This is a genomic window from Actibacterium mucosum KCTC 23349 (assembly GCF_000647975.1).
In the GTDB taxonomy this organism is placed as follows: Bacteria; Pseudomonadota; Alphaproteobacteria; order Rhodobacterales; family Rhodobacteraceae; genus Actibacterium; species Actibacterium mucosum.
In genome coordinates, this window is the sequence record NZ_JFKE01000009.1 from 1 (window position 1) to 54,245 (window position 54,245).

The window sequence follows — 54,245 nt, forward strand, 5'->3', positions numbered from 1 at the left end:
GGTTGCCGGGCAGAACACCCGCCCCCATCAGGCGTCAAAAACGCCCGGACAGGTGCAAGGCGCTTATTTGCTCAGCGCGTCGGACAGCGTCTTTGCGTTGTGACGCATCATGTCCACATAGGTCCCCGCCGGGCCATCCGCGGGCGACAATGCATCCGAGAACAGCGTGCCGCCGATTGCGGCCCCGGTCTCGTTTGCGACCTGTTCGATCAGGCGGTTGTCGGCCACTGTTTCAAGGAAAACGGCCGAGATGCCTTCGTCTTTGATTTGCGTGATCAAGGCCGCAACGTCAGCGGCAGAGGCCTCGCTTTCGGTGCTCAATCCAACGGGGGCCAGGAACGTCAGGTCGTAATGTGCTGCAAGATAGCCGAAGGCGTCGTGCGGTGTCACAACTGTCCGTTTTTCAACGGGGATTGAGCCCAGCAACTCGTCCAATTCTGCATCCAGCGCTTCCAGCTCGGCAACATATTCCGCACGGTTGGCATAAAATGCGGCGGCGTTTTCGGGATCCGCTTTTGCAAGGCCAGCCGTGATGTTGTCGACATAGGTGATCACGTTGTCGATGTCGTGCCAGGCATGCGGGTCAAAGGCCCCATGGTCGTGGCCATGGTGGTCGTGTTCGTCGTGATCCTCGTCGTCATGGTCATCATGGCCGTGTTCGTCATGATCTTTTTCGCCATGCGCTTCGTGATCGTGTTCGTCGTGATCCTCGTCGTCATGATCCTCATGACCGTGTTCGTCATGTTCTTTTTCGTCATGATCCTCGTGACCGTGATCATCATGATCCTCATGACCGTGCTCGTCGTGATCATCATCGTGCTCGTCACCGAATTCGATTGCGTCAATGCCATTGGTGGCCACAACGATCTCGCCCTGGAACGGGGCGGCTTCGGCAAGGCGTTCCAGCCACCCTTCGAACTCCAGCCCGTTCACGAACAGGACTTCTGCGGCTGCGACAGCTGCTGCATCGCGCGGCGTGGGCTGATAAACATGCGCGTCACCGTCGGGACCAACAAGCGTGGTCAACGCGATATGCTCACCCCCGATGCGCTGAACCATGTCACCCAGGATCGAGAAGGTGGCAACAACCGGTGTGGTGCCTTCTGCCAAAGCCGCACCCGGCAGCAAAAACGATGCAGCAACTATGGCCGTTGCGGATTTCAAAACTGTTCGACGAGAGGACATGGAAACTCCTTATTGTTTGTAGTGACGGCGCGGAAGGTTTTGGACGACGAGCCCACCTGCCGGACCAAATATGACGGAAAGGCCGTAGAGAATTCCCGCGACCAGAATGATCGAGGGACCGGACGGCAAACTGTAATGATAAGACAGCAAAAGACCCGACACGCTGGATAGAACGGCGGTTGCTGCGGAGATGACCATCAGGCCGCCGATGCTGGACGTCCAGAACCGGCCTGCTGCGGCGGGCAGGATCATGATGCCAACGGCCATCAACGTGCCAAGCGCGTGAAATCCAGCCACCAGGTTCATCACGACAAGCGCCAGGAAGGTGAAATGCGTCACAGCGCTTAACTTGCTGACCGAGCGCAGAAACTGTGGGTCAGCACATTCAAGGACAAGCGGGCGGAAAATGATCGAAACGATGAAAACCGACAGGCTTGCAATGCTGCAAAGTAAGATCAATGCTGCGTTGTCCAGCGCCAGAACCGTACCGAACAACACGTGCACAAGGTCAACGTTGCTGCCACGGGTGGAAACGATCAAAACCCCCAACGCAAGCGAGATGAGGTAAAACGCAGCAAGGCTTGCATCCTCTTTCAAGGTGGTAAGCCGGGACACCATGCCCGAAGCAATCGCCACCACAATCCCGGCCACAAGTCCACCGATTGTCATCGCGCCCAATGACAAGCCCGAAATCAGGAAGCCGACGGCGGCACCCGGCAAAATCGCGTGGGCCATCGCGTCACCGGTCAGGCTCATCCGCCGCAACATCAGGAAAACACCCACGGGTGTCGCGCCAACGGCAATCGCAATGCAGCCCAGCAAGGCACGCCGCATGAACCCGAACTGTAAAAAGGGCTCGATAATCGCTTCCCAGATCACGCCGATCGCACCTCGCAGATCTGCGGAGGTTCGGTGCCGATTTCACAAAGAGCGCGTGCCGCTGCGTGGTTCGCGCGCGTCATCACCTGCAAGGTTGGGCCGTGGGCCACAAGCTCGCGCGCGATCATCAGAGTTTCGGGAAAGTTTTCACGCACTGTGTCATGGTCATGCAGCACTGCCATCACCGTCCGCCCTTCGCCGTGCCAATCGTGAATGACACGCAGCAGGTCTGCGGTTGTGCGGCTGTCGATTGCCGAGAATGGCTCGTCCAGCAAAACGAGTTTTGCGTCCTGCAGCAGAAGGCGGGCGAACAGGGCGCGTTGAAACTGTCCACCAGACAGCGACCCGATCGCGCGGTTCTCAAGCCCGGTCAACCCGACGGCCTCGATCGCATCTTTGACACGCGCCTTGTGTTTGCGGTTTAGCCTTCCGAATGCGCCAACTTCACGCCAAAGACCCATGGCAACAAGGTCCACCACCGATATAGGAAACGTGCGGTCGATCTCGGATTGTTGGGGCAGGTAGGCGACATCATTGCGCGAGATCTTTTCGAATGTCACGCGGCCTTCCATCGGCGAAAGAACCCCGGTGATCGCCTTCAGCAGCGTAGATTTCCCCGCGCCATTGGGGCCAACGACCGCCGTAAGGCTGCCATCTTTGATCTGCGCACCCAAATGGTGCACTGCCGGATGGCGGTCATAGCCAAGTGTCAGGTTCTCAAAATGCAACACTGGCTTCAATCCGCACGCAGAAAAGGCAGCGGCAAGCCGGTTGCCCAAAAGAAACCGGTCCACAGCAAAACAACGACAAGTGCCGCCACCGACACGCGCTGTGCTGCCCCTGTAAGCAGGAGGCCAAAGCCGTTTTCTTTCAGGTTCATACGCGAGTTGTCTCCGGTGGTGCGGCTGAGATGTAATTATATAACACTGATCATCAACGGACTGGAAGGCAGCAAATCGCAAAAGTTGCTTTTCAGCAGCGATTGAAGGCCAGTATCCAGAAAACTGCGACGATTTACGCCGGATCGCCATGTGTTCCAAAAGAGGCTTTACAAATCTGACTAAATTAGTAAGAAATAGGGCAGCCAGCCGCGTGAAGCCGGTCAGCAATCATGTGCCGCCAACGCCACGCGAGCTGAAAATGTGTTCTGCACCCCATCGTCCACTTTTGCGACGACAGATTGATCCACCGGTGCGTTGGGACCTGTTATTTGCCCGCGTTACCCAAGGTCTGAGCGGCCCAATGACCCGAAAATCAGTGTGAAACGAGGAACAACATGGTCGCAATGATCGCAAAACCGAATGAGCTTGGCGCGCCGCAATCCGTACCAGTTTACGACGCCAGGGACCTGACATTGGCCGGAACAATCGCCCATGTTCGTCTGGACGACAAAACCTACGTGTTGCGCATCACAAGGGCTGGAAAGCTGATCTTGACGAAGTAACGCGAAGCGCTGCCCAAGGTGATAGGCGAAACATAGCGATTTCTGCGCACAGTGAATTTGTGATTTTTCAACGATTATTCCCTGTTGCATAATCACGCCCAGATTGTGCAATACAGTGAGTTAGCAAGTTTGCTTCAATCTGAGCAGAATTACCTGAGTGGAAATTGGTATGAAATCGACAACCTTCACCGCGAAACGTGCCGGCCCCGAAGGGGCGCGGACAAACGAGGTTATGTTCCGGGACGGGGGCCTTGACCCGCTGAATGCGTTTTCGCCCCTTTTGCCTGTGGACGATTTGTTCGCAAACCAGTGGTATCTACTGAACACTGGTCAATCCGGTGGGGTTCCCGGGGTCGATCTGAATGTCGTGGATGTTTGGGACGACTATACGGGTGAAGGTGTCACCGTTGGTATCTGGGATGACGGTGTTCAGTACACCCACCACGATCTTGACGACAACTATGATGAAAACCTTCATATCACGGTGGGCGGTTTTGTTCACGACCCGGCCCCGCAAGCTTTTGATTCGGCTCACGGAACCTCGGTTGCGGGTATCATCGGGGCTGAGAATAACGGCGAAGGCACGGTGGGCGTAGCTTATGACGCGACGCTGGCTGGCGTTGATATCTTCTTTGATTTCTTCCTGAACTTTGAACAGTCTTTCTACGAGCTCGACAATTTCGATGTGACCAATCACAGCTGGGGTTGGAGCTCGCCTTATCTCGACAGCATCTACGACACGTCGGGAAGCTCGGGCACGGACTGGCAGACGTTCTTTGGCGGCATCCAGCAGAGTGTGATCACCGGTCGCGACGGCCTTGGCACCATCAACGTCGTCGCCAATGGCAACGACCGCGAAATTGGCCGCGACGGCAACGACTCCAACCTGAACAATATCCCGCAAACCATCGCCGTTGGTGCAACCAGCCACGAAGGGTTTGTCTCGTATTATTCGACCCCGGGTGCAAACCTTCTGATCTCGGCACCGTCGAACGGCGAGCCGGGTTCGGGCGTCTATACCACGGACCGCACCGGGTTTTCGGGTTACGAGCTTGGCGACTACACTTCGGATTTCGGCGGCACCTCTTCCGCGGCGCCAGCTGTAGCAGGCGTTGTCGCGTTGATGCTCGAAGCCAACCCGGATCTGGGCTGGCGTGACGTGCAGGAAATTCTGGCTGTCACTGCGCGTCATACGGGCAGCGACATAGGGGCCGGTCCTTCCTTCGAAGAGCTGCACACGTGGGAGTTCAACGGCGCCACCAACTGGAACGGTGGCGGTTTGCACTTCTCGAACGACTACGGTTTTGGGCTGATCGATGCGCTGGCCGCCGTGCGTCTGGCCGAAACCTGGACCGAACAGCAAACCAGCGCAAATTGGGAAACGCCGATTGTTGGCAGTCAGACCCTGAACACGTTCATTCAGGATGGCAATCCAAACGGCATCAGCTTCACCTTCGAGGTCACAAACGCCTTTGATCTGGAACATGTCGGGCTGACGCTGGATTTCGCCAGTGGACGTACGGGCGACTACACGATCGTGCTTGTCTCCCCGGACGGAACACGCTCGACCCTTGCAGTGTCCAATACCGGTGACGCGTTCACGGACGAATGGTTCTATATGTCCAACGAATTCCGCGGCGAGACCGGTGTTGGAACATGGACCGTCGAGATCGTAGACGAACGATTGGGCGTTTCAGGCATTCTGGAAAGCGCCGAGTTGCAATTTTTTGGCCATTCGGCCGATGCCAACGACACCTACGTCTATACCAATGAGTTCAGTGACTTTGCGGGCGATGGCAACCACGTCACGGTTCTGCAGGATACCAATGGCGGCGTTGACACGTTGAACGCGGCGGCGGTCACGGCGGATGCGTTTGTATTCCTGAACTTCGGCGCGTTCATCGACAGCACGTTCATTTCCGGCGTAACTGGGATCGAGAACGTCTATACCGGCGATGGCAATGACCGGGTGTTCGGCAACAATGACGACAACACGCTGTGGGGTGGCCGCGGCAACGACCAAATCTCGGGCGGGCAAGGCAGCGACACCCTCGTGGATGGCGGCGGTACGGACGTTCTGATTGGCGGCGCTGGCGGTGATATTTATTCCCTCGGTGTCGACACCGCATTTGACATCATCTTTGGGTTTGCCGATGGCTTCGACTTTATCCAGTTCGAGGCCGAGGATGTAAGCTACGAAGACCTCTCTGTCTTCAACCTGAATGCTGGTCGCGTTCTGGTGCAATACCAGGGTGAAAGCGTGCTGGTCATCGAGGCGGGCTTGACAGCGGCTGATTTCGACGAGGCGGACTTCTTGTTTGCATAATGACGATGGCGCCTGTGCAGGTGTTCACGCACGGGCGCTGTTTTCACGGCTTATTTTCGTTGACTGAGGAACCGATCCGCCAGCACAGCGGCTGATGTGCGGTTGTCGACCCCCAGTTTCTGGAAGATCTGTTCAAGGTGCTTGTTGATCGTGCGCGCGCTGAGGGACAGGATTTCGGCGATATCGCGGTTGGTTTTCCCCTGGCTCAACCAGTAAAGTACCTCGCCCTCGCGGCCTGTCAGGCTAAATTCCGAGGCCAACCTGTCACCCGGACTGTCCGCGTTTTGTTCGGTCAACCGAACCAACGCTTCGCCAGATGAGGCGCGCCCGATATAGCTGAATTGCAGCCCTTCTGCATCGTGGCCCGGTGCTTGCGATACCGGCAGCGCAGACGCATTTTGCAACCAGCCCGCAACGGAGATCGGCGCCGTGTCACCGGGCAACCCGCGCGCCGACAGCAATTGCATCGCCCCCGGTGACCCCCAGATGATCCGCCCTTCGGGCCCCAACGCCAAAACGGCCCGTCCAAAACTGTCCAACGCCTCGCGCGCGCTGCGCATCATTTTCGAGTTCAGCATGTGCACGGTCACCCGCGCCACCATCTCTTCGATCTCAACCGGTTTGGTCAGATAGTCGACCCCACCGCTTTCCAGCCCCTTGATGATGTTCTCGCGCTCCGTCAGGCCGGTCATGAAAATGATAGGGGCATCGGTGGCTATGGGTGGGCTTTTCAGTGCGCGCGTGGTTTCAAACCCGTCCATGCCGGGCATAATGGCATCCATCATGATCACGTCAGGCTGCACGCGCGTAGCCAGATCGATGGCTGCCTGACCGTCACGCGCCACCAGAACGGTCATCCCGATTTCTTCTAATGCCGCCGAGACAAAGCCCAGTGCCTCGGGGTTGTCATCGACAACCAAGGCGATGTTGTGGTCCGAAAACTCAAATCGTTTCATGTTCGGCTCTTTCAATTAGCTCGCGCAATCCGGCCATGTCGAATTGGTCGATGCGGCGTTTCAGCGACAGGCTGAGATCTGGTGGAATGGCTCCGGCTGCATCCAGGGCGGTCAGTTTTTCCCGGATGGCCTTGGCGTGACCAATCTCGGCCAGCTCCATCAGGTGCACAGCGTCCGAGCGCTTCAGACTGCTGGGCGGGGGATGGGCGGGGGCGGGGTTGCGGTGCACAAGCTCGATCTTCAACAGGTCACAGATACGCAGCAGCAAGTCGTCGAGGTTATAGGGCTTGGCAATGAAGGCGTCACACAAGGCCGATTGCGCCACGGGCTTGTGCGCGTCCGAGGCGTGACCGGAAATCATGATAATCGGCGTGGTTGCGTGGTCGCCGTCGCGCAGGGCCTGTGCCAGTTGCCACCCGTCCATGCCAGGCATGTCGATATCAAGGATGAACAGTTCGGGCCGAATATCACGCAGCATCTCCAACGCCTGTTCCCCGTCCGAGGCTTGCAGTAACGAAAACCCGATCGGCCGCAAATAGCTGTCGATCAGCGACAGGTGGTTCAGGTCGTCATCCACCACCATCACCGTACGGCGCGGCCCGGTATAGCCAGCAACCGTGTTCGGCAATGCGGCAGAGGGGGCAGGGAGGTGATGGCGGACCGATGGCAGCAACATCCGGACGCGGAACAGGCTGCCCTTGCCCGGTGTGCTGTCCACCTCGATCTCGCCGCCCAGAATTTCCACCAGCAGTTTGGTGATGGTCAGGCCCAACCCCGAACCCGGTGCGCGGGCGCTGCGACCACGTTCAAAGGGGCGCCAGATACGTTCGAGATCCTCTGGAGCGATGCCGCTGCCGGTATCCTGAACCTCGATCACTGCAACCTCGTTGCGATAATTGAGGGTTAACGTCACGCTGCCTTTGGCGGTGTAGCGAATGGCGTTCGACATCAGGTTGATCAGGATTTGCCGCAAACGTTTTTCGTCGCAGGTCACCCAGTCGGGCAGCGCGCCCCGGGTCTGGATGTTAAAGTCCAGATCCTGTGCGCGCGCAGTTTCCTCGAAGATCGAGGCGACCTGATGCAGGAATGTCCGCAGGTTGATCCGGTCGCGCGACAGTTCCAGCCGTCCGGCCTCGATCCGGCTGATATCCAGCAGCCCCTCGATCAAGCCGGCAAGGTGTTCCGACGAGCGGCGAATTGTTGTAACCGGGCCGCGCTTGTCCTCGGGGATGCGCGGGTCTTTTTCCAGAATCTGGGCAAATCCATAAATTGCGTTCAGCGGCGTGCGCAATTCGTGGCTCAGCCCGCTCATATAGCGGGTTTTGGCGGTATTGGCCGCCTCGGCCTTGTCCTTGGCGTCTTGCAGCGCGCGGTCGGTGCGTTCGTGGGCGCGGATCTCGCGCAGCAGGCTGTCGGTCTGATGCGCCGCCTCGTTGCGGGCCTGTTTCTGGCTTTCATTGGCCAGAATAAACATCCAGACGCAAATGCCGATGACCACCAGCATCACGCAGAACACCACCGTCAGCAGCGTGTCGAAGTTGTGGGCGTCGCGAAAACTTCGAATAAGGGCCAAGATACCGCCGAACCCAATGGCCAAAAGGGTCGTGAACAAACCGAACATCGTCAAGCGCGACATCAGAACCCGCGCAACCGGTTCCGAGAAATGTCGGCGGATGAACGCGCCAACCATGTGATCCAGACGCGCCTGAGGCTTGCAATTGTCACGACAGCCTGCGTCCAACGTGCAACAAAGCGAGCAGATCGGCCCCGAGTGGAATGGGCAGAATGTCATGTCCTCGGCATCGAACCGGTATTCGCAGACCGAGCATTCGTGCAGCCCCTGCGCCAAGTCCGGGGCCGGGCGCGCGATGTAATACTGCCCGCGCGTCAGCAAGGCCAGCGCCGGAGACATCAAAAAGGCCGTGACCAGCGCCAGAAGGGGCGACATGGCCTGTGCCAGCGGCCCCAAACCGCCCGCATAGGCCACCAGCGACAACACGCAGGCCCCGAACATCGCGCCGGTGCCTACCGGGTTGATGTCGTAAAGATGGGCGCGGCGAAACTCGATCCCCCTGGGGCTGACACCTAGCGGCTTGTTGACCACCAGATCGGCCACCAGCGCACCGATCCACGACAGGGCCACGTGCGAATAGAGTGCCAGAATGCTCTCCAACGCGTCGAACACACCCAGTTCCATCAGGATCAGGGCAATGGCAACGTTGAAGACCAGCCACACGACCCGGCCCGGATGACTGTGGGTGAGGCGCGAGAAGAAGTTCGACCATGCGATCGATCCCGCATAGGCGTTGGTGATGTTGATCTTCAGCTGCGACAGGATCACGAAGACACCCGTCAGCGCCAGCACCAGGGCGGGGCTGCTCAGCACCTGGTGAAATGCGGTGTAATACATCCGGGTCGGGTCGGTCGCGTCTTCGACCGGCACGTTGTTGCGCAACGCCAGCGTGACCAGGTACGAGCCCGCCAGCATCTTCAGCACGCCCAGCACCGACCACCCCGGCCCCGCCGCGATCAGGGCCGCCCACCATTTGCGGCGATCCGCGCGGGTTTTGGGTTCGGGCAGAAAGCGCAGGAAATCCACCTGCTCGCCAATCTGTGCGATCAGTGAAAAGACCACGCCAGCCGCCGCGCCCAGCATCAGAAGGGTTGAACGTTCCTTGCCATCGGGCACCTCTTGACCCGGATAGCTGATCCAAAGGTCGAAATCATAGCCCACGAAGGCCAGCAGCACGAAGGGCAACACGTGCAGCAGCACCCAAAGCGGTTGTGTCCAGGTCTGAAAGGCCGAGATCTTGGTGAAGCCCCTTACCACCATCGGAATGACCACCAGCGCACTGATCAGATAGCCCAGCATCAGGGGAATGCCGAAACAATATTCCATCGCCAGCGACAGGATTGCGGCCTCCAACGCGAAAAAGATGAAGGTGAAACTGGCATAGATCAGCGAGGTGATCGTTGACCCGATATAGCCGAACCCGGCCCCGCGGGTCAGCAGATCGATATCCACCCCATAACGCGCAGCGTAATAGCTGATGGGCAGGCCGGTCAGAAACAGCAGCAGCCCAACCAGCATGATGGCGGTGACCGCAATGTCGAACCCATAGGCCAGCGTGATCGCACCGCCGATTGCCTCCAGCGCCAGAAACGAGATTGACCCGATGGCGGTATTTGCCACGCGGCCATAGCTCCACCGGCGCGCTCGGCGCGCGGTAAAGCGCAGCGCGAAGTCTTCCATGGTTTCGTCGGCGACCCAGCGGTTGTACCGCCGTCGTTCGGTCGTCGCCTGAAAGGTGGCAACCATAGGGCCAGCTCCTTGTTTGCAAGGATGCCGTCCATGCCCCACGCCACCTGTCACGGTGGTCGCAAGACCCCTTCCTATGTACGCACCCGTTGTTGGGTTCACTATGAGGCGGAAAAACGCGCAGTCACATACGTCATTTGACGTATACTGCGTCGCAGAAATTTCCGCAAACCTTCAGGGGAGAGGGCGGCGCTAAATCGCCCGGTTCACTCTCTGCCAAGTCTGAAGGAGGCGAAATGTCTGATAAATCACCCAAATCCCCGTTTGCCGCGCCCAGCCGCCGCGCCGTGCTGGCCGGTGGTGCCGCCGCGCTGACCGCGTCGCTGTTCACACCCAAGGCCCTGCGCGCTGCCGACTATCCCACCGCCGAGGTGAACACCACCGGGCTGGCCGTCACCGACGATACAGTGACCATCGGCATCCTGCACTCGATCACCGGCACCATGGCGATCTCGGAAACCGGTTCGGTTCAGGCCGAGAAACTGGCCATCGACCAGATCAATGCGCAGGGCGGTATCCTGGGCCGTAAGATCGAATACATTCAGGAAGACGGCGCATCGGATTGGCCGACCTTTGCCGAGAAAGCCAAGAAACTGCTGGTGAACGACAAGGTTGCGTCGGTTATGGGTTGCTGGACCTCGGCCAGCCGCAAGGCCGTTCTGCCGGTGTTCGAGCAGTATAACGGCTTCCTTTACTACCCGACCTTCTATGAAGGCCTGGAAGAAAGCCCCAACGTCATCTACACCGGTCAGGAAGCCACGCAGCAGATCATCGCCGGCCTCGACTGGGTGTCGGAAACCAAGGGCGCCAAATCGTTCTACCTGCTGGGGTCCGACTACATCTGGCCGCGCACGTCGAACAAGATCGCGCGCAAGCATATCGAGAACTTCCTCGACGGTGCCAAGGTTGTGGGCGAAGAGTACTATCCGCTGGGCCACACCCAGTTCAACTCGGTCATCAACAAAATCCGCCTGAAAAAGCCGGACGTGATCTATGCCATCGTCGTGGGCGGCTCGAACGTTGCGTTCTACAAGCAGCTGACGGCGGCAGGCATCGACCCGGCTGCGGAAAAGCCGATTGTTCTGACCATCTCGGTGACCGAGGACGAGATCCGCGGCATCGGCGGCGAGAACATCGAAGGCGCCTATGCTTGCATGAAGTACTTCCAGTCGCTGGAAAACGAAAACAACGTCGCCTTCGTCAAGGCCTTCAAAGAGATGTGGGGCGAGGACATCGTGATCGGCGACGTGACGCAGGCCGCTTACCTGGGTCCGTGGCTGTGGAAAGCCGCCGTCGAGAAGGCCGGCAGCTTCGACGTGGACAAGGTGCGCGCCGCCACCCCGGGTATCGAGCTGACCTCGGCCCCGGAAGGCTACGTGAAAGTGCACGAAAACCACCACCTGTGGTCCAAGACCCGCGTGGGCCGTGCACAGGCAGATGGGCAGTACGACGTGGTGTTTGAAACCGCTGACCTGGTGGAACCGGATCCCTTCCCCGAGGGCTACCAGTAAATACGTGTCCCCTTGGGCGGCCCAGCGAAAGCGGGTCGCCCATCTTTCCCCGTTTCTCCCTTCCAACCGGCGCCGGAGGTTAGCCGATGTTTTCCGACTATTCGATGAGCGAGCTGGGCGCGATCTTTGCAATGCAAGGGTTTGCCGGGCTTATCCTGTTTTCGGTCTTTGTGCTGATGGCGCTGGGCCTTGCGATCATCTTTGGCCAGATGGGCGTGATCAACATGGCCCATGGCGAGTTCATGATCCTGGGCGCCTATGTCACATATCTGATGTCCAACTTTTTCGCCGATTACATGCCGGCCCTGTTCAGCATGTATTTCTTCGTGGCGATGATCCTGGCCTTTATCGCTTCGGGGGCACTTGGCCTGTTTGTCGAATGGGCGATGATCCGGCACCTGTATAAACGGCCGCTGGATACGCTTTTGGCCACATGGGGCCTGAGCCTGATCTTGCAACAGATCTATCGCAGCGTCTTTGGCGCGCGCGAGGTTGGGGTGTCGATCCCCGACTGGATGATGGGCAGCCTGCCCGTGACCGACCTGATCGAGGTGCCGATCAACGGGATCTTTGTGATGGTGCTGGCGGTCAGCATCTCGCTGGCTGTTTATATCCTGATGTTCAAATCGGTCTGGGGCCGCCAGGTGCGCGCCATCAACCAGAACCGCGTGATGGCGGGTGCCGTTGGCATCAACACCGAATGGACCGACCGTCTGACCTTTGGGATCGGTTGCGGCGTGGCAGGTGTGGCCGGTGCGGCCTTCACCATGATCGGCTCGACCGGGCCAACGGCGGGGCAGCTTTACATCGTCGACACCTTCCTTGTGGTGGTCTTTGGCGGCGCGGCCAGCCTGTTGGGCACCATCGCCAGCGCGTTCTCGATCAGTCAGGCGCAATCGATCATGGAGTTCTTCCTGTCCGGTTCGATGGCCAAGGTTCTGACGCTGCTGACCGTTGTCGGCATCCTGATGATCCGCCCGCAGGGCCTGTTTGCCCTGAAACTGCGCAAATAACCCCGGAGAGCTGCAATGATGACCAACGCATCCAACCGTTTTCTGTCGCGATCCGAACTGATCGGCTTTGCCGTGCTGGCCGCGATCATCTTCATCGTCCTGCCGGTGATGCTGGACACGTTCCGCCTGAACCTGTTCGGCAAATATCTGACCTATGCCTTTGTCGCCATCGGGCTGGTGCTGTGCTGGGGGGCGGGCGGCATCCTCAGCCTGGGCCAGGGCGTGTTCTTTGGCCTTGGCGGCTATTGCATGGCGATGTTTCTGAAGCTCGAGGCCTCGACCCCCGAAAACACCGCCATCCAGTCCACGCCGGGTATCCCCGACTTCATGGACTGGAACCAACTGACCGCCTTGCCGGTCTGGTGGGAGCCGTTCAAGGTGCTGCCCCTTGCCCTTTTGGCGGTGGTTCTGGTGCCGGTTGTCTTTGCCTTTATCATCGGCGTGGCGATGTTCACCCGGCGCGTGGGGGGCGTGTATTTCGCCATCATCACGCAGGCCTTCGCGGCGATCCTGACGATCCTGATCATCGGTCAGCAGGGCTATACCGGTGGGGTGAACGGCATCACCGACCTGCGCACCCTGCTGGGCTGGGACATCCGCACCGATGAAGCCAAAGAGGTGCTGTATTACGTCAACGGTGTGCTGCTGTTCGTGGTGCTGTTTGCCGCTCAGTTTGTCCGCAAGTCGAAACTGGGCCGGCTGCTGATCGCCATGCGCGACCAAGAGGACCGGGTGCGGTTCTCGGGCTATAACGTTGCCAATTTCAAGATCTTCGTCTTCTGCCTTGGCGCGGCCTTTGCCGGCATCGGCGGGGCCATGTTCACCCTGCAGGTTGGCTTTATGTCGCCCACGCTGGTTGGCATCGTGCCGTCGATCGAAATGGTGATCTTCTGCGCCGTGGGTGGCCGGTTGTCGATCCTGGGCGCAGTTTACGGCGCGCTGCTGGTGAACTGGGCCAAGACAACGTTCTCGGAAAGCTTCCCGGAACTGTGGCTGCTGGGCCTTGGCGGGCTGTTCATCGCCGTGGTGATGGCCTTCCCGAACGGTCTGGCCGGTATCTGGGCCGAACAGATCGCCCCGCGCCTTGCCAAGCTGACGAAATCGGGCGGCGCATCTGTGCCATTGCCCGACGCCGCGAAATCCCCGGCAGAATAAGGAGCCATTTCCATGAGCGTGCATAACCCCAATTTCGTGCTGATGGTCGAAGGGCTGACCGTGTCCTTCGACGGGTTCAAGGCGGTGGACGACCTGAGCTTTTACGTCGAACCCAACGAATGCCGCGTGATCATTGGCCCCAATGGCGCGGGCAAAACCACGGTGCTGGACCTGATCTGCGGCCGCACCAAGGCCACCGCGGGGTCGGTGAACTTCAAGGGCAACGAGCTGCTGAACATGCGCGAAGACCAGATCGTGCATGCCGGTGTGGGCCGCAAGTTTCAGACCCCCTCGGTTTACGAAGACCTGACCGTTTTCGAAAACCTCGAGCTCAGCTATCCCAAAGGGCATGGCGTGTTCGGCGCGCTGGCGTTTCGCCGCGACGACACGGTGACCGCCCGCATTCAGGAGATCGCCGAGACAATCTTTCTCGATGATCAGCTGGACGAAAAAGCCGCCTTCCTCAGCCATGGTCAGAAACAATGGCTCGAGATCGGCATGCTGCTGATCCAGGACCCCGAACTGCTGATGCTGGACGAACCGGTGGCCGGCATGTCGGTGGCCGAGCGCAAGAAAACCGCCGAGCTTCTGAACCGCATCATCCAGGACCGTTCGGTCATCGTGATCGAGCATGACATGGGCTTCGTCGAAGACATCGCCACCCGCGTCACCGTCCTGCACCAGGGCAAAACCCTGTCCGAGGGCTCGATGGAGCGGGTGCAGAACGACCCCAAGGTCGTTGAAGTTTACCTCGGCCATTAAAGGAGACCCCAGATGCTGAATGTGAATGACCTGCGTGCGGCTTACGGTGAATCCGAGGTACTGCACGGGCTGGACCTGAAGGTTCAGCCGGGCGAGATCGTGGCGATCATGGGCCGCAACGGCATGGGTAAAACCACGCTGATGAAAACCCTGATGGGCATCGTGCCGGAAAAATCCGGCGATGTGGCGGTGGGTGAGACACCGGTCACGGGCCTGAAATCGCACCAACGCGTAGCCAATGGCATCGCCTATGTGCCGCAGGGGCGGATGATCTTTTCGGCCATGACCGTGCAGGAAAACGTGGAAACCGGCCTGACCGTGACCGGCACCTCGAAAGTGCCCGACGACATTTACGAGCTGTTCCCGGTGTTGCTGGAGATGAAATCCCGGCGCGGCGGCAACCTGTCGGGCGGGCAGCAACAGCAGCTGGCGATTGCCCGCGCGCTGGCTTCGAACCCCAAAGTGTTGCTGCTGGATGAGCCGACCGAGGGTATTCAGCCGTCGATCATCCGCGAAATGGCCCGCACCCTGCGCAAGATCCGCGACCAGAAGGGCCTCAGCATCATCGTCTCGGAACAGGTGCTCAGCTTCGCGCTGGACGTCGCCGACCGCGTGATGGTGATCGAAAACGGCGCCTTTGTGCATGACAGCCCGCGCGACGGCATCGACGAGGCCAAGGTCTCGAAATTCCTATCCGTTTAACGACCAGAAGTAAGAAAGGATGCGTCATGGCTGACACTCTGATCGCGGTGGACCTGAACGAAAGTCCGCACACCAACGAAAACATTCACAACCGGTGGCACCCCGACATTCCGATCAATGTCTGGGTCGAGCCGGGCGATGATTTCAAGATCGAGACCTATGACTGGACCGGTGGCCAGATCAAGAACAACGATGACGCCAGCGATGTGCGCGACGTTGAACTGGAACAGGTGCACTATCTGTCCGGTCCCATTGGTGTCAAAGGTGCCGAGCCGGGTGACTTGCTGGTTGTCGAAATTCTGGATATTGGCGCCAAGGATGACAGTCTTTGGGGCTTTAACGGCTTTTTCTCGAAGCAGAACGGCGGTGGCTTCCTGACCGAACACTTCCCTGAGGCGCAAAAGTCGATCTGGGACATCGAGGGTATGTTCACCAAATCGCGCCACGTGCCGGGCGTGAAATACGCCGGTTTGATCCACCCCGGTTTGATCGGCTGCTTGCCGGACCGCAAGATGCTGGAAATGTGGAACAGCCGCGAAACCGCTCTGTTTAACACCGACCCCGACCGCACACCGCCATTGGCCGCGCTGCCCAACACGCAAAGTGCGCATATGGGCGCAATGAAGGGCGAGGCGCGCGAGGCCGCAGCGGCCGAAGGTGCCCGGACTGTGCCGCCGCGCGAACATGGCGGTAACTGTGACATCAAGGATCTGAGCCGCGGTTCCAAGATCTACTTCCCGGTCTATGTAGACGGCGCCGGCCTGTCGATGGGCGATCTGCACTTCAGTCAGGGCGATGGCGAGATCACGTTCTGCGGTGCCATCGAAATGGCGGGCTGGCTGCATTTGAAGGTCAGCCTGATCAAAGAAGGTGTCAGCAAATATGGCGTCAAGAACCCGATCTTCAAACCGTCGCCGATCACACCGAAATACGACGATTACCTGATCTTCGAAGGTATCTCGGTCGATGAACAGGGTGAACAGCACTATCTGGATGTGCACATCGCGTACCGCCAGGCCTGCCTGAACGCCATCGAGTACCTGAAGAAGTTTGGCTATACCGGCGCACAGGCTTACGCAATCCTGGGCACCGCGCCGGTGCAAGGGCACATTTCGGGTGTCGTGGATATCCCGAATGCTTGTGCCACGTTGTGGCTGCCCACGGATATCTTCGAGTTCGACAACATGATGCCCGGCCCCGATGGGCCAACCAAGTTCCTGGACGGCTCGGTCGATATTCCGCTGGCGCCAGACCTTTAAACATAGTCGGGGCGGCGGACGCGCCGCCCCATATCGACAAGAGGAGGGCGTAATGCCTGTTTACGAATACTGGTGCGAAACCTGCGGCCCCTTCGAGGCCATTGCACCCATGTCTAAATTTTCCGACCCCTGCACGTGCACAACCTGCGGCACCGAAGCACCCCGCGTTTTGCTAACCGCCCCGAAGCTGGCAGCAATGGATTCGTCCCGGCGACATGCATTTGAAACAAACGAGCGCAGCGCCGACAGCCCCAAACGGTCCAGCCATGGCCCGAATTGCAGTTGCTGCGGAGGTGGTTCTAAGAAACCCTCTAAAACGCTCTATCGTGCAGATGGTTCCAAGAGTTTCCCCACCAAACGGCCCTGGATGATCTCACACTAGGCACGTTCGAAGGTAATTTCGAACACGGCGCCCTGGTCGCTTTGGGCCAGTTCGATCTGCGCGTGGTGCGCGCCCAGTATGTTGCGCACAATGGCCAGTCCCACGCCGGTGCCGCCCTCGGCACGTTTCGTGGTGAAATAGGCGTCGAACACACGCGCTGCATTGCCCGGTGATATCCCGGGCCCGTTATCGGCAACCGTCAGACGGCCCGGTACGGCGGTCAGCGTCAGTGCGCTGGCCCCGGCTTCGGCCGCATTGCAGATCATCTGTTGCAACACCAGTGTCAGCCCCTCGGCGGCCATGGGCAGCGGCACGCGTTCACCTTGGATCGTGACGGGAAGGGCTGTCAGACCGGGTGCGATTTCAGCCAGTGTCGAATGCCCCAGATAGCGCGTCTCGCGTGCTTGAGCCATGGATCGCAAGGCGTCCAACTGTGCCTCGATCTGCTGTCTTGCGCCGTCGATCTGGGCAACCAAGGCGGCAGTTTCTGCGTCCATCGGTGGGCCGTCCTGCAGCAATTCAGCGGCCGCTCGGATGGCCGAAACAGGTGTCTTCAGCTCATGCGTGACATGGTCTGAATAGCCGCGGATCGAGGCCTCGCGATCGCGCAGCGCCTCGGCCATCGACACCACGCGCCATGCGGTTTCGCGCAGCTCTTGCGTGCCGAAATGTGTGGGCGGTGTGGCGTCCTGCGGCGCGGTTTCGGCCTTGTCCGCGTAGGCCTGCAATGCCCGGATCGGGCGCATCAACAACCGAACCATGAGCCAGCCAAGTATTGCTGTCGCCAATGCGATGACGCTGCCAAGGACGATCGCCGCGATGTGAAAGCCCACAACCGGCCCCCAGTATCGCAGTACAACGAGGCCGATAAAGGACATCGCCAGCGTGCCCGCCAGCGCCCCGCCCAGCACGAACGCCAGCGTGGGGCGCCATTTGCCGCTGCTCATCCGCACGTGCCCAGCCGCATGCCCTGACCATGCACCGTTTCAATTGCCTCTGCGCAGCCCGCGTTGGCCAGTTTGGCGCGCAGGTTGCGCAGATGGCTGTCCAGTGTGCGGTCGCTGACCTGGCTGCCCGCACCCCAGATTGCATCGATCAGCTGCGCCCGCGCCAACAGCCGCCCGGGCTGCGCCATCAGGGCGCCCAACAGGTCGAACTCGGTCGAGGTCAGCGCCACGTCGCGCCCACCCACCGCGCATTTGCGCGCCGCCCGGTCCAGCGCCAGCTGCCCGTGGCTGGCCAGCGGGCGCGTGCCGCCATGGGTGCGTTTCAGGATCGCGCGGACACGGGCCACCAGCTCGCGCGGGCTGAACGGTTTGGTGACGTAGTCGTCGGCCCCCAGTTCCAGCCCCAGAATGCGGTCGATCTCGTCGTCCCGCGCGGTCAGGAACAGGATCGGAACCTCGGACGTGGTGCGGATCTTGCGGCAAACATCGAACCCGTCCATCTCGGGCAGGCCCACATCCAGCACGATCAGGTCGGGCAGGTGGCGCGCGGCATGGGTAACCGCCGCGCGGCCGTCCTAGGCGGTCAGCACTTCGTAGCCGCCGCGCTCCAACGCAATGCGCACAAGGTCACGCAGGCGCGGGTCGTCATCGACAAGCAGGATCTTCATGGCATGGCCTCCGCCGGGGTGGTCTGCGCAACATAACGGGCCACGCGCCAATTGCGAAAGCCCCAATCCCGCCAACCATCGACCCGCGGCGTATTCATATAGCAGGCCATCATTCCGGTATCGACGTCCTTAAGCGCCCCCGCTGCTGTCGCGGGCAAGCTGCAGGCATACCGGATGTCCCGGCGTTCGGAGTTTACATTCGACGTGGCAATGAGATGCGCGAAGTTCACGAAACAGCACAGATACAAAACGCCGACCGCCAGCGTTGCCAGGCGGCCCAACATCCAGCGGTTCGTGTGCCCGCGTACCACCTGCCACGCCAACAGGACCAACCCGGCGGCCACCAGCGCCATCCAGATCGCCGCGTGCACGCGCAGGTAAGTCAGCCCGTAGGCCTCGACGTAAACCTGCAGTCGCGACAGGGCCGACAGGCACAAAACCGCGTTCAGCCCCAGCCACAGCAGCATCAGCGGCCGGATTGCCGGAGTTTCGCGCCAAAAGGGCCGGGTGCACAGCGCAAAGAGACCAGCCAGCAATGCCGTGGCCAACAACGGATAGGCGCTGCGATGGGCGTATTCGGCCATGCTCATCCCCTCGGGCAGGGTGTCGTTGCCGATCAGGAACGTGGCATCAATGACGATATGCGTGCCGATCAGCAGGTTAAAAACGATCAGCGCCCGCAAGGTGGACGCTGCGTTGATGCCAAACCGTTCAACCCCCACACGCCCGGGCCAGGCGGGCAGGGTGGCTTTGGGCGGCGCCTTCAAGAGCGGCGAGAACACCATGGCAATACCCAGCCAAAAGGCGGCACGGCGCAGCAGGTCGCTGACCTCTATCTCGATCGTGGCCAGCTCGGCCAGCACCGGGTTCGCCTCGATCAACAGCGCGGCGAAGATCAGCGCACCGCCGACCGGCACCGACCAGTTGCGGAAAACCGCGATGACGGCAGGGAAGGGAATGCCTTCGCCCAGGCTGACCCGGCGGAGGACCGCAAGGGGAAAGCCCAGCGGGGCAACCCATTGGTGCGGCAATGTTTTCAACAGGCCGGCGACCCCGGCGGCGATGCCATCGCCCAGATGCTGCCATGCCAGTGCAACGGTCAAACCGCCCAGCAGGAAAAGCACAGACAGGGCCTGCACATGCTCCACCACCGGCAATGCGCCCAACAGCAGGGCCAGCACGGGGCCCGCCCGCAATCTATCCGTACCCCAGGCCGACAATGCAAAGATTAGCGTCGCAAAGAGCGCCAGTGACAGGCCCGGCGCGTGGTTCCAGAACAGGATATCTGCGACTGGAACCAACAGGGCCAGCTTGGCGGGCCATCCGGGGCGGCGCTTTGTGCGGGGGCGGGGTGTTTCTGCGGGCGTGTCGCTCAGCCACCAGCCATCCATGGCCAGCCTGTGCGGCACACCGCGAAGTGTCAGGGTCTGCATCGGTTTCTTCCAAGTCTGGTTGCCTATGCCGCCTTGATGGCACCCGCGGCGCGCAGGCTTTCGTCAGAAGATGTGCAGAAAATGTGCAGTCAGGATCAGGGCCGGTCCAGCCAGCGCTGGCAGGCGCGGTTCACCGCATAGTGCAACAGCACCGTGAACACCGCCAGCGTGATCAGCGCGGCGAACATCAGGTCGGTCTTGGCGCGGCCATTGGCCAGAAGCATCAGGTATCCCAGCCCGCGCGACGCGCCCACCCATTCGCCGATGATCGCCCCGATTGGCGCGTAAACCGCCGCCAGCCGCAGGCCCGAGCCCAGCCCCGGCAGGGCGGCCGGAATGCGGATATGCCACAGGATGCGCCGCTTTTGCGCGCCCATTACCTGCGCCAGGTCCAGCCACCCGGCAGGTGTGCGCAACAACGCGTCCAGAAAGGCCGAGGCGACGGGGAAATAGATGATCAGCAGCGCCATCACGATCTTCGACCATAGCCCGTACCCGAACCACAGCGTCAGCAGCGGGGCCAGCGCGAAGACCGGCACGGCTTGCGAGAAGACAAGGATCGGCTGTGCCAGCTCGCGCGCCAGCCGCGATTGCGCCAGCCCGATGGCGGTGGCCGCGCCCAGCAGCGCGCCCAGCCCCAGCCCGGCCAGAACTTCGGTAAAGGTTACCAGCGCGTGTTCGGCGATCAGGGCGCGGCTGGTCCACGCGGTTTCGGCCACCAATGTCGGCGGCGGCAGGATAAAGCGCGGCACGCCGGTGGCCCAGATCGCGCCCTGCCAGATGGCCAGGCCCAGCAGCAGCGCCGCCGCAAAGGTCAGCCCGCGCCTCATGCAGCGCGCAGCGCCGACAGCAGCGCCCCCTGCACCTGCAATGTGGCGGGGTCGTCGATGCCGCGCGGGGCGGGCCCGGGCGGGGGGGGCACATCGTGCAGCCCGTCGGATGTCATGATTACGATCCGGTCCCCCAGTCGCGCCGCCTCGGCCGGATCGTGGGTGACCAGCAGCACGGTGCGCCCACGCAGCGTGTCGGTGGCCAGGTCCTGCATCTGCGAGCGGGTTTTGGCGTCCAGCGCCGAGAACGGCTCGTCCAGCAGCACGATGCCGCGATCCTCCATCAAGGTGCGGGCCAGCGCGACGCGCTGACGCTGGCCGCCGGACAGCTGCGCGGGTTTTTTGGTGGCGTGGCTGGTCAGCCCCACTTGATCCAGGACCTCGCGGGCCTTGTCGCGGTTGGCGCGGTCGCCGCGCAGCCGCGCGCCGATTAAGACGTTGTCCAGCGCGCTGAGCCAGGGCAGCAGCAGGTCATCCTGCGCCATCAGCGCCACGCGGCCCTGCAGGCCCGCGCCATCATCGGCGCCAAACGTGCCGTCGAAGGTTACCTCGCCGCCAAGGCCGGCAAAAAGCCGCAGGATCGTGGATTTGCCCACGCCCGAGGGGCCCAGAAGGCAGGTCCACCGCCCCGCGGGCACCTCCAGCCGCAGCGGCGCGAACAGCTGGGCGTCCCCGGCATGCGCGGCGCCCGACATATGCAGCCCCGGCGCGGTCAGGGGATCAGCCCCATGTTCCAGAACCCAACCTCCAGTCGGGTGGCGGTGCGGAAGCGGTGGCACAGCGCCGGCCAGCGCGGGGCTGTCTGTGGCGCGTCGCCCAACCGTCGGGCCACGGCCCCGTCGATCAGGGCGCCGACATCGGTGCAGACCTGTTGATAGTCGTCGCTGGCATAGGTGGCGATCCATTCGGCGTAGGTGTCGGCGGTTTTTTCGGCCGCCAGCCGCGCGCCGATCTCGCCATATCCCATCACGCAAGGGGCCAGGGCGGCCAGCAGGTCCAGCAGGTCACCGGAATGGCCGGCATCCAGCACATAGCGGGTATAGGCGAGGTTCTCGGGGCGCTCATCGGCCCTTTGCAGGGCCTTTTCGCTGAGGCCGGCGCGCGCGCAGGTTTGGATATGCAGCGCGATCTCGTCATTGATCAGGGCGTTTACGGTGCCCGCGGCAAGGCGCATCTCGTCCACCGTGTCTGCCTTGGTCACCGACAGTGCCCAGGCGCGGCCGAAGTGGATCAGGAAGATATAGTCCTGCACCAGATAGTGCAGGAAGGCGTCGCGGGGCAGAGTGCCGTCGCGCAGCCCCTCGACAAAGGCATGGCGCGTATAGGCGGGCCAGTCCTCGCCCGCCGCCGCGCGCCATGCGGGGAATGTGGTGCCGTAGCTCATTCGGCGCCCAGGTCGATGGCCAGTTCGGACACCGGCCGCGTGCCATCGACCAGGCCGGCCTCGGCCAGAAACGCCTCGAACCGGGTATAGCGGCCTTCGTCCAGCGCCTCGGGGCGCAGGGCAAAGCGCGGCAGCGTGTCAACCCAGGCCATGGCGTTCAGTTGGTCATCCAGCACGGGCGCGGTGGATTTGAAGATCTCCCAGCTTTCGTCGGGATGGTTGACGATATATTGCGTGGCCAGTTCGGTGGCGCGCAGGAAGCGGCGCAGCTGATCGGTGTTCATGTCGTCTTTGTTGGCGACATAGATCAGCTCGTCATAGGTAGGCACGCCTTCTTCTTCGATATAGAAACAGCGGCCTTCGACCCCTTCGATCTCCATCTGATTCAGCTCGAAATTGCGGAACGCGCCGATCACCGCGTCAACCTGGCCCGACATCAGCGAGGGTGACAGCGACCAGTTGACGTTGACCAGTTCCACCTGGTCCAGCGCCACGCCGTGATTGCCAAGAACCGCGGTCAGCAGCGCCTCTTCCACGCCGGCGACCGAAAAACCGATCTTGCCGCCCTTCAGGTCGGCGATGGTCTGCACCGGGCCGTCTTTCAGCACCAATAGGCAGTTCAGCGGTGTGGCGACCAGCGTGCCAACGCGCAAAAGCGGCAGGCCCTCGGCCACTTGCAGATGCTGGCTGGGCTGATAGCTGACGGCCAGATCGGCCCTGCCCGCGGCCACCAGTTTGGGCGGATCGGCGGGATCGGCGGGGGGAATAACCTCAACCTCCAGCCCCTGATCGGCGAAGAACCCCTTTTCCTGCGCGATGATGATCGGGCCGTGATCGGGGTTCACGAACCAGTCCAGCATCAGTGTCATCTTGTCGGCGGCCAGCGTTGGGGTGGCGGCCAGAAGGGCCAGCCCAAGGGTCAGGTGTTTCACGAGGGGTCTCCTGTCATGTCGCCCAGTGCAAGCAGGGCAAGGTTGGAATGGGTCAGTCGTTCCGCCGCCAGCCAGGCGCGCAGGCCGGACCGACAGGCCAACACGACGCGGGTGTCGGGCAGAGGGGTTCGGGTGATCGTGTCGACCGTGGCGCGGGCCTGCGCGGCCAGGGGCGGGCCGGGCTCATCCACTTCGCGCAGGTCGATGATGTGGTCGGTTGGTTGCAGGTCTTCGGGCGCGATGAAACGCGGGCCGGTGACCTCGGGCGCGGTATCAAAACGGAAGCCGCCAAAGCGAAAGCCGCGTGCGTCGAAGGTGACCAACTGGCCCAGCGGGCTGGGGCCGACACCGGCAAGATGCGCGACGGCCATCTGTGCCTGAAGGCTGGCCAGAACGCCCACAACCGGGCCCAGAACGCCGTTCACCTCGCAGCTGCCCATCTGCATCGGCAGATCGGGGAAGACCGCGCGCAGGCTGGGCGCGGGGCCGCAAAAGCCGCCAACGTAGCCATCGGTGCCCACCACGCTGGCGCTGATCAGCGGCATGGACGCGGCGCAATGATCCGACAGGATATAGCTGGCGGCGAAACTGTCGGCGCAGTCCAGAACCAGTGCCATGCCATCGCACAGATCGGCCACATTGGCCGGGGTCAGCGCGGCGCGCACCGGCTCCACTTTGCAATCGGGGTTCAGCGCGGCCATGCGCGCGGCGGCGGCGTGCACCTTGGGTTGGCCGATATCGGCCATGGCGAAATGGGTCTGCCGGTGCAGGTTGCTTTCGGACACCACGTCGGGGTCCACCAGCCGGATGCGCCCGATCCCGGCGCCCACCAGATAGGGCAAGACCCCCGCCGCCAACCCGCCAGCCCCCACCACCAACACCTGCGCGACGCGCAGCTTGGCGTGGCCGTGGGCGCCCAGCTCGGGCACCGCGATCTGGCGGGCATAGCGGCTCATCGCGTGACCTCCAGCCAAGCGCGCACGCGTGCCTCGGGGTCGTCGTTCAGGGTGATGTCGGTCACGGCCGAAACGATATCCGCGCCGGCCGCAAAAGCCCCCGGCGCGCGCTCCACCGACATGCCGCCAATGGCCACCAGCGGTGTGTCGCCCACCAGCCCTTTCCAGACGGTGACCCGCTCTAACCCCTGTTGATGCCACTTCATCTTTTTCAGGATGGTCGGATAGACGGGGCCCAGTGCCACGTAATCGGGCGCGTGCGACATCGCGCGGGCAAGTTCCGAGGGGTCGTGGGTAGACAGGCCCAGTTTCAGACCCGCCGCGCGAATGGCGCTGACATCGGCCTCGTCCAGATCCTCTTGGCCCAGATGCACCCAGTCACAGCCCAGCTCGATCGCCATCTGCCAATAATCGTTCACCACCAGAACCGCGCCCGCATCGTCGCACAGCGCCTTGGCGCGGGTGATCTGATCGCGCAGGGTGGCGTCGTCGGCCTCTTTGATGCGCAGCTGCACCAGTTTGACACCCAGAGGCAGCATCCGCTCCAGCCAGCGGACGTCGTCGAAAATGGGGTAAAACCTGTCCAGCGTCACAGGAAAGCCTTTCCAAGCACGGGGGTTGAGGGCGCGGCCATGTCGCGCGGGGCCATCGGGTCGGCGGTATAGGCCAGCGCGCCGGCCTCAACCGCGCGGGCAAAACCCTCGGCCATCGCCGCCGGATCGCCCGCCTTGGCCACCGCGGTGTTCAACAGCACCGCGTCATAGCCCAGCTCCATCGCGTGGGCGGCTTGCGAGGGCAGGCCCAGCCCGGCATCAACCACCAGCGGAATGTCCGGAAACCGCGCGCGCAACGCCCGCAGCCCGTACACGTTGTTCAGCCCCAGCCCCGTGCCAATTGGCGCGCCCCAGGGCATCAGAACCTCGCAGCCGACCTCAACCAGCTTGTCGCACAGCACCAGATCTTCGGTGCAATAGGGGAACACCTGAAACCCGTCCTTAACCAGAATGCGCGCGGCGTCGACCAGTTCAAACGGGTTGGGTTGCAGGCTGTCGCCTTCGCCGATGACCTCCAGCTTGATCCAGGGCGTGTCGAACAGCTCGCGCGCCATCTGGGCGGTTGTGACCGCCTCGCGCACCGAATAGCAGCCGGCGGTGTTGGGCAGGATCTTCACGCCTAGCCCCGCAACCAGATCCCAGAAATCCTGCCCGGCGCGGTCTTCGCCGGTTTCGCGGCGCACCGACACGGTGGCGATACCCGCGCCGGATCGCCGGAACGCCTGCGCAAGGATCGCGGGCGAGGGGTATTGCGCCGTGCCCAGCATCAGGCGCGAGACGACCTCGGTTCCATAAAACACCGGCATCTCAGCCCCCTTGCCGGGGCGCAACAATCTCGACCCGGTCCCCGTCTTGCAGCAGATATTCGGCGCGCGCTGCGGCGGGCACAAAGGTTTCGTTCACCGCCGTGGCCACGCGCCCCACGCCATGGCCCAGCTCCACCAGAACGTCGTTCAGGCTGGGGCCCGTCACGTCGCGCGCGGTGCCGTTTACGTTAATCTTCATCGCAAAGCTCCGGTTTTTGGCCATCGCACAGCCAGTCGGCCAGCATCCGCGCCATCGCAGGGGCCAGCAAAAAGCCGTGGCGGAACAGGCCATTGGCATAGATCACCCCGTCGCGGCGGCGCAGACGGGGCAGGTTGTCGGGAAAGGCAGGGCGCGCATCGGCGCCGATTTCCACCAGTTCAGCCTCGGCAAAGGCCGGGTGCAGCGCATAGGCGGCGTTCAGCAACTCAACAACCGAGCGAACCGTGGCCCGCCGCCGTTCGCCGCTTTCGATCTGGGTGGCGCCCAGCATGAACACCCCGTCGCCGCGCGGGGTGATATAAAGCGGAAAGCGCGGATGCAGCAGCCGCACCGGGCGGTTCAGGGTCAGTTCCGGGCAGCGCAGCACCAGCATTTCGCCCTTCACCCCGCGCAGGTCGTCCAGTGTACCGCGCGCCGCAATGCCGGTGCAGTTGACCACCTGCGCGCCATCGTCGGGGGGGTGGTCACAAACACTGCGCCCCGGTCACGCAGCAGCGCCCGCAGTCGGGTCAGCGCATCGCGCGGGGTCAGATGCGCCTCGGTCTCAAAGAACAGCGCGGTGTCGAACCGGTCCAGATCGGGCTCCAGCGCCGTCAATGCGGCTTGGTCCAGCGTCCGGTGGCCTTCGGTGCGCCGGGCAAACCGCGCCAACTCGCCCCGGTCGCGGTCCAGCGTGACAACCAGCGAACCGTTGCAGTGCACCGTCACGCCCTGCGCGGCCCACCAGTCAGCGGCGGCGCGGCCCAGTCGCGTGACCGGCTCCTCGGCGGTCTCGCCCTCGCATTCGGGGGCCAGCATGCCACCGGCCCACCAGCTGCAGCCATGCGGGCCAGGCGCGTCGCCGGCGGGGTCGACGATGGTGACAGGCACACCGCGCGCCGACAGCTCTGTCGCCGCGCAGAGCCCCATGACGCCGCCGCCCAATATGGTGACCGGGCCGCTCATCCCCACATCTCGTGGAAATGATGCACCGGCCCGTGGCCTTTGCCGATATCCAGTTGATCGGCTGTCGCGATGGCCCCGTGCAGCCAGCCATGGGCGCGGCCAACGGCGGCATCCAAAGGTTCCCCCTTGGCCAACCTGGCGGCGATGGCCGACGACATCGAACAGCCAGTGCCATGCGTATTGCGCGTGGCCAATCGCGGCGCGGTGAACGGGGTTTCGCGGCCCGCCTCGACCAACCAGTCGGTACAGGATTGCCCCGCCGCGTGCCCGCCTTTCATCAACGCCGCCCCCGCGCCCAGACCGCGCAGGGCTTTGCCCTGCGCCACCGGATCGGTGCCCTCGGACGCGTCCAACAGGCGCGCCGCCTCGGGCAGGTTCGGCGTCAGCAGCGTGGCGCGCGGCACCAGCACGGATTTCAACGCGTCGACCGCATCATCCGGCAACAACGCCACCCCCGATTTCGAGATCATCACCGGGTCCAGCACCACGGCGCCCTCAAACCCCTCGATGGCGCGCGCCACCGTCTCGATCAGCGACGGCGCGCCCAGCATGCCGATCTTGATCGCGTCCACGCGAATGTCGCCCAGCACCGCGTCGATCTGCGCGGCCACGATGGCGTCAGGCACCGGGTGCACGGCGGTGACATCACAGGTGTTTTGTGCCGTGATCGCGGTAATGACCGAGGCGCCGTAAACCCCCATCGCGCTGAACGCTTTCAGGTCGGCCTGTATGCCGGCGCCACCGCCGCTGTCGGATCCTGCAATGGTCAAAGCCGTGGGGGCCATGCGCCGCATCTCCTGTAACCGGGGTGGGAACACATGGATTCGGGGCGCATGGGGTGCGGGCCGCGAACGTCTCTGTTCCCTCCGCCGGTGCTAGCCGGTTCAGGTTCGATGGGTTCGCTTGCGCATCTCAGCCCCGCGCGGGGCACCCCAACAGATCGACCCGAGGCGTAACGCGTTTTGCAATCGGCGTCAAACAGGTCGCGTCCCGGCGCTGCGTGAAAAATATTTCGTAGATCGCGGTTGGTTTGCGCGCACCCTTTGGTCAGATTTCGGCAACGAAATCGATAACGCCGCCACGCGGCCGGAGGACCCATGCCCGCCCAAGTCACCACCCTTTATGCCGTTTCACCCGACGCCGCCAAGGCGTTCGACACCGCCGCGCTGCGCGAGAAATTCCTGGTCGAAGGTATGTTTGCCGCGGGCGAAATCCGCCTGACTTATGCCCATTACGACCGCATGATCGTCGGCGGCGCGGTGCCCGATGGCGGCGCGCTGGTGCTGGATGCGGTGGCCGAGACCGGCACGCCCTCGTTTCTGGACCGGCGCGAGGCGGGTATCCTGAACATCGGCGGCGATGGCCGGGTCGCGGCGGGCGGCGAAAGCTGGGACATGGCCAAGGGTGACCTGCTGTACCTGCCCAAGGGCGCGGGCGCGGTCACGTTTTCGGGGCAGGGGCGGTTTTACATCGTGTCGGTGCCCGCGCATACCGCCCATCCCGCAACCCTGATCAAGATCGAGGACGCCAATCAGGTGAAAATGGGCGCGCCCGAAACCTCGAACGACCGCACCATTTTCCAGTGTATCCACCCCAATGGCGTGCAAAGCTGCCAACTGGTGATGGGGTACACGCAGCTGCATGGCGGTTCGGTCTGGAACACCATGCCCGCGCATCTGCATGACCGCCGGATGGAGGCGTATCTCTATCACGACGTGGCCCAGGGCCAGCGCGTGTTCCACTTCATGGGCCAGCCGCAAGAGACACGGCATCTGTTGGTTGATAACGAACAGATCGTGATGTCGCCGCCCTGGTCGATCCATTCGGGTGCGGGCACCGGCTCTTACACCTTTTGTTGGGCGATGGCGGGCGATAACATGGATTTCACCGATATGGATGCCGTGGCAATGGAGGATTTGCGGTGATCTCATTCTCGCTTGCGGGGAAAACGGCGCTGGTGACCGGTGCGAATACCGGCATCGGTCAGGCCATCGCGGTGGCACTGGGCGGGGCGGGGGCGCATGTGATTGCCGCCGGGCGGTCCTCGTGCGCCGAAACCGTGGCACAGATCGCCTCGGCCGAGGCCGCGCAGATGGATTTTGCCGATCCGCACGCGGCCGCCGACCTGCTGGGCAGCCGCCAGGTCGACATTCTGGTCAACAATGCCGGCATTATCCGCCGCGCGGATTCGGTGGACTTTACCGAGGCTGACTGGGACGACGTGATCGACGTGAACCTGAAGGCGCTGTTCTTTACCTGTCAGGCCTTCGGCAAGGCGGTTCTGGCGCGGGGGGGAACGGGCAAGATCGTCAATATCGCCTCGCTTTTGTCGTTTCAGGGCGGCATCCGCGTGCCCTCTTATACCGCGTCGAAACACGGGGTTGCGGGGCTGACCAAGCTGCTGGCCAATGAATGGGCCGTACACGGCATCAACGTGAACGCCATCGCGCCTGGTTACATCGCCACCAACAACACCGACGCCCTGCGCGCCGATCCCGACCGCAATAAGGCCATTCTAGACCGGATCCCCGCCGGCCGCTGGGGCAGCGCCGATGACATCGCCGGTGCGGCGGTATTCCTGGCCTCGGACGCGGCGCAGTACGTGCATGGCGCGGTGCTGAACGTCGATGGCGGCTGGCTCGCCCGCTAAGTCAGGCGCAAAGGATTAAATCGTAACGGTGCGTAGGCTGATGGCTTGCGCGCCGTTACTTTTTTCTGGCCATTTGCCTCAATTGGTAATAAGTCCGAACCAATTAAGCCAGTTTGGAGCCCGAAATGCGCCTGAGTCACTGCCATAACTTCGCCGATTTCCGCCGTCTGGCTCAACGTCGCCTGCCCGGTCCGATCTTCAACTATATCGACGGCGCGGCGGATGACGAGGTGACCTATCGCCGAAACTCGGACAGTTTTGATACCTGCGATCTGGTGCCAAACGTTCTGCGCGGTGTGGATCAGGTGGATATGTCGGTGACAGTGATGGGGCAAAAGCTGGCGCTGCCGATCTATTGCTCGCCCACCGCCTTGCAGCGGCTGTTTCATCACCAGGGTGAACGCGCCGTTGCCGCGGCCGCGGCGAAACATGGAACGATGTTCGGGGTGTCGTCATTGGGAACTGTCAGTTTGGAGGAACTGCGCCAAAAGCACGACACCCCACAGGTGTATCAATTCTATTTTCACAAGGATCGCGGCCTGAACGACGCGATGATGACGCGCGCGAAAGAGGCCGGGGTAAACGTGATGATGCTGACCGTCGACAGCATCACCGGCGGCAACCGCGAACGCGACAAACGCACCGGGTTTTCGATCCCGTTCCGCCTGACGCTTGGTGGCATGGCGCAGTTCGCGATGAAACCGGCCTGGGGCATCAACTATGTTACGCACGAAAAGTTTCGGCTGCCGCAATTGGAAGATCACGTGGATATGGGCGGCGGCGCGATGTCGATCGGGCGTTATTTCACCGACATGCTGGACCCGTCGATGGATTGGGACGACGTGGCTGACATGGTCAGCAAATGGTACGGGCAGTTTTGCCTGAAGGGTATCATGTCGGTCGAGGATGCCAAGCGTGCGGTGCAGATCGGCTGCACCGGGATCATCCTGTCGAACCATGGCGGGCGACAGCTGGACGGCTCGCGCGCGCCGTTTGATCAACTGGCCGAGATCGTGGACGCCGTGGGTGACCAGATTGACGTGATGATGGACAGCGGCATTCAGCGCGGCACCCATGTTCTGAAGGCGCTGGCACTGGGGGCCAAGGCGGTGGGGATCGGGCGCGGATATCTTTATGCGCTGGCCGCCGCCGGGCAGCCGGGCGTGGACCGCGCGCTGAGCCTGCTGCGCGACGAGATTGAACGCGACATGCGCCTGATGGGGGTCACCTCGGTGGCCGAACTGACGCGCGATCACCTTCGGTTTCGGCAAATCTAGGCAGGTTTGACTGGTCAAGCGCCACGCGTGCCCTAGGTTTCGGGTCAGACCCCGAACGCAGGACGCTTTGATGCCCGAAATCACCCCGATCTATGCCGCCCTTCTGACGTTCATGTATCTGGCGCTGTGCGCCCGCGTGATCCGTTTCCGCCGATCCGCGCGGGTGTCGTTGGGCACCGGCGGAAACGAAACGCTGGAGGCGCGCATCCGCGCACAGAGCAACTGTGCCGAATACGCGCCCATCGGTTTGATCCTGATGCTGATCCTCGAACTGCAGGGCGCCCATTGGAGCCTGATGCACCTCTTGGGTCTGATGCTGCTTGTTGGGCGCGGTCTGCATGCCGCCGGCCTCAGCGCCGCGCCTCAGAACTTTGCCTTCCGCACAGTCGGTATGATGCTGACCCTGACTATGATCGGGGGCGGGGCTGTTGCGACCCTTGTCCTTGTCTTGGCGGCCTGAGTCCACCACCGTTTCCTCCGCCCCGCTTTTTGAAACTGCTGTCGATGGATCCACGCAGCATCCGGGGGATGACCGGGAAAGCCGAGGTCAGGAAATAGGCATAGGTGCCATCTGGATAGTCGGCGGTTTTGACAATTGCGCCGTTGCATTCGTCCAGATTGCCGGTCCCCGCAACATGGACATAGTCCTGCACGAAGGTGCCATCATGCCGCCCGCCGGGTTGATTGCCGCCGGGCCGGTTGCCGGATTTCAGCTGGTAAGATGACCGCATCTGCACCACCTTGCCGCTTTGCACCGATGTCATCGCATAGATCGGGAACCCGTCCGCGGCCCAGCCGACCAGCGGGCTTTCGATGTTCTTGGACCAGCCCAGCTGTTGCAATAACCCGATAGGCAAGCCGTGATAATGATAGGCGCCGGTGGGCTGAACGTGGCCGTAATTGGCATCAAGGCCCAGCGTGACCGCACCACCCAGCGCTTCGTACTGCCAACCGCTGTTACGGTCGCCCTGCCAGAACTCGGCCGCGCCGGGATCGAAGGGCACGCCGTTCACGGCGACCCCCACCAAGGATCGACCAGTGGCCCGTGCAGCCCCCTTGCGCGGGGAAAGCGGCATTTCAAACCGATAGTTCTGTGCGCTGATCCGGTTGGGATTGCCACTGTTGGGAAAGGGGGCCACCGGGTGCGTCGGGATGCCATTGGCGGTCATGATCCTTTTGCTGCCGCGCGTCACAATGCTGACCTGGCCGCCTGCGACTGACCGGTTGGCCGATTTCAGTGACAGAGCCCGGGCTTGCGTGGCTGTGTGGTGGCGCAGGCGCGGTGCGCCCTGTCCATAGGCATAGCCCGCTGCCAATGTCGCCGCTGCTCCGCCCAATGCGGCCCGCCTGGTCCAATCATTCATTGTCTATCTCCTGCCTTGCTTTGTCAGGGGTGATGGTCACCGGGCCCACCCCGTCGGCCCCAAAGTTCAGCAGAACAGCGAAAATACCGGGCACCGCGCCATCAAAGCGCAGCTCGGCCGTGACAACCTCGACCCCGCTGGGCGGAATGCTTACGGGAAGGCCGAAAACCTGGGTCGCGGTGCCGGGTGTGGACAGGGCCAAAAGCGTCACCGGGGTGCCGCCCTGATTGCTGAGCAACAGGATAAGGTCCACCTGACTGCCAGCGGCCTGTGCACGCATCACTTCAACCTCGACCGTGCCAACGGCGTGCCCGTCATGCGCCCAAAGCGGCAAGGCCCAAAAGCCAGCCAAAGCCATCAAGGCCACTCTGCGACGCATGCACAACCCTCCGTTTCACCGTGCTGTTGATCCTAATACGAACCACCGCGCAGCCCCCGTCGATTTTTTTGCAAAAACCTGAAAAAGGCCCTTGCGGCCCCCCGCAACAGGGGGTAAATCACGCCTCACCCAAAGGATGCGGGCGTAGCTCAGGGGTAGAGCATAACCTTGCCAAGGTTAGGGTCGTGAGTTCGAATCTCATCGCCCGCTCCAATTGGGACCTCTCTTTCAAAGATGAATTTGCATGTGGCCACCCCGGTGTTGGGTGCGCGCTTGGCGTTTGTACGACCTTTTTTTGGGCGCTGTCGCCAGCCAAAAATGGGCAAAACCCGGTTGCAAGCCGCGCTGTTAGGCGCAGATTAAGAAAACCGTCTTTTGCAGAGACAAAATGTTCGAAACTGCGCTTGATGTCATCCTGACGTCACGTCTGTTGCCTATCTGAAATTCATTCGAATGACTTTGCCATGAATAAAATGACCTGGACCATGATCCGCGACCTGCTTGCCCAAGAAATCGCCGATGGCACGCTTGAACCCGGCGACCGTTTGCCAACCGAGCCAGAGCTGGTCGCACGCTTTGGCGCGGGGCGACATTCGGTGCGCCGCGCCGTCGAAGCGCTGGCGAAGGAGGGCAAGCTCAGCGTCGAGCAGGGGCGCGGAACCTTTGTCGAGGAAGCGCCCAGCCTGATCTATTCTATTGGCAAACGCACCCGTCTGCGCCGCAATCTTCTGCCGCAGGGCTACGATGTTTCCAGCGTTCTGTTGGGCGCCGATCGCGTTGTTGCACCGCCACCTGTTTGCAAGGCGCTGGGGCTTTCAGATGGCGCCGAAGTGGTGGAAAGCCGTCGCAAGACCATCGCAAACGGAATTCCGATTGCCTTCGGTTCCAATTTTCACGACGCCCAAAGGTTCCCTGACATCGTGGAAAGGCGTGACGTCCTTGGGTCCATGACCGAAACTTACAAGAGTTATGGAATCGACGACTACGTGCGTGCGGAAACGTCGATGCATGCCCGACAGGCGCGCGCCGAAGAAGCCAAACAATTGAAGCAGCACCCCGATATGCCCGTGATCGTGGTGCGTGCGGTTGACCGCCAGCTGGATGGCCAGCCATTGGCCAGCAGCCAAGTGATCTGGTCGTCTGCCCGGGTGAGATTCACAATGTCGATGGAAGACGATGACTGACGCAACACTTTCGACGCTTGCCCGTGCGGAAACCGCGCGGCTCAAGCAATTCGCGGAAACTCTGATCGAACCGCTTGGTGACATCGAGGTCGTGCAATCGCGCACCGGGCTGGTGATGCTTCCCATGCGCGACACGGCGCAGGGCACCGCCTTTCATCTGGGTGAGGTTCTGGTGAGCGAAGCCCACATTCGCAGTCAGGGCCATGAAGGATACGGGATGCGCCGCGGCACGGACCTGCAGGCCGCCATGGCGATGGCCTTGGTGGATCTCGCCCTGCAAACCGGCGTTTCGAAAGAGACCTGCGAGGCGTTTTGCGCCGCAGAAGCCGCCGCGCAGCAGGCGGACGACACAGCGGTCCTGCGCAAGGTCGAGGCCACGCGTGTCGATATGGAGACTTTCTGAATGTTGGCTGTACCTCAACCATCCCCGGCGGAAAGCCGTGAAAACCAGACTTTCGAAGCGTTGCTTTGGGCGCTCAGCCGACCGGGACTTGTGCGCGCCATGCCAGGGTTAGGGGATGCAGACCTTTTGGCTGCGCTGGTTGACCGCGAGTGCCTTGTGCATGCGGCTGACCCATTGCTGATCCCCGCGGTCTTGAAAACCGGCGCCAAGGTGGCCGAACTGACCGATGCCGACCACGTCTTTGCCGGCACGCTGGGCGATCTCGCGGTACTGGATCAGCTGCAAATGGGGTCGGACCTGTATCCCGATGACGGGGCCACGCTGGTCGTGCATGCCGACTTGAAAACAGGGCCGATGCTGCGCCTGACCGGGCCGGGTGTCGACGGTACGCTGGATGTGCATATCGGCGGTCTGCCTGACGGGTTCTGGCAACGTCGCGCACAGATCATGCGGTATCCTGCAGGCTTTGAACTGTTTCTTCTGGACGACGATCAGGTGATGGGCATTCCCCGCTCGACACAGGTAGAGGTGCTCTGATGGCTTACGTAGCGACACGCGGCGGCGAACGCGCAATCGAACAGGCGGAACGTCTTTTCCGCGAGGAAATCGGGCCGTTTGACCACTCTCGGGTCCACGAAATCAAGCAGTCGCTTCCCTATCTCATCGATCGGGTCATGGGCGAGGCATCGCTGTATGACGAAGATCTTGCCGCGCTTGCATTGGCGCAAACCGGTGGCGAAATGTTCGAAGCCGTTCTTTTGCTGCGCGCCTGGCGCACAACGCAGCCGCGCCTGACGGTGGCCAAACCGGTAGAACAGAAAGACCTTTTCACGCATCGCCGCATCTCGGCAGCGTTCAAGGATATTCCCGGCGGTCAGGTGTTGGGGCCAACGCTGGACTATGCGCACCGCATCCTTGCAACGGACGTTCTTGGCGGATCGGCCTACGCCCCTGAGCCCGTTGAGGCGGCAGAGAAACCTGCGCCCGCAAACGTGCCATCGGTCAGCGCGTGGCAGGCCGAGAATGACCTGGTCGACCTGCCGGACCCGGACCCGACCCAAGGCAACGAAATTCCAGATCTGACGCGCGAGCCGCTGTTGTTCCCCGCCAAACGGGCGCATACGCTGCAAAGCCTTGCGCGGGCCGAAACCGGCGGTACGCTTGCGCTGGGGTATTCAGCCATGCGCGGCTATGGTTCGGCCCACCCAACGGTCAACGAGGTACGTCTTTCCGAGGCCGAGATCGAAGTGACCCATCCCGATGGTCGAACATTCTCGGCCGGGCGCGTCAAGCTCAGCCAGGCCGAGGTTGTGGACAAGAAGGGCGAGAAGCTCAGCCTTGGGTTTGCCGCGACATTTGGGTGGAACGAGGTCAAATGCATCTCGGCCGCAACACTGGATCTGAACAGCCCGGGTGCCGCCAAAGGGTCCGCGACCGAGGAAGAGTTCTTCCTGTACCACACCGAGGGTGTCGAAAGCTCGGGCTTTTGTATCCACTTCAAACTGCCGCACTATGTGACATTCCAGTCCTCGCTTGATGCCATGCGTGATGCAAAGGCCAAGAAAGCGGCGCAATCCTCGTCTTCTGCGACGGAGCCTGCCGAATGAGCCTGACAACCCTGACCAAACCGTGGGAGGCCATGAGCTATGGCTTTCTGGACGGGTCCGCCAAACGGGAACTGCGTCGAAAGACGCTGAAATCGGTAGCCGTTCCCGGCTGCCAGATGCCCTATGCCAGTCGCGAAGTGCCGATGGCGCGCGGCTGGGGCACAGGCGGGCTGCAGGTTTCGCTGACGCTGGTGAACCCGAAAACCCGTGTAAAGGTCATTGACCAGGGCGCCGATGACAGCGTGAACGCGGCGTCGATCCGCCGGTTTATCGCGCGGGTCGCCGGCACGCCCACAACGATGGACACGCTCGAGGCCGATCTGATCCAGTCGCGCCACCGTATTCCCGAAGAGATCCTGCGCGAAGACCAGATTTTGGTGCTGCAGGTGCCAAACCCCGAACCCCTGCGTCCGGTGCAGCCGAATATGTCGATCGCGCGCCAGATGCACGCGGACGCCGATTATGGCCGAATGTGGCTGCAGCTTTACGAACAGATTGTGCGGTCGGGCCGGGTGATGCAGGGGGCAAGCTATCCCAGCCTCGTGCACGGACGCCACGTGATGACCCCGTCGCCGATCCCGCGCTGGGACGTGCCAAAGCTGAACATGTCCAAGCACCTGACCATCCTTTCGGCGGGCCGCGAAAAGCGCATCTTCGCCGTGCCGCCCTATACGCGTGTCGAACCGTTGGTCTTCAGTGACGTGCCCTACAAGGTCGAAGAGCACGGGCATCTGACCTGCTATCGCTCTGGCACAAAAGGCTTTTTCATGAACGAGATTCCGCAGGACGACGGCACCTCGACCTTCGAGGTTTCCGACAGTGAATGGGGTGTAAAGGCAATCCGGAAAGGCGCGGGCGAGCCCGTCACAACCGGCGAGACCTGGTACAAGAACGGGGAGATGCCGGAATGACACTGACCTTGGACGCCCCCCGGATCGTTCAGACGCGTGCCTTGCTGCAGGTTTCGAATGTGTCGAAAACCTATGGCCCGGTTAAGGCGCTGCAGAATGTCTCGGCCCATGCCTATCCCGGCGAGGTGCTGGGCATTGTCGGCGAAAGTGGCTCGGGCAAGTCGACGCTTTTGCGGATGATGAATCTCGAGGAAACGCCGGATCAGGGCAGCTATACGCTGGACCTGCCGGATGTTCAGGGCAATCTCTTTGATCTCGACCGCTTTGCCCGCCGGATGCTGTGCGCCACCCGCATCGGCATCGTTTACCAAAACCCGCATCTGGGGTTGCTGATGAAGCATTCGTCTTCGGGCAATGTTGCCGAGCGTCTGCTGGTCGCCGGCGAGCGCAGCTTTGCCGTGTTGCGGCAGAAAGCGACCGAGGCGCTGGACGCGTCCGAGTTCCCGCTTGAGCGGCTGGATGCCCCGCCCGCCGAACTTTCCGGCGGTATGCAGCAGCGCGTGCAGCTGGCCAAGGCTATCGCGCTGGAACCTGCTCTGCTGTTGCTGGACGAACCGACAACCGGGCTGGACGTATCGGTGCAGGCGCTTGTGCTGGACACGTTGAAACGCCTGCAACAGGACCGCAAGATCACCATGGTGATCGTCAGCCACGATCTGGGCGTTATTCGCACATTGGCCGACCGCGTCATGGTCATGCGGCGTGGCGAAGTCGTTGAAACCGGACTGGCCGACCAGATTTTCCAGGATCCGCAACATGCTTATACGCAGCAACTGGTGCACGCAAAACTATGACCCGCGTTCTTGAAATCTCCGGCCTGACCAAAGGCTTCACCCTGCATCATCTGAACAATCAGATTGCAGCGTTCGATGACATTTCCTTCACCCTGGATGCGGGCGAGTTCGTGTTGCTGAAAGGGGCCAACGGCGCGGGCAAATCGACGCTTCTGCGCACGCTTTATCGCTCCTACGTGCCGCAGTCAGGTTCGATCACGTTCCAGTCGTCGCATGGCGCCATTGATCTGGCGCGCGCGGCGGATGTCGATATCGCCCATTTGCGCCGGACCGAGATCGGGTTTGTCACCCAGTTCCTGCTGGCCCGGCCACGCGTCAGCGCCGAGGCCATCGTGGCTGAACCTCTGCGCCTTGCTGGCGTCCCGCAGGACGATGCGTTGGAACAGGCCCGGCAGGCGCTGGCAATTTTTGGCGTCAAACAGGACCTTTGGCGCGCCTATCCCACAACATTTTCGGGGGGCGAACAGCAAAAGGTCAACCTTGCCCGCGCGCTGATCGTACCGCAGAAGCTGTTGCTTCTGGACGAACCCACGGCCTCGCTGGATGCCAATGCCCGTGCGGCGCTGGTCAACCGGCTGACAGAACTTAAGGCCGCCGGAACAGCCATGATCGGGGTGTTCCACCATCCCGGCGATGTTGAAAAACTGATCGATCGGGTCATCGACCTGACCCCTGACATGATCGCACAAGAGGAACGCACCGATGTGGCTGTCTGATGTAACGATCGTTCTGCGCGACCGGGTGATCCCCTGCGGTGCGTTGCGCATTGAAAACGGGGTGATTGCCGACATCACCGAAACGGCGGGTCAACCCGCGCATATGGTTATTCCCGGCTTTGTCGACATGCATGGCGACATGATCGAGCTGGAGCTTGAGCCCCGCCCCGGTGTCGATTTCCCGATGGAGGTCGCGGTTGCGCATCTTGATGCGCGCCTTGCCGCTGCGGGTGTGACAACGGCCTATGCCGGTGTGTCGTTCTCGCGCAATGCCGTGGACGGTGAACGGCGTTCGTTCGAGCATACCAGCAACATCATCCGCACACTCAAATCGCATCAAAACGGACTGCGCGTCGATCATCGCGTACACGCCCGGTTCGACATCACCTTTACCGAGGCCATCGACGCGTTGGAAGGTTTGCTGCAATCGGGCGCCGTTGATCTGGTTTCGGTCATGGATCACACGCCCGGGCAGGGTCAGTATCGCAACCTTGAGAAACTCGTTGCCTATCGCACACGCAAGGGCACGATGACCGAAAGCGAAGCGCGCTCACAGATCCAGGCCCGCATCGACAGCGCCATTCCCGCGGAGCAGATCTATGCCAATCTTCAGGTTGTGTCCGGCCTGTGCAAGGAACACGGGGTTGCCCTTGCCAGCCATGATGACGACACGGTCGAAAAGGCCGGTCTGATGGCCGATATCGGCGCCGTGATCAGCGAGTTTCCGGTCACGCTGGAAGCGGCCGAAGTTGCGGTGGAGCGTGGCCTGATGACCGCCATGGGCGCGCCGAACGCGATGCGTGGGCAAAGCTATTCGGGCAATCTTTCGGCGCGTGATGCACACGGCCGCGGGCTGTTGCACATTTTGGCTGCCGACTATCACCCCGCTGCAATCCTGCCTGCGATCCGCGCACTGTCCGCGGCTGACCCGGACGGCTTGCCCGGCGCGATGCGGCTTGCAACGGTGAACCCCGCCTCGGCGCTGGGCCTGTCGGATCGCGGCGAAATCGCCGTGGGCAAGCGTGCTGATCTTGCCGTTATTGATGGCAAAGACCGCGTTGTGACGACCTATCATGCGGGCGAGGCCATCTTTTCCAACGGCGCGTTTGCGGCGGATCCGGATCTGACGCTCAAGGCTGGCTGAACCGTTAAGTAACTTTCACATTGCCGTTGTTTCGGCGTTACGCCGATCACGGAAAGTCAGGGCATAATTCATTCGGATGAATCATCATGCCCGCAGAACTAAAACTAGAAAATGTTTCCCGTCACTTTGACGAGACCAAGGCCGTCGATAATGTTTCGCTTTCCATCGCTCCCGGCCAGTTCGTTGGCGTGATTGGGCGCTCGGGCGCGGGCAAATCGACGATGCTGCGCCTCGTGAACCGCCTGATTGACCCGACATCGGGGTCGATCTCGTTTGACGGGGTTGAGATCACGAAACTGAAAGGCAAGGAACTGCGCAACTGGCGCAGGGACTGCGCCATGATCTTTCAGCAGTTCAATCTTGTTGAACGGCTGGACGTGCTGACCAATGTCCTGATCGGGCGTTTGGCCGAACACGGGTTTGCAAGCTCGATGGCCATGCACTTTACCGACGAAGAGCGCACGATGGCGCTGCAGGCCCTTGACCGGCTTGATCTGGTCCCGCAGGCGCTGCAACGTGCAGGCACCCTTTCCGGCGGTCAGCAGCAGCGTGTTGCAATCGCCAAGGCACTGGTTCAACAGCCAAAAATCATGTTGGCGGACGAGCCGATTGCCTCGCTTGATCCGGCCAATGCGACCAAGGTGATGGATGGCCTGCGCCAGATCAATCGCCAGGATAAGATCACCGTTCTTGTGAACCTGCACACGCTCGATACCGCGCGCGCCTATTGCGATCGTATCGTCGCCATGCGGGCAGGGCGTGTGATGTTCGATGGCACGGCCCTTCAGCTGACCGATGACGTCGTGCGCGACATCTACGGTCTGGAAGGACTGGCCGAATTCAACGAAGCCGTCACCTCGACCCAGGGTTTGAAGGTGCCAGCCTGATCAATTTCAACAGAGGCCTCCGGGCCTCTTTTCTTTTGTGCAAACGCTACTCAGGGGAGATCCAAAAATGCGTTTCATTACAGCAGCAGTCGCCGCACTGCTGGCCACGTCAGCAGTAGCTGAAGACGCGGCCTGGAAAGAAGACTATCAGGTCATCAAGTTCGGCATCCTGTCGGGCGAAAACGAAAAAGACCGCATCGCGCGGTACACCCCGTTTGAAGCCTATCTGGAGCGTGAGCTGGGCGTTGAAGTCGAAATCTTCACCGCAGGCAGCTATGACGGTGTGATCCAGGCAATTGCTGCCGATCAGATCGAATTCGCCTTCTTCGGTTCGTCGTCCTACGCCGCTGCCTACACCGGCACCGACGGCAAAGTAGAGCCGCTGGTGTCGCGCATCCGTCAGGACGGCTCGACCGGTTACTACTCGGTTCTGGTGACCCGTTGCGAAGACAACTACAGCGCCATCACTGACCTTGAAGGCAAAGTTGTGGCCTTTGCTGACCCGGATTCGACCTCGGGCTATGCTGTGCCTTACTTCAACATCGCCAAAGAGGTTGACCCCAAGACCTTCTTCTCGGCCATCCCGTTCTCGGGTTCGCACGAAGCAGGTGTCGCTGGGGTTTCGCAGGGCACGTTTGACGCCGCTGCAACCTGGCAGAATAACGCCGTTGATGGCCGCTGGCAGCGTATGATCGAAAAAGGCATGATCGCCGAAGGCGAAATCTGCCCGATCTGGGAATCGCCTGAAATCACCTCGGGCCCGTTCACTGCGCGCAAAAACCTGCCGCAGGAACTGAAAGACACAATGCAGGACCTGGTGATGAATATCCCCGAAGCTGACCCGGAAGCCTTCAAGGCAATGACCGGCGAAGTCGAAGGCTCGCCGAACCCGCAGGTTGGCTGGATCGAAGTTGACCACGAGCGTTACCAGTGGATCGTGGACATGCGCGACTGGCTGAAAAAGCAGCGCCGTTCGTAATCTGACAGTGTTTGATGGCGCGGAAGGTTCTCCTTCCGCGCCGTTTTTTCGACTGCTGCGCGCCTGTGCGCGCTTCATCGCATCAGGATTCTTCGATGACCGCCATTCCCGATACTCCGCCGCTGCGCCCGATCGATCAGTTCGAGCTTGACTACGCCGCGCTGCGCCGCCGTTCCAGGATCACCTGGCTGGTTGCGGCGATCATCTTTTTCGCTTTCTTCACGTTCTCTGCGTGGTTGGGTGACTTTTTCAAGGTTACGCAAGTCACCTTGCCGGATGGATCGCGCGATTGGCGCTGGATCATCCCGGCTGGCATTCCGCGCCTTGGTGAGTTCATCGTAAAAACCATTCCCTCGCTCAGCTGGGACACGTTGGGTGCGGATCTGGGCGAGTGGTTCTGGCGTTGGAAGGTTTGGATGAACCTGCTGATTGAAACCATTCTGATTGCCTTCATGGCGACCGTATTTGGTGTGATCGGCGGTTTTGTTCTGTCGTTCCCCGCCGCGCGGAACCTTGCCCCGAACAAATGGTCCTTGTGGATCAGCCGCCGCTATCTTGAGATTGCGCGGACCGTGCCGGAACTGGTCTGGGCACTGATCTTCGTCTTTTGCTTCTCGGTTGGCCCCATGGCCGGTGTTCTGGCCATCGGCCTGCATGCCACCGGCGCGTTGGGCAAGCTTTACTCGGAAGTGAACGAAAACATCGATATGCGGCCGCTGGAAGGCGTGAAAGCCTCGGGCGGGACGTGGTTTGACCAGATCCGCTATGGCGCGGTGCCGCAGGTTCTGCCAAACATCATCAGCTATACCCTGCTGCGGTTCGAGATCAACGTGCGCTCGTCGTCGATCATTGGCTATGTCGGCGCAGGCGGTCTGGGACAGGAGTTCCGCGAGGCGCTGTCTTTGCAGGAATACACCGACCTCTCAGCGCTCTTCATCATCATCTTTGTCACAGTGATCGTGATCGACTTTGGCTCTGAAAAGCTGCGTCACCGGATCATCGGGATCGAGAAAGGCCCAGCGACATGACACCTACCCCTGAACAAATTCAGGCCGCTATGGCCGCCCATCCCCGCGCGTTTCGCGACACAAACGCCGTGCGCGCCCGCAAGATCGCGCTGTGGGTCGGGTTCTTTGGCCTCTTCGCGTGGTGCCTTTACGATTTCAACTTCGCACCTGAACGCATCTGGATCGGTCTGGGCCGTCTTGGGCGGGTTATGTCCTTCATGTTCCCGCCGCATCTGTGGGAAACCTGGACGGAATGGCTGGAGATCTTCACCGCGCTGGGCGAAACCATTGCCATGGCTTTCATGGGCACGCTGTTGGGCGCCGTTGTCGCCTTTCCGCTGTCGTTCCTTGGGGCCAAGAACATCAACCGCATCTTCTGGCTGCGTCAGGGCACGCGTCGCGTCTATGACGTGATCCGCGCGTTCGAAACCCTGATCCTGGCGCTGATCTTCATCCGCGCCTTTGGTCTGGGGCCGCTGGCCGGCATTCTGGCCATCGCGGTCAGCGAGATCGGGACATTCTCGAAACTGTTCTCGGAAGCGCTGGAAAACACGTCGAAAAAGCCGGTTGAGGGCGTGGTTGCCTCGGGCGGGTCGCGCTTGCAGTCGATCCGCTATGCGATCATGCCGCAGGTTCTGCCGGTGCATCTTTCGGTGTTGCTGTACAACTTCGAATCCAACGTCCGGTCCGGCACGATCCTTGGCATCGTGGGCGCGGGTGGCATTGGCTTTATCCTCAGCGACCGGATCAGCAGCTACTTCTGGGATCAGGCATGGACGATCATCTTCCTGATCATCGGCATGGTCTACCTGATCGACTATCTGTCGGCGCAGATCAGAACGCGCGTGATCGGTAAATGGGAAGGTGCGCGGTAAACGCACGCAATTCGAGAAAGGCTTGGCGGCAGGGTCAACGGGCTATGCCGCCGGCCACGCAAAACCCGATGTCGTGCCGTGCCTTTGTGCCCGGCACGACATCACAAATGGAAGGTGACCATGCGAGCACTTCTGGTTCGACATGCTGAATCGACAGGACAAGCCCCCGAGGCACCGTTGTCAGAAACAGGGCGTCAGCAGGCCAACAGCCTGGCCCACAGCTTGCGTGATCTGAACGCAGGCCCCTTATATGCCAGCCCTTACACACGCGCGCGCCAAACGATCGCACCCTATGCCGACCTGACGGCGCAAAGCGTGAAAACCGTCGACGGCTTCCACGAGCGGGTTCTGTCGCCCGAGCCTCTGATCGACTGGCAGGACCACCTGCGCAGGTCGTTTGCAAATTCCAACTATGCCTGTCCGCAGGGCGAAAGCATGTCGCAGGTCCGCAGCCGGGCGGCCATTGCGCTGATTCAGATCGAACGGTTCAGCAAAGGCCTGCCAACCATTGTGACCCATGGCGGCCTGATCGCTTCGTTACTGCAGGCGGCCGATCCCAGCTTTGGCTTTGAAGACTGGCGCGGTCTGCGCAACCCCGATCTGTTCGACGTTGAAATCGAAACCGGACGGGTCCTGAGTTTTACACGACTACCCCTGAAGGAGAAAGCATGAGCGGCGCCGGCTCCAAGAACCATCTCAGCGAAACCCCCACGATCCACGAAGGGGCCCGGGTCGAAGACTTCGAACTGGGTGTCTGGACCGAGGTGGGCAAAAACACCATGATGAAGTCCGGCGCGATGGGAGATTTCTCGTACATCACGCAAAACTGCCATGTGGTCTGGACCACCATCGGCAAGTTCTGCTCGATCGCCAATTCGACGCGGATCAATCCGGGCAATCACCCGACATGGCGCGCGATGCAGCACCACTCGGTCTATCGGGCCGAGGCGTATGGGTTGGGCGAGGATGACCACGATTTCTTTGCATGGCGCAAAGCCGATTGGGTGACCATCGGTCACGACGTCTGGATCGGCCATGGCGTGACCGTGACTGCCGGCGTGACGATTGGAACAGGCGCGGTAATTGGCGCCGGGGCCGTCGTCACGCGGGACGTGGATCCTTACACCGTTGTGGGTGGTGTGCCTGCGCGGTTCATCAAGCGTCGGTTCACCGAAGCTCAGGCCGAGGCGTTGCAAGAAATCGCGGTCTGGGACTGGACGCGCGACGCTTACAAGGCCGCATTGCCCGACATTCGCGCGCTGGACATCGACGCGTTCATCGAAAAGTACCGCTAAACGCCGCTCCGAAAGCGCGCTTTCGTCAGATCACCAGCCCTAGGTTGCTGAGATAGTCAAAGCCCTGCGGGATGTCGGATTTACGGCGCAGTTCCAGCACCAGATGCGGGGCAGACGGGCATTCCGCCAGCGCGCGAAAGACCTCGATCCATTCGATCTCCCCCTCGCCGGGCGCCCAGTGGCGGTCGGCGTGGCCATCAACGTCCTGGATATGCACGTGCTGCAGCTGTGCACCTGCATCGCGCACGAAATAGTCCACCGGCGGCGCGCCCGACATCCGTCGCGCCAGATGCGCGTGGCCGGTATCGATGGACAAGGCGATGGCGGGGCTGTCGAAGCTGTCCACCATCATGCGCCTTGTATCGGGGTCGACATCCTGAACATTCTCGATCACCAGCGTGATCCCGGCACGCGCTGCCCGGTCCACCACGGGGCCAAGAACCTCGTGCACCCGGTCCAGCTTTTTTTGGGCATAGTTCGGTTTGCACAGAAGGTTGTTCTTGTACCAGAACGTGTAGGGCGAGTGCAGCACCATTTGGCGCGCGCCGATGGCTTCGGCCGCTTCAAGTGCGGAAAGGAACCGCGCGGTGATCAGCGGGCGCAGCTCGGCATCCTTGTTGTCGATATCCAGCCCCTCGAACGGGCCATGAATGCCAACCCGGCCTCTGTGCCCCTGCAGAGCTGCCTTTGCCGCAGCGATCAGATCGTCACGGTCCACAGTCAACGCGTCGCGGGTCATAAAGCTCTGTAACTCAATGTCGCGCTCCGCATCAAACAGCCAGTCGCGATGCGTCGCGATCTCGTCAATCTTCAGGCATGCGCCGATCTTAAGCGGTTTCATGGACCGGTCTCCGTGGGTCTGGAATGAAGAGATAGGCAAGGAAGGCAAGGCTGATGACCACCGCCATTGCCGTGAACGAGGCCTGCCCACCCAGCGTTTGGGTCAACCATGCAAAGGCAAACGGGGCCGAGGCATTCAGCGCCATCGTGGCGGTATTGATCCAACCCAGCCGCGCGCCATAGCCCTTGCGCCCAAACAGCGCCAGCGGCAGCGTGCCCCGTGCAATCGTCTTGATGCCATCGCCCATGCCGTACAGCGCCGCCGCGATCATCAACCCGGGAACGGTGAACCCGAGCACAATCAGCGTCACAAATCCAGACAGCATCAGCGCCATGCTCAGCGCGTAAGTATTCAACGGGTAGAGGTTGCGCGACACCAGCAGTTCCAGGAACCGCCCAACGGTCTTGAACGGACCAATTACGGCACCGGCCAATGCGGCCATCGCGGCCGTGTGTCCAAGGTCCTGAACATTGGTCACCCAAAGCGTCATAACGCCGCCCATCAGATACCCGGAAAACAGGAAGGAAACGATCATCCACAGCATGCCTTTGCGCCGCGCGGGGCCGCTCAGCTCGGGCCATTCGGACTGTTGCGCCTTGGGCGGGTTGCGCGGGTCAATCTGTGGGCCGCGCAACGAAAAGAAGTTCAGCGGCACACAGGTCAGGATCAGGAACACACCCAGCACCAACCACGTCTCTTGCCAACCGATCCCGTTGTACAGCCACAGGGTGAGGGGCCAGAATATTGTCGAAGCGACGCCGCCGAACAGGGTGATGATCGAAATCAGTCGCTGGCTGGGTACACGCAGGTCCAGCCGCACAACGCTGGCAAAGGCCACCTGATACAACACGCACATACCCGCGGCCTCGGCGATCAGGATCAGGGCGAACAGGTTGTACTGGTTGGTCACCTTGCTCAGCCCGATCAGCGCGACGCCCGCCACGACGGTCCCGATGGTCATCACGAACCGCCCGCCATACCTGTCCGTCAGCATGCCCGACACAGGCGCCATGAAACCGCCGAAGAACAGCGCCAGCGACATGACGCCAAAGATCCCCGACAAGCTCAGCCCAAGATCCTCTGCCATATGCGGCAAAAGGATCGCATAGGCGTACATCAGGGTGCCATAGCCAATGATCTGTGACAGGCCCAGACCGATAGCTGGCCAATAGTCTTTGTCAAATCGCAACATGGGTCGAACCTGGTGTTTCTTGGTTTAGGGGCGTTTCCGCCGGCGGTTAACCGGCGGGTTTTGCGCGATAGGCGGCGCGGCCTGCAACCCAAGTTCCGGCGATGGCCGGTGTTGCCCCGTCGGGCCAGTCCACCAGCACCAGATCGGCCCGTTTGCCGGTCTCGATACTGCCGCGATCCGTCAGGTTCATCGCCTTTGCCGGGCCGCTGGAGATCAGCGACCAAAGCGCCAAGCGGTCGGCCCGCTTCTCCCGGTCCATCCGGTCCACCGCTGCCAGCATCGCCGGATAGTAGTAGTCCGAAGCCAGCATGTCGCACAACCCGGCCTCGACCATGTCGGCCGCCCCAAGAGAGCCGATATGGCTGCCGCCGCGCACCGCGTTGGGTGATCCAAAGATGATCAGGTCACCGTTGTCGCGGGCATCCTGCGTTGGCGCCATGGTCATCGGGAATTCGGTCGTGGTAGCGCCGATCCCGCGATAAAACGCACGCGTTTCGGCCTGCGTGTCGTCATGGCTGAGCATCGGGATGCCCTTGGCCTGCGCCTTGGCCGCAACCGAGGTGATGGTGTCAACCACGTCGGGCCGGCGATTCCAGACGCGTTTGATCAACGCCATGAAGTCATCAAGCTCCAGCCCGGTCCGCGCCGCGATTTTGGCCCAGCGTTTCTGCGGCAACTCAAGGTCATCAAAATCGACAACGGCGTAATCGGGGTTGTGTTCCCACAGCCGGTCCTGAATGCGCGTGTCATAGCTGCGCATCGACATGGACAGGTGGTCGTTGAAGGCAAGCGAGGGTTTCAGCGGCGCGTCAAAGGCCCAGTCCAGCGCGTCCAGCGCTTCGAAGGCAAAGGTCTCCCACCGCAATTGCACGCGGTTCTCGACGGTCAGCCGGGGGGCCAGATCGCGGATCGCCTGCATCATCTCGCGCGCCTTTTCAACGCTGCGCAGGCCCGGTTCGAAACTCAACGTGATCGAGTGATAGGTCGTCGCGATGCCATTGGCGGCCAACTGCCGGTCGGTTTCCAGCACCGCGGTCTCGATGGGAAAGAAAACACCCGGACGCGGCATGACCTGCCGCTCAAACGCATCCCCGTGCACGTCGATCAACGCCGGTGCCAGAACCAGACCACGCGCGTCGATCACCTCGCCCCGCGCAGATCCGCCGATTTCGGCGATGTGGTCCCCGTCGATCGTGACATTCGTCTCGACAATCTGATCCGGCAGATAGACCTGTGCCCCCTGAAAAGTGAAAGTCACTACAGCCGCTCCATCGTCAGGTGCCAGTGAAAGCTGCCTTCGCTTTCGTGTTCCTGATCACGCAGTGACAGGCATTCGAACCCCGAAAACAGCGACAGCAAATCTGCTGCTGAACAGAAATAATGCGGGTGGCGTTTGTCACCCCTGTCGGTATCGAACACCCAGGTGTTGCGCGAGATTTCGCGGCCCGGCGCCTTGGTCAGCTCATAGGGCAGGCGGCGCTTTGACAGCATCGTGCCAAGAAAGGTGCCGCCGGGTTTCAGAACGCGGCGGATCTCGGCGATGGTGCGCAGCAGAATGTCCTCGTCACCGTGATAAATAACGTTCCAGCTGAGAACGTGGTCAAAGCTGTTATCCTCGAACGGCAGCTCATGCATACGCGCCACAACCGTTGTCACACCCGCATCGGCGGCATCGATTGCTGCCATGCCATCGGGTGCTGCGTCCAGTGCGGTCGCCGCAAAGCCGGACTTGGCAAGCGCCAGCGCATGCCGCCCAACACCGGCGCCCAGGTCCAGGATCGCGGCACCCGGCTGCAGGCCCGCGGCCCACTGATGCACGTCGTCTTCGGGTGTCAGCCACTTTGCATCGACGTCGCCCGCCCAATGCGCGTTCCAGTGTTGGTCAGCTGTATCTGTCTTCATCGCTGTTCTCCGATGATCTTGGTCCGGGCCCAGCCCGAAAGTTGTTCAATGCCAATCACCACAACAGCGATCATCAGGATCACGGTCATGGCGCTGGGATAATCAAAAAGGTCAAAGCCCACTTTCAGCTCAATCCCGATGCCGCCTGCGCCAACAAGGCCAAGGATGGTCGACGACCGAACTGCTTTCTCCAACGCAAACAGCGAGGTTGAAACAAAGGCGGGCATCGCGGCGGGTACGGTGGCGCAGGCCACAACGTCCAGCTTGCGCGCACCGGTAGCTGTCAGCGCCTCGGCGGGGCCTTTGTCAACGCCTTCCATGTCATCGGCAAAGAAGCGTCCGCAAAAGCCAACGGTGTCGATCATGATCGCCAGCATGCCCGCAAAGGGGCCAAGGCCCACGGCAACCACGAAGATCAGCGCCCAGGCAATGTCAGGCACCGCGCGGATAAAGCCAAGGGTGGTCCGCACCGTCTGGTTGATCCACTTTCCGGCCACCAGGTTGCGCGCCGCCAGCAACGCAACCGGCACAGAAAGGATCACACCCAGAACCGCGCCAGCCAGCGCGATTTGCAGGGTTTCGACCATTTTCCACCCCAGCCGCTCCAGCGTGCGCGCCTCAAGGTTTGGCGGAAATGCGCGTTCGATGAAATCGGCAAAACGAGGGGGCGAGGTGACTACCTTCTCGACCGAGAAGCCAGCGCCTGCAAAGCTCCACAGGATGATCACAACCGCGGCCGCATAGCCAAGGAATGCAATCGCCGAGGGCCGCTCGATCCGCGACGGGACGTGGGTGTTCAGATCAGTCATAAAGCCCCCGAAGGTCGGTCTCGCTCAATTTGTCAGCGCGGGAATCCAGCGGCATCTTGCCGCCGGACAGCCCCAGAATGCGATCGCCATACTGCAGCGCATGCGTGATGTTGTGAGAGATGAAGACGACGGTCACGCCCTCGTCCTTGGCAAGCCCAAAAAACAGGTCCATCACGTCTTCGCCCGCAGACGGATCGAGCGAGGCCGTCGGCTCGTCCGCGATCAGGATCTTGGGTTTGCCCACCAGCGCCCGGGCAATTGCCACCCGCTGTGACTGCCCCCCCGACAGGCGGTCCGCGCGACGGTCCGCCAGATGGGCCAGCCCGACACGCTGCAGCGCCTCCATCGCGGCATCGCGAGAGGCAGCGGGCGCCAAGGCTTGGCTCCAATGCCGAATGCCGGAATGCTTGCCCAGCAGGCCCTGCACCACATTCGACAGAACCGACAGCCGCGGCACCAGGTTATGTTTCTGCGACACCAGACCGATCTGCCCGCGCATCGCACGCAAGGCCTGCGCGTTGGCCGAAGTTACTTCGGTTCCCAACACGTCCACCGTGCCGCCATCGGCCGGGATCAGCCCCATCAGGCAGCGCAGCAGGGTCGACTTGCCGGTGCCGTTTGCACCCACGATGGCCACGGCCTCACCCCGGCTCAGGCCAAAAGAGATGTCTTTGAAAATCTGCACGTCGCCAAAGGTCTTCGACAACCCGGTGACGCGAATGTCTACAGGCAAAACCGGGGCACTCTGTGCCCCGGTTCCGACCGGCTGCGTGTTCGCGGCCGGCTTATCAAGCACTCGATCAGTCACCGAGGAAGTTGTCGAACTGCGGGTAGCCCGCGTTGGTGTACATCGCGCGCACCGAGTTATAGGCGCTGTCTTCGATCGCAACCAGGTCCATGCCGGTGTACTTGTCGTTCTCTTCGTGGGCCAGAATGCCCGCGATGATCGCGTCTTTGTTTTCGATAATCGAAGTCTGAACCTTTTCAGCAGCCGCCGCGTCAACATGCGCGCCAACCATGATCATGTCGTTGGGCAGGTCGCCCGAACGTGCGATGATCTTGAAGAAGCCAGCCGGCACCGAAGTGTCTTTGCCGCGCACGCGCAGCCACGAGTTGTGGTTGGTGCCCATGGCAGCAACGTCGCCCGCCTTAACGGCTTCGTGGCCGATGTTGCGCGAGGTGTGCAGCGGTTCAAAGTCGCCCAGGCCCAGACCCAGATCAGCCATCAGCTGCGTGGGGCACAGGTGGCCCGAGGTCGAACCGATGTCCGACATCGCGATCTTCTGACCCTTCAGGTCAGCAACCGAGTTATAGGGGCTGTCGGCGCGCACGATGACGGCGCAGAAATAGTCAGGGCGACCCAGACCGATCAGCGGGGTGGCTTTGGTCAGCTTGTTGATGACCACGTATTCGGCAGGACCCGAAACAACAAAGTCAACGGTCTCGGCGCGCAGGGCTTCGGCCGCTGCGGTGCGCGAGTTCACGGCAAAGAACTCAAAGCTTTCGCCAGTGGCTGTTTCCAGCGCTTCTTTGAACGGACCCCATTCCAGCTGCAGGCGCTCCATGCCTTCAACGTCGGTAACGGCAATTTTCCAGGTTTCCGCAGAGGCCGAAACGGCCGCGGCAACAGCCAGCGCAGCGCCGGCAAGAATCGAACGGAATTTCATGGTTTTCTCCCTGTAGAAATTCATTCGGATCAATCGCCGAGCTGTGTAACCACCGGGTGACGGTTTATTGATGTTTCTTCGAAAAGATCACAACAGATTGTTCTGCCCCGCGATCAATCGCGATCACACGACACCGAAAATCCTGATGCATTGCCGTAAATAGCGGTGGCCGCTATTCCTCCAGCTGCTGCAGATCGTGAATGATGATGGCGCTGCGCGTGATCTCGACCACGCCTGCGGCTTTCAACTTGTCCAGCGATTGGGTCACCCATTGCCGCGTCGCACCAACAATGGCCGCGATCTGTTCATAAGTGACGGTGCGGTCCACCACGATCGTGTTGCCTTCGGGGCGTCCGGTTGTGTTGGCAAGGATAACCAGCAACTGGCTCAGCCGTTCCGAAACCGACCGCGTGCCCAACATCTGGATCAACGCGGAATAGCTTTTGCCCTTGGCCACCAGCCCCTCGATCACGCCAACGGCCACGTCGGGCACCTCGCGCACCAGTTTCAGCAGGCTCGTGCCCGACAGAAACAGCAGCTCGCAAGGTTCCAGCGCATCAGCCGACCACACATGCCGCCCGCGCGCAAAAACCTCGGGGCCGCCAACGAAATGGCCGCTGCTCCAATAGGCCAGCGTGATTTCACGCCCCGACGGTCCGGCGTAATAGGTGCGCACGCGCCCGCTTTCGATGATCCAGACCCCGGTATGGGGCGCACCCTGGTGAAATATCCCGTCACCCTTGGCGAACCGGCACCGCGAACCAAGACTGCGCACCCGCTTCTGGTCATCCGGCGACAGGTCCGTCAAAAAGCCCGCGCCCTCGTTCAGCTCGGCGAAGTATTCGGACAGAAAAATCGCCCCGACCGGGCTGTCAGAAGTTTCGGTGTCGTGCATCATTCACGTGGCTCGGCCGCAAGGTATTGCGCAATGGCGGCAAGTGTTGCGTCACCTTGTGGCAGCAATGCGGGATGGTCAACGCCCAAGGGGCCAGGCCGCCGCGCGCCTGACTGGAAATCCTGCATCTGCTTGGTCAGGTAACCGGCATGCTGCGCGGTCAGGAAAGGCACACCCGACAGCTCGGCGGCCTGATCGTGGCAATTGCCACAACCGGCCTCGGCATAGGCCGCCCGACCGGTGCCGTCATCGGTTGCCGGGGCGGGCGCGGGGGCGTCCTGCGTGGCGAACCATTCAACGGCAACAGGGATCTCTTCGGGTTTCAACTCGGTCACGATGGCCATCATCTGGCCGCCATCATTGGTGCGGTGCCCGGTCAAAAACCCATGAACCTGCGTCGTCAGATAGTCCGGATCCTGCCCGGCAAGGTTCGGAAACTTGGCCGTATGCGACACGCCGAACAACCCGTGACACAGCGCGCAGCGCTCGTAGGGTGGGAATTCATCCGCGGCGAAATCGGCCAGCGCAGGGCCGGTCGACATGGCAAGGCATACCAGCGCCGCCTTAAGATCCATGTTTGTGGTCGTGATGCTTGTCATGGCCATGGCCGCTGTGATCATGCGCCTTGTGCCTCTTCATGACCATCGCGGTCACCTGCTCGACCTCGCCATTGGCAAATTCCAGCGACAGCTCGATCATGTCCCCTTCGGACACCGGCGCCTTCGGTTTCATCAACATGAAATGAAGGCCGCCATGTTCGAAGGTCACGGTTGTGCCGGGCCCAATTTCCACCAGATCCACGGCGCTCATCATCGCGACGCCGTCTTTCTCGGTGGATTCGTGAATATGCGCCATGGCATAGGCCGGGGCCGACACGCCGATCAATTGCCGCGGGGTGTCCCCGGTGTTCGTGATCGACATAAAGGCCGCATGCGCCGCCACGCCCGGAGGGGCCAGCGGAATGATCGGGTTCTCCACCGACACCCCATCGGCAAAGGCAAGGCCGGGCAGGCACATCAGGGCAAGGGCAAGCCGTTTCATTGGGAAAGTTCCTTTCGATACGAGATCTGCATGCGGGCCAGAAACTCGGCGGTCTGGCCGGGGTCAAACGGAGGCTGCAGCTTGGCCCGCAAAGTGCCATCGGGGGCGATGACGGACACGGACGAGCTGTGCTGTACCTCGTAATAGCCAGACGAATCCGGCGTCATGATGCGATAGAAGCTGTCCGTCGCCTCGACCAAGGCGTCGATCTGATCGCGGGCGCCGGTAAAACTGCGGAAATCGGGGTGAAAGAACTTGGCATATTCACTGACCGTTTCAGCGTCGCGATCCGGATCGACCGAGATAAACACCACCTTGGGAACGTTGTCGGGCCGCACGCGCAGGCTGGTTTCGCTGACAGCGGCCTCGAGGTTGCCAAGGGTAAACGGGCAGACATCCGGGCAGGACAGGAAACCGAACATCACGATGGTCCAGGCATCGGTCAGGTCGCGTTCGGTAAAGGTCTCACCCAGGTCGTTGGTGTAGACAAAGGCGGGCATTTCCACCGGTTCGTCCAGCATCACACCCTGCACCTGCGCGGTGGCGGGCACGGCAAAGGCGACGATCAGCGCTGCAAGAAGATGTCTCATGTGTTCTGGCTTTCAAAGGCTTTGCGGCTTTCTGCCTTGATCGTGTCCAGGCAGAACTGGCGCGCCTTGATGTATTCCGGGGTCGCGGCCATGTCGGTGGAACGCGGGCGGGGCAGGTCGATCTTGACGTCTTCGATGATGCGCCCCGGTGCGGCGCTCATGATCAGAACACGGTCCGCAAGGAACACGGCCTCGTCCACGTCATGGGTGACAAAAACAACCGTGGTGCCGAACTTGCGCCAGATATCCAGAAGGCTTTCCTGCATCATCAGGCGCGTCTGCGCGTCCAGCGCGCCAAAAGGCTCGTCCATCAGCAGAACCGACGGGTAATTGGCCAGCGCCCGTGCAATGCCCACGCGCTGCTGCATGCCGCCCGACAATTCGGCCGGATAGCGGTCGCCAAACTTTTTCAGCCCCACGAGTTCCAGGAACGTATTGGCGGTTGATCCGGCCTCGATCCGGCCGTGCCCGGCCATTTTCGGGCCGAAGGCAACGTTTTCATACACCGTCTTCCACGGCAGCAACGAATATTGCTGAAACACCATGCCGCGGTCGGGGCCGGGGCGGTCCACCTTTTTGTCGTCGATGGTAACCTCGCCGGTCGATGGCGCGACATAGCCGGCAATTGCGTTCATCAATGTCGACTTGCCACAGCCGGACGGGCCAAGGATGCACACGAACTCGCCCGCCGCGATGTCGATGGACGTGGTTTCCACGGCCAGATGCGCATTGGCGCCCGTGCCAAAGCTGATCGACACGTCCGCGACCGAGATTTGCCCTTTGCCCTTTTCGTCAGGCTGGCGCGGGGTTTTGAATTTCAGAACATCAAGCATGTGAAGCCTCTGCAATTGGTTCGGGCTCAGGTCGTGATTTGTGCCACGCAAGGAAAAGGATCAGTGCCACCAACAGGCCGAAACCACCGCCCGTCAGAACCGGGCCCATGGTTTCCATCGCCAACGAGGTCGACACGCCCAGCCCCAGCATGGCCAGCCCCACCACCCAGGACGGTGTGGCGCAGCAGACGACCCAGCTCATCGTGGCGTTTGTCATGGCCACCAGAACCGCGCCCAACCCGGTTGTTGCGCGCAAGGTGCCGGTGTTCGCGGTGCTGCAGGTCTCGCGCCGGGTCAGGGCCATGCAAAGCGACACGGTGGCCCCCAGAATGAACAACACCAACAGGCGGGACGGAACGACGTTCAGGCTCCATTCCGAAATGCCCATGCCATAGTCGTAGTTCATCTTGCCAATCTCCAGCAGCCACTCCTCCC

Annotated in this window: 60 protein-coding genes, 1 tRNA gene, 2 pseudogenes and 1 riboswitch (1 of these 64 running past the window's edge); of the genes and pseudogenes, 28 read left to right on the forward strand and 35 right to left on the reverse strand. The window is 61.5% G+C overall.

Features of this window, described 5'->3' with window-relative positions:
• Positions 1–63: 63 nt before the first annotated feature.
• Genes ACMU_RS16545 through ACMU_RS19815 form a run of 4 tightly spaced genes read right to left on the reverse strand, consistent with a single transcriptional unit; the run spans position 64 to position 2,944 of the window.
• Complete coding sequence (locus tag ACMU_RS16545; protein WP_035261852.1) at positions 64–1,185, reverse strand: metal ABC transporter solute-binding protein, Zn/Mn family; 1,122 nt, start codon at positions 1,183–1,185, stop codon at positions 64–66.
• 9 nt (positions 1,186–1,194) lie between these two features.
• Positions 1,195–2,064 carry a metal ABC transporter permease gene (locus ACMU_RS16550; RefSeq protein ID WP_152544661.1) on the reverse strand — a complete coding sequence of 290 codons (870 nt, stop codon included), beginning with the start codon at positions 2,062–2,064 and terminating at the stop codon, positions 1,195–1,197.
• The gene (gene aztA, locus ACMU_RS16555; protein WP_236626290.1) at positions 2,061–2,795 is read right to left on the reverse strand and encodes a zinc ABC transporter ATP-binding protein AztA; all 735 of its coding nucleotides are present in this window, start codon (positions 2,793–2,795) and stop codon (positions 2,061–2,063) included. Before aztA ends, ACMU_RS16550 begins: the two co-directional genes overlap by 4 nt.
• A 5-nt stretch (positions 2,796–2,800) precedes the next feature.
• Positions 2,801–2,944 carry a hypothetical protein gene (locus ACMU_RS19815; protein ID WP_236626291.1) on the reverse strand — a complete coding sequence of 48 codons (144 nt, stop codon included), beginning with the start codon at positions 2,942–2,944 and terminating at the stop codon, positions 2,801–2,803.
• A gap of 396 nt (positions 2,945–3,340) precedes the next feature.
• On the opposite strand from ACMU_RS19815, the gene hemP reads away from it, so the two are divergent.
• Complete coding sequence (gene hemP, locus ACMU_RS19130; protein ID WP_081805581.1) at positions 3,341–3,508, forward strand: hemin uptake protein HemP; 168 nt, start codon at positions 3,341–3,343, stop codon at positions 3,506–3,508.
• A 169-nt stretch (positions 3,509–3,677) separates the two neighbouring features.
• A complete protein-coding gene (locus tag ACMU_RS16560) occupies positions 3,678–5,834 on the forward strand; it encodes a S8 family serine peptidase (protein ID WP_051588408.1) in 2,157 nt (718 codons plus the stop codon).
• 50 nt (positions 5,835–5,884) lie between these two features.
• Here the strand turns inward: ACMU_RS16560 and ACMU_RS16565 are convergent, their stop codons facing one another.
• A complete protein-coding gene (locus tag ACMU_RS16565) occupies positions 5,885–6,790 on the reverse strand; it encodes a response regulator transcription factor (RefSeq protein ID WP_035261856.1) in 906 nt (301 codons plus the stop codon).
• A complete protein-coding gene (locus ACMU_RS16570; protein WP_035261858.1) occupies positions 6,777–10,109 on the reverse strand; it encodes a hybrid sensor histidine kinase/response regulator in 3,333 nt (1,110 codons plus the stop codon). Before ACMU_RS16570 ends, ACMU_RS16565 begins: the two co-directional genes overlap by 14 nt.
• 236 nt (positions 10,110–10,345) lie before the next feature.
• On the opposite strand from ACMU_RS16570, the gene urtA reads away from it, so the two are divergent.
• From urtA to ACMU_RS19135, 7 genes are all read left to right on the forward strand, one after another.
• Positions 10,346–11,620: an urea ABC transporter substrate-binding protein gene (gene urtA / locus ACMU_RS16575; RefSeq protein WP_035261861.1), complete on the forward strand. Its 1,275-nt coding sequence runs from the start codon at positions 10,346–10,348 to the stop codon at positions 11,618–11,620.
• A gap of 86 nt (positions 11,621–11,706) precedes the next feature.
• Positions 11,707–12,633, forward strand: a complete 927-nt coding sequence (gene urtB, locus ACMU_RS16580; RefSeq protein WP_035261864.1) for an urea ABC transporter permease subunit UrtB — start codon at positions 11,707–11,709, stop codon at positions 12,631–12,633.
• A gap of 18 nt (positions 12,634–12,651) precedes the next feature.
• The gene (gene urtC / locus ACMU_RS16585) at positions 12,652–13,788 is read left to right on the forward strand and encodes an urea ABC transporter permease subunit UrtC (protein ID WP_035262041.1); all 1,137 of its coding nucleotides are present in this window, start codon (positions 12,652–12,654) and stop codon (positions 13,786–13,788) included.
• Positions 13,789–13,800: 12 nt separating this feature from the next.
• Positions 13,801–14,550 (forward strand): urea ABC transporter ATP-binding protein UrtD, encoded by a 750-nt coding sequence (urtD, locus tag ACMU_RS16590; RefSeq protein WP_035261867.1) that lies wholly within the window; start codon positions 13,801–13,803, stop codon positions 14,548–14,550.
• A 12-nt stretch (positions 14,551–14,562) separates the two neighbouring features.
• Complete coding sequence (urtE, locus tag ACMU_RS16595; RefSeq protein ID WP_035261869.1) at positions 14,563–15,252, forward strand: urea ABC transporter ATP-binding subunit UrtE; 690 nt, start codon at positions 14,563–14,565, stop codon at positions 15,250–15,252.
• Between the two features lie 26 nt (positions 15,253–15,278).
• Entirely contained in the window at positions 15,279–16,511 is a 1,233-nt protein-coding gene (gene fmdA / locus ACMU_RS16600; RefSeq protein WP_035261880.1) for a formamidase, read from the forward strand.
• Between the two features lie 52 nt (positions 16,512–16,563).
• On the forward strand, positions 16,564–16,893 hold the full coding sequence (locus ACMU_RS19135) for an FmdB family zinc ribbon protein (RefSeq protein WP_081805583.1): 330 nt from the start codon (positions 16,564–16,566) through the stop codon (positions 16,891–16,893).
• Here the strand turns inward: ACMU_RS19135 and ACMU_RS16610 are convergent.
• From ACMU_RS16610 to thiD, 14 genes and pseudogenes are all read right to left on the reverse strand, one after another.
• On the reverse strand, positions 16,890–17,840 hold the full coding sequence (locus tag ACMU_RS16610) for an ATP-binding protein (RefSeq protein ID WP_035261885.1): 951 nt from the start codon (positions 17,838–17,840) through the stop codon (positions 16,890–16,892). The two genes, ACMU_RS19135 and ACMU_RS16610, sit on opposite strands and share 4 nt — an antisense overlap.
• The gene (locus ACMU_RS19935) at positions 17,837–18,187 is read right to left on the reverse strand and encodes a winged helix-turn-helix domain-containing protein (RefSeq protein WP_328286663.1); all 351 of its coding nucleotides are present in this window, start codon (positions 18,185–18,187) and stop codon (positions 17,837–17,839) included. Before ACMU_RS19935 ends, ACMU_RS16610 begins: the two co-directional genes overlap by 4 nt.
• Positions 18,185–18,403: pseudogene (locus ACMU_RS19940) on the reverse strand (response regulator); the annotation flags it as partial. The gene ACMU_RS19935 and the pseudogene ACMU_RS19940, both read right to left, overlap by 3 nt.
• A gap of 101 nt (positions 18,404–18,504) precedes the next feature.
• Positions 18,505–19,941: a DUF4153 domain-containing protein gene (locus ACMU_RS16620; protein ID WP_051588409.1), complete on the reverse strand. Its 1,437-nt coding sequence runs from the start codon at positions 19,939–19,941 to the stop codon at positions 18,505–18,507.
• A 95-nt stretch (positions 19,942–20,036) separates the two neighbouring features.
• Positions 20,037–20,771, reverse strand: coding sequence for an ABC transporter permease (locus ACMU_RS16625; protein WP_035261887.1), 735 nt, complete (start codon positions 20,769–20,771; stop codon positions 20,037–20,039).
• Positions 20,768–21,466, reverse strand: coding sequence for an ABC transporter ATP-binding protein (locus ACMU_RS16630; RefSeq protein WP_152544662.1), 699 nt, complete (start codon positions 21,464–21,466; stop codon positions 20,768–20,770). The genes ACMU_RS16625 and ACMU_RS16630 overlap by 4 nt, the downstream gene beginning before the upstream one ends.
• Before the next feature lie 17 nt (positions 21,467–21,483).
• Positions 21,484–22,155: a thiaminase II gene (tenA, locus tag ACMU_RS16635; RefSeq protein ID WP_035261889.1), complete on the reverse strand. Its 672-nt coding sequence runs from the start codon at positions 22,153–22,155 to the stop codon at positions 21,484–21,486.
• Entirely contained in the window at positions 22,152–23,087 is a 936-nt protein-coding gene (locus ACMU_RS16640) for an ABC transporter substrate-binding protein (RefSeq protein WP_035261891.1), read from the reverse strand. Before ACMU_RS16640 ends, tenA begins: the two co-directional genes overlap by 4 nt.
• Positions 23,084–24,043, reverse strand: a complete 960-nt coding sequence (locus tag ACMU_RS16645; protein ID WP_035261893.1) for a HesA/MoeB/ThiF family protein — start codon at positions 24,041–24,043, stop codon at positions 23,084–23,086. The genes ACMU_RS16640 and ACMU_RS16645 overlap by 4 nt, the downstream gene beginning before the upstream one ends.
• Entirely contained in the window at positions 24,040–24,636 is a 597-nt protein-coding gene (locus tag ACMU_RS16650) for a thiamine phosphate synthase (protein WP_035261895.1), read from the reverse strand. The genes ACMU_RS16645 and ACMU_RS16650 overlap by 4 nt, the downstream gene beginning before the upstream one ends.
• On the reverse strand, positions 24,633–25,403 hold the full coding sequence (locus tag ACMU_RS16655; RefSeq protein ID WP_035261897.1) for a thiazole synthase: 771 nt from the start codon (positions 25,401–25,403) through the stop codon (positions 24,633–24,635). Before ACMU_RS16655 ends, ACMU_RS16650 begins: the two co-directional genes overlap by 4 nt.
• Position 25,404: 1 nt before the next feature.
• On the reverse strand, positions 25,405–25,602 hold the full coding sequence (gene thiS / locus ACMU_RS16660) for a sulfur carrier protein ThiS (protein WP_035261899.1): 198 nt from the start codon (positions 25,600–25,602) through the stop codon (positions 25,405–25,407).
• A pseudogene (locus tag ACMU_RS16665) lies at positions 25,592–26,568 on the reverse strand (FAD-dependent oxidoreductase). The gene thiS and the pseudogene ACMU_RS16665 overlap by 11 nt, the downstream one beginning before the upstream one ends.
• Positions 26,565–27,353 carry a bifunctional hydroxymethylpyrimidine kinase/phosphomethylpyrimidine kinase gene (gene thiD, locus ACMU_RS16670; RefSeq protein WP_035262047.1) on the reverse strand — a complete coding sequence of 263 codons (789 nt, stop codon included), beginning with the start codon at positions 27,351–27,353 and terminating at the stop codon, positions 26,565–26,567. Before thiD ends, ACMU_RS16665 begins: the two are co-directional and overlap by 4 nt.
• Before the next feature lie 59 nt (positions 27,354–27,412).
• Positions 27,413–27,513, reverse strand: a riboswitch (TPP riboswitch).
• A 152-nt stretch (positions 27,514–27,665) separates the two neighbouring features.
• On the opposite strand from thiD, the gene kduI reads away from it, so the two are divergent.
• The 4 genes from kduI to ACMU_RS16690 all read left to right on the forward strand — a co-directional run bounded on the left by kduI (position 27,666) and on the right by ACMU_RS16690 (position 30,955).
• Positions 27,666–28,493, forward strand: a complete 828-nt coding sequence (gene kduI / locus ACMU_RS16675; RefSeq protein WP_035261901.1) for a 5-dehydro-4-deoxy-D-glucuronate isomerase — start codon at positions 27,666–27,668, stop codon at positions 28,491–28,493.
• On the forward strand, positions 28,490–29,218 hold the full coding sequence (gene kduD / locus ACMU_RS16680) for a 2-dehydro-3-deoxy-D-gluconate 5-dehydrogenase KduD (protein WP_035261902.1): 729 nt from the start codon (positions 28,490–28,492) through the stop codon (positions 29,216–29,218). The genes kduI and kduD overlap by 4 nt, the downstream gene beginning before the upstream one ends.
• 125 nt (positions 29,219–29,343) lie before the next feature.
• Positions 29,344–30,495: an alpha-hydroxy acid oxidase gene (locus ACMU_RS16685; protein ID WP_035261905.1), complete on the forward strand. Its 1,152-nt coding sequence runs from the start codon at positions 29,344–29,346 to the stop codon at positions 30,493–30,495.
• A gap of 70 nt (positions 30,496–30,565) precedes the next feature.
• Entirely contained in the window at positions 30,566–30,955 is a 390-nt protein-coding gene (locus ACMU_RS16690) for an MAPEG family protein (RefSeq protein WP_035261908.1), read from the forward strand.
• Here the strand turns inward: ACMU_RS16690 and ACMU_RS16695 are convergent.
• Positions 30,903–31,859: a YHYH protein gene (locus tag ACMU_RS16695; protein ID WP_051588410.1), complete on the reverse strand. Its 957-nt coding sequence runs from the start codon at positions 31,857–31,859 to the stop codon at positions 30,903–30,905. The genes ACMU_RS16690 and ACMU_RS16695 overlap by 53 nt on opposite strands.
• Positions 31,852–32,238: a hypothetical protein gene (locus ACMU_RS16700; protein WP_152544664.1), complete on the reverse strand. Its 387-nt coding sequence runs from the start codon at positions 32,236–32,238 to the stop codon at positions 31,852–31,854. The genes ACMU_RS16695 and ACMU_RS16700 overlap by 8 nt, the downstream gene beginning before the upstream one ends.
• Before the next feature lie 138 nt (positions 32,239–32,376).
• Here ACMU_RS16700 and ACMU_RS16705 point away from each other — a divergent pair.
• The 15 genes from ACMU_RS16705 (at position 32,377) to ACMU_RS16775 (ending at position 44,040) form a co-directional block, all read left to right on the forward strand.
• Positions 32,377–32,451, forward strand: a tRNA-Gly gene (locus tag ACMU_RS16705).
• Between the two features lie 260 nt (positions 32,452–32,711).
• Positions 32,712–33,422 carry a phosphonate metabolism transcriptional regulator PhnF gene (gene phnF / locus ACMU_RS16710; RefSeq protein WP_236626292.1) on the forward strand — a complete coding sequence of 237 codons (711 nt, stop codon included), beginning with the start codon at positions 32,712–32,714 and terminating at the stop codon, positions 33,420–33,422.
• A complete protein-coding gene (locus ACMU_RS16715; protein ID WP_035261911.1) occupies positions 33,415–33,825 on the forward strand; it encodes a phosphonate C-P lyase system protein PhnG in 411 nt (136 codons plus the stop codon). The genes phnF and ACMU_RS16715 overlap by 8 nt, the downstream gene beginning before the upstream one ends.
• The gene (phnH, locus tag ACMU_RS16720; RefSeq protein ID WP_035261914.1) at positions 33,826–34,362 is read left to right on the forward strand and encodes a phosphonate C-P lyase system protein PhnH; all 537 of its coding nucleotides are present in this window, start codon (positions 33,826–33,828) and stop codon (positions 34,360–34,362) included.
• Complete coding sequence (locus ACMU_RS16725; RefSeq protein ID WP_035261917.1) at positions 34,362–35,432, forward strand: carbon-phosphorus lyase complex subunit PhnI; 1,071 nt, start codon at positions 34,362–34,364, stop codon at positions 35,430–35,432. The genes phnH and ACMU_RS16725 overlap by 1 nt, the downstream gene beginning before the upstream one ends.
• Positions 35,429–36,343 (forward strand): alpha-D-ribose 1-methylphosphonate 5-phosphate C-P-lyase PhnJ, encoded by a 915-nt coding sequence (locus ACMU_RS16730; RefSeq protein ID WP_035261920.1) that lies wholly within the window; start codon positions 35,429–35,431, stop codon positions 36,341–36,343. Before ACMU_RS16725 ends, ACMU_RS16730 begins: the two co-directional genes overlap by 4 nt.
• Positions 36,340–37,137 carry an ATP-binding cassette domain-containing protein gene (locus tag ACMU_RS16735; protein WP_035261922.1) on the forward strand — a complete coding sequence of 266 codons (798 nt, stop codon included), beginning with the start codon at positions 36,340–36,342 and terminating at the stop codon, positions 37,135–37,137. Before ACMU_RS16730 ends, ACMU_RS16735 begins: the two co-directional genes overlap by 4 nt.
• Positions 37,134–37,853, forward strand: coding sequence for a phosphonate C-P lyase system protein PhnL (locus tag ACMU_RS16740; protein WP_035261925.1), 720 nt, complete (start codon positions 37,134–37,136; stop codon positions 37,851–37,853). The genes ACMU_RS16735 and ACMU_RS16740 overlap by 4 nt, the downstream gene beginning before the upstream one ends.
• Positions 37,840–38,997, forward strand: a complete 1,158-nt coding sequence (locus ACMU_RS16745) for an alpha-D-ribose 1-methylphosphonate 5-triphosphate diphosphatase (RefSeq protein ID WP_035261928.1) — start codon at positions 37,840–37,842, stop codon at positions 38,995–38,997. The genes ACMU_RS16740 and ACMU_RS16745 overlap by 14 nt, the downstream gene beginning before the upstream one ends.
• 86 nt (positions 38,998–39,083) lie before the next feature.
• Positions 39,084–39,884 (forward strand): phosphonate ABC transporter ATP-binding protein, encoded by an 801-nt coding sequence (gene phnC, locus ACMU_RS16750; RefSeq protein ID WP_035261929.1) that lies wholly within the window; start codon positions 39,084–39,086, stop codon positions 39,882–39,884.
• A gap of 67 nt (positions 39,885–39,951) precedes the next feature.
• Positions 39,952–40,863 (forward strand): phosphonate ABC transporter substrate-binding protein, encoded by a 912-nt coding sequence (gene phnD, locus ACMU_RS16755; RefSeq protein WP_035261931.1) that lies wholly within the window; start codon positions 39,952–39,954, stop codon positions 40,861–40,863.
• A 95-nt stretch (positions 40,864–40,958) separates the two neighbouring features.
• On the forward strand, positions 40,959–41,891 hold the full coding sequence (phnE, locus tag ACMU_RS16760) for a phosphonate ABC transporter, permease protein PhnE (RefSeq protein ID WP_035261933.1): 933 nt from the start codon (positions 40,959–40,961) through the stop codon (positions 41,889–41,891).
• Entirely contained in the window at positions 41,888–42,745 is an 858-nt protein-coding gene (gene phnE / locus ACMU_RS16765; RefSeq protein ID WP_035261937.1) for a phosphonate ABC transporter, permease protein PhnE, read from the forward strand. The genes phnE (ACMU_RS16760) and phnE (ACMU_RS16765) overlap by 4 nt, the downstream gene beginning before the upstream one ends.
• Before the next feature lie 120 nt (positions 42,746–42,865).
• Entirely contained in the window at positions 42,866–43,417 is a 552-nt protein-coding gene (locus ACMU_RS16770) for a histidine phosphatase family protein (protein WP_035261940.1), read from the forward strand.
• Positions 43,414–44,040 carry a DapH/DapD/GlmU-related protein gene (locus tag ACMU_RS16775; protein ID WP_035261943.1) on the forward strand — a complete coding sequence of 209 codons (627 nt, stop codon included), beginning with the start codon at positions 43,414–43,416 and terminating at the stop codon, positions 44,038–44,040. The genes ACMU_RS16770 and ACMU_RS16775 overlap by 4 nt, the downstream gene beginning before the upstream one ends.
• A 25-nt stretch (positions 44,041–44,065) precedes the next feature.
• Here the strand turns inward: ACMU_RS16775 and ACMU_RS16780 are convergent, their stop codons facing one another.
• The 13 genes from ACMU_RS16780 to ACMU_RS16840 all read right to left on the reverse strand — a co-directional run.
• A complete protein-coding gene (locus ACMU_RS16780) occupies positions 44,066–44,881 on the reverse strand; it encodes a sugar phosphate isomerase/epimerase family protein (RefSeq protein ID WP_035261945.1) in 816 nt (271 codons plus the stop codon).
• A complete protein-coding gene (locus ACMU_RS16785; protein WP_035261947.1) occupies positions 44,868–46,073 on the reverse strand; it encodes an MFS transporter in 1,206 nt (401 codons plus the stop codon). The genes ACMU_RS16780 and ACMU_RS16785 overlap by 14 nt, the downstream gene beginning before the upstream one ends.
• 46 nt (positions 46,074–46,119) lie before the next feature.
• On the reverse strand, positions 46,120–47,331 hold the full coding sequence (locus tag ACMU_RS16790; protein WP_035261949.1) for an alpha-D-ribose 1-methylphosphonate 5-triphosphate diphosphatase: 1,212 nt from the start codon (positions 47,329–47,331) through the stop codon (positions 46,120–46,122).
• Positions 47,331–47,975, reverse strand: coding sequence for a class I SAM-dependent methyltransferase (locus tag ACMU_RS16795; RefSeq protein WP_035261951.1), 645 nt, complete (start codon positions 47,973–47,975; stop codon positions 47,331–47,333). Before ACMU_RS16795 ends, ACMU_RS16790 begins: the two co-directional genes overlap by 1 nt.
• On the reverse strand, positions 47,972–48,784 hold the full coding sequence (gene phnE, locus ACMU_RS16800) for a phosphonate ABC transporter, permease protein PhnE (protein WP_035261954.1): 813 nt from the start codon (positions 48,782–48,784) through the stop codon (positions 47,972–47,974). The genes ACMU_RS16795 and phnE (ACMU_RS16800) overlap by 4 nt, the downstream gene beginning before the upstream one ends.
• Positions 48,777–49,592, reverse strand: a complete 816-nt coding sequence (locus tag ACMU_RS16805) for a phosphonate ABC transporter ATP-binding protein (RefSeq protein ID WP_152544665.1) — start codon at positions 49,590–49,592, stop codon at positions 48,777–48,779. The genes phnE (ACMU_RS16800) and ACMU_RS16805 overlap by 8 nt, the downstream gene beginning before the upstream one ends.
• Positions 49,585–50,451 carry a PhnD/SsuA/transferrin family substrate-binding protein gene (locus ACMU_RS16810; RefSeq protein ID WP_035261955.1) on the reverse strand — a complete coding sequence of 289 codons (867 nt, stop codon included), beginning with the start codon at positions 50,449–50,451 and terminating at the stop codon, positions 49,585–49,587. The genes ACMU_RS16805 and ACMU_RS16810 overlap by 8 nt, the downstream gene beginning before the upstream one ends.
• A gap of 172 nt (positions 50,452–50,623) precedes the next feature.
• A complete protein-coding gene (locus ACMU_RS16815) occupies positions 50,624–51,346 on the reverse strand; it encodes a Crp/Fnr family transcriptional regulator (protein WP_035262054.1) in 723 nt (240 codons plus the stop codon).
• Positions 51,346–51,921 carry a c-type cytochrome gene (locus tag ACMU_RS16820; protein WP_051588412.1) on the reverse strand — a complete coding sequence of 192 codons (576 nt, stop codon included), beginning with the start codon at positions 51,919–51,921 and terminating at the stop codon, positions 51,346–51,348. Before ACMU_RS16820 ends, ACMU_RS16815 begins: the two co-directional genes overlap by 1 nt.
• The gene (locus ACMU_RS18925) at positions 51,911–52,387 is read right to left on the reverse strand and encodes a copper chaperone PCu(A)C (protein WP_051588413.1); all 477 of its coding nucleotides are present in this window, start codon (positions 52,385–52,387) and stop codon (positions 51,911–51,913) included. The genes ACMU_RS16820 and ACMU_RS18925 overlap by 11 nt, the downstream gene beginning before the upstream one ends.
• A complete protein-coding gene (locus tag ACMU_RS16830; RefSeq protein ID WP_035261956.1) occupies positions 52,384–52,977 on the reverse strand; it encodes an SCO family protein in 594 nt (197 codons plus the stop codon). Before ACMU_RS16830 ends, ACMU_RS18925 begins: the two co-directional genes overlap by 4 nt.
• On the reverse strand, positions 52,974–53,810 hold the full coding sequence (locus ACMU_RS16835) for an ABC transporter ATP-binding protein (RefSeq protein ID WP_081805586.1): 837 nt from the start codon (positions 53,808–53,810) through the stop codon (positions 52,974–52,976). Before ACMU_RS16835 ends, ACMU_RS16830 begins: the two co-directional genes overlap by 4 nt.
• Positions 53,803–54,245: the 3' portion of a hypothetical protein gene (locus ACMU_RS16840; protein ID WP_161635701.1), read on the reverse strand. Its footprint extends 217 nt past the window's final position; only the last 443 of its 660 coding nucleotides appear in the window; the start codon falls outside the window, past its right edge; the stop codon is at positions 53,803–53,805. The genes ACMU_RS16835 and ACMU_RS16840 overlap by 8 nt, the downstream gene beginning before the upstream one ends.

What these genes read in the sequence shown, in the direction of transcription:
- ACMU_RS16810 (WP_035261955.1), bottom strand. Translation starts at nt 50,451, where the DNA reads ATGAAATTCCGTTCGATTCTTGCCGGCGCTGCGCTGGCTGTTGCCGCG.
- ACMU_RS18925 (WP_051588413.1), bottom strand. Translation starts at nt 52,387, where the DNA reads ATGAAACGGCTTGCCCTTGCCCTGATGTGCCTGCCCGGCCTTGCCTTT.
- ACMU_RS16715 (WP_035261911.1), top strand. Translation starts at nt 33,415, where the DNA reads ATGACTGACGCAACACTTTCGACGCTTGCCCGTGCGGAAACCGCGCGG.
- thiD (WP_035262047.1), bottom strand. Translation starts at nt 27,353, where the DNA reads ATGGCCCCCACGGCTTTGACCATTGCAGGATCCGACAGCGGCGGTGGC.
- phnF (WP_236626292.1), top strand. Translation starts at nt 32,712, where the DNA reads ATGACCTGGACCATGATCCGCGACCTGCTTGCCCAAGAAATCGCCGAT.
- ACMU_RS16690 (WP_035261908.1), top strand. Translation starts at nt 30,566, where the DNA reads ATGCCCGAAATCACCCCGATCTATGCCGCCCTTCTGACGTTCATGTAT.
- ACMU_RS16630 (WP_152544662.1), bottom strand. Translation starts at nt 21,466, where the DNA reads ATGTCGGGCGCCGCGCATGCCGGGGACGCCCAGCTGTTCGCGCCGCTG.
- ACMU_RS16820 (WP_051588412.1), bottom strand. Translation starts at nt 51,921, where the DNA reads ATGGATCTTAAGGCGGCGCTGGTATGCCTTGCCATGTCGACCGGCCCT.
- ACMU_RS16620 (WP_051588409.1), bottom strand. Translation starts at nt 19,941, where the DNA reads ATGCAGACCCTGACACTTCGCGGTGTGCCGCACAGGCTGGCCATGGAT.
- ACMU_RS16795 (WP_035261951.1), bottom strand. Translation starts at nt 47,975, where the DNA reads ATGAAGACAGATACAGCTGACCAACACTGGAACGCGCATTGGGCGGGC.
- ACMU_RS16700 (WP_152544664.1), bottom strand. Translation starts at nt 32,238, where the DNA reads ATGCGTCGCAGAGTGGCCTTGATGGCTTTGGCTGGCTTTTGGGCCTTG.
- ACMU_RS16725 (WP_035261917.1), top strand. Translation starts at nt 34,362, where the DNA reads ATGGCTTACGTAGCGACACGCGGCGGCGAACGCGCAATCGAACAGGCG.
- ACMU_RS16560 (WP_051588408.1), top strand. Translation starts at nt 3,678, where the DNA reads ATGAAATCGACAACCTTCACCGCGAAACGTGCCGGCCCCGAAGGGGCG.
- urtE (WP_035261869.1), top strand. Translation starts at nt 14,563, where the DNA reads ATGCTGAATGTGAATGACCTGCGTGCGGCTTACGGTGAATCCGAGGTA.
- ACMU_RS16695 (WP_051588410.1), bottom strand. Translation starts at nt 31,859, where the DNA reads ATGAATGATTGGACCAGGCGGGCCGCATTGGGCGGAGCAGCGGCGACA.
- thiS (WP_035261899.1), bottom strand. Translation starts at nt 25,602, where the DNA reads ATGAAGATTAACGTAAACGGCACCGCGCGCGACGTGACGGGCCCCAGC.
- ACMU_RS16775 (WP_035261943.1), top strand. Translation starts at nt 43,414, where the DNA reads ATGAGCGGCGCCGGCTCCAAGAACCATCTCAGCGAAACCCCCACGATC.
- ACMU_RS19135 (WP_081805583.1), top strand. Translation starts at nt 16,564, where the DNA reads ATGCCTGTTTACGAATACTGGTGCGAAACCTGCGGCCCCTTCGAGGCC.
- tenA (WP_035261889.1), bottom strand. Translation starts at nt 22,155, where the DNA reads ATGAGCTACGGCACCACATTCCCCGCATGGCGCGCGGCGGCGGGCGAG.
- phnH (WP_035261914.1), top strand. Translation starts at nt 33,826, where the DNA reads ATGTTGGCTGTACCTCAACCATCCCCGGCGGAAAGCCGTGAAAACCAG.
- ACMU_RS16830 (WP_035261956.1), bottom strand. Translation starts at nt 52,977, where the DNA reads ATGAGACATCTTCTTGCAGCGCTGATCGTCGCCTTTGCCGTGCCCGCC.
- phnE (WP_035261937.1), top strand. Translation starts at nt 41,888, where the DNA reads ATGACACCTACCCCTGAACAAATTCAGGCCGCTATGGCCGCCCATCCC.
- ACMU_RS16645 (WP_035261893.1), bottom strand. Translation starts at nt 24,043, where the DNA reads ATGAGCCGCTATGCCCGCCAGATCGCGGTGCCCGAGCTGGGCGCCCAC.
- phnE (WP_035261954.1), bottom strand. Translation starts at nt 48,784, where the DNA reads ATGACTGATCTGAACACCCACGTCCCGTCGCGGATCGAGCGGCCCTCG.
- ACMU_RS16610 (WP_035261885.1), bottom strand. Translation starts at nt 17,840, where the DNA reads ATGAGCAGCGGCAAATGGCGCCCCACGCTGGCGTTCGTGCTGGGCGGG.
- urtB (WP_035261864.1), top strand. Translation starts at nt 11,707, where the DNA reads ATGTTTTCCGACTATTCGATGAGCGAGCTGGGCGCGATCTTTGCAATG.
- ACMU_RS16740 (WP_035261925.1), top strand. Translation starts at nt 37,134, where the DNA reads ATGACCCGCGTTCTTGAAATCTCCGGCCTGACCAAAGGCTTCACCCTG.
- hemP (WP_081805581.1), top strand. Translation starts at nt 3,341, where the DNA reads ATGGTCGCAATGATCGCAAAACCGAATGAGCTTGGCGCGCCGCAATCC.
- urtD (WP_035261867.1), top strand. Translation starts at nt 13,801, where the DNA reads ATGAGCGTGCATAACCCCAATTTCGTGCTGATGGTCGAAGGGCTGACC.
- urtA (WP_035261861.1), top strand. Translation starts at nt 10,346, where the DNA reads ATGTCTGATAAATCACCCAAATCCCCGTTTGCCGCGCCCAGCCGCCGC.
- ACMU_RS16730 (WP_035261920.1), top strand. Translation starts at nt 35,429, where the DNA reads ATGAGCCTGACAACCCTGACCAAACCGTGGGAGGCCATGAGCTATGGC.
- ACMU_RS16655 (WP_035261897.1), bottom strand. Translation starts at nt 25,403, where the DNA reads ATGCCGGTGTTTTATGGAACCGAGGTCGTCTCGCGCCTGATGCTGGGC.
- ACMU_RS16785 (WP_035261947.1), bottom strand. Translation starts at nt 46,073, where the DNA reads ATGTTGCGATTTGACAAAGACTATTGGCCAGCTATCGGTCTGGGCCTG.
- ACMU_RS16565 (WP_035261856.1), bottom strand. Translation starts at nt 6,790, where the DNA reads ATGAAACGATTTGAGTTTTCGGACCACAACATCGCCTTGGTTGTCGAT.
- ACMU_RS16545 (WP_035261852.1), bottom strand. Translation starts at nt 1,185, where the DNA reads ATGTCCTCTCGTCGAACAGTTTTGAAATCCGCAACGGCCATAGTTGCT.
- ACMU_RS16835 (WP_081805586.1), bottom strand. Translation starts at nt 53,810, where the DNA reads ATGCTTGATGTTCTGAAATTCAAAACCCCGCGCCAGCCTGACGAAAAG.
- ACMU_RS16735 (WP_035261922.1), top strand. Translation starts at nt 36,340, where the DNA reads ATGACACTGACCTTGGACGCCCCCCGGATCGTTCAGACGCGTGCCTTG.
- kduI (WP_035261901.1), top strand. Translation starts at nt 27,666, where the DNA reads ATGCCCGCCCAAGTCACCACCCTTTATGCCGTTTCACCCGACGCCGCC.
- ACMU_RS16570 (WP_035261858.1), bottom strand. Translation starts at nt 10,109, where the DNA reads ATGGTTGCCACCTTTCAGGCGACGACCGAACGACGGCGGTACAACCGC.
- ACMU_RS16625 (WP_035261887.1), bottom strand. Translation starts at nt 20,771, where the DNA reads ATGAGGCGCGGGCTGACCTTTGCGGCGGCGCTGCTGCTGGGCCTGGCC.
- ACMU_RS16780 (WP_035261945.1), bottom strand. Translation starts at nt 44,881, where the DNA reads ATGAAACCGCTTAAGATCGGCGCATGCCTGAAGATTGACGAGATCGCG.
- ACMU_RS16685 (WP_035261905.1), top strand. Translation starts at nt 29,344, where the DNA reads ATGCGCCTGAGTCACTGCCATAACTTCGCCGATTTCCGCCGTCTGGCT.
- phnC (WP_035261929.1), top strand. Translation starts at nt 39,084, where the DNA reads ATGCCCGCAGAACTAAAACTAGAAAATGTTTCCCGTCACTTTGACGAG.
- ACMU_RS19815 (WP_236626291.1), bottom strand. Translation starts at nt 2,944, where the DNA reads ATGAACCTGAAAGAAAACGGCTTTGGCCTCCTGCTTACAGGGGCAGCA.
- phnD (WP_035261931.1), top strand. Translation starts at nt 39,952, where the DNA reads ATGCGTTTCATTACAGCAGCAGTCGCCGCACTGCTGGCCACGTCAGCA.
- ACMU_RS16770 (WP_035261940.1), top strand. Translation starts at nt 42,866, where the DNA reads ATGCGAGCACTTCTGGTTCGACATGCTGAATCGACAGGACAAGCCCCC.
- phnE (WP_035261933.1), top strand. Translation starts at nt 40,959, where the DNA reads ATGACCGCCATTCCCGATACTCCGCCGCTGCGCCCGATCGATCAGTTC.
- ACMU_RS16815 (WP_035262054.1), bottom strand. Translation starts at nt 51,346, where the DNA reads ATGCACGACACCGAAACTTCTGACAGCCCGGTCGGGGCGATTTTTCTG.
- urtC (WP_035262041.1), top strand. Translation starts at nt 12,652, where the DNA reads ATGACCAACGCATCCAACCGTTTTCTGTCGCGATCCGAACTGATCGGC.
- ACMU_RS16745 (WP_035261928.1), top strand. Translation starts at nt 37,840, where the DNA reads ATGTGGCTGTCTGATGTAACGATCGTTCTGCGCGACCGGGTGATCCCC.
- fmdA (WP_035261880.1), top strand. Translation starts at nt 15,279, where the DNA reads ATGGCTGACACTCTGATCGCGGTGGACCTGAACGAAAGTCCGCACACC.